Here is a 48,907-nt window from a genome sequence, read left to right on the forward strand (position 1 = left end):
GAGACCCGCCCCCCCCACTCAAAGCATATATGGTCAGCGTTGCTGCAAAGACTAAGTCGCAGCCTGTAATAGAAAAGTCCATAAACCAGCAGGAAGAATCTTCACTGATGAGAACGTCTGAAAAACCTATTACCTCTGCAGCTAATGCCATTATAAAAATTAGAGAACGTGCAACGCCTAAGCCAACTATAGACACTAACAACTACAAAAAAATAGATCTCAAACTAGGCCTAAAGAGTATTTTAAATAAGCACTACAATACATCTCCATTAACACCTCAAATGTCACAAACTTTAACTCAACCGCAGCGGATCACAGTCCCAAAAGAGCATCAAAAAAATGCCATAGACCCATTAAAAATTGAGCAACAAAGTATGCAATTCACCATCTATCGCTTAGGCGATAGGTGTTTTAAGAAGGTGTCGATTGGAGCTGGTGTCATGCCAAAAAATGACCTACCTGATAGTTACATGCTAAGCATCAAATGTGCTAACACAAAAATAACCAACGCCTACGATCAAGTAATGAGTAAATGGTTAGATAAAAAACAATGGTAGCCATTGTTAATAAATGAAAATACCTTGCAGCTCTGTTGCAGATTTTTTAACTACTGATGGGCTACACCCTATCCATTCTCTGTCTGTGCAATCGTTTTTATTACTTATCTATAGTGGTTAAATCAGCAAGGTTTACCTAGAATGCTCGGTTGTTATTTTTATTAACACCTCATCAATTAGGAATTTATTAACTTAGTAATTATGTTGTTACTGCTTTTTGTTTGGTCAACTGGAATACAAAACTTAGCGCAGTCTATTACTGCACTTGCAGTTGCAATGAAGATGGGCGCAACTAAAGCTGATTTTGATGCCGTTGTTGCGATTCACCCCGTATAAGACATTATAACAATGCGCTAGGCGCTAAACTCTAAGTTCTCAATTATAAAAAGCCCTTGCTAAGTAAATAGTAAGGGCTTTTTAATGCTTTTAAATACTTGTTATATTTTGTACAAAAAACCACTTTAAACGTCACATTAAAAACACCCACTCAACATTAAATAAATATCTAAGTCATTATTTTAAAATTAAAAAATTTAGACCAATAAAATATTAAAAATTTAAATTTTGTTTTGACTTTAAAGCATTTTAACGATTAGAATCCCGCGCATTTATAGTTTCTCTTGGTTATTTATGTTTTGACTGCGATCTTTTATTTATTATGCCTAACGGGTATTGCCTCTTTGATTCAACTTGAAGGATTTGAGTTACAACAAAACGCACTTTACAGTGAAGAAACGCTCACTGAACATACGTAAGATATTTTAACTTCTTTAAGCTGTATTACTTACGGCGTTGTAGGCAATGATGTTTGTAAGAGAGTTTGATACCTATCTCGGCTCATACTTTTTTTGATGACGCTTGGCAAAGTATCGTCTATTCAATGTTGGCTGGTGTATTTGTTTATTTAATAGCAAACAGAGGGAGTATTTTTAACTCTTTAAAAGCCTATAGCCTCCCCCCTAGCTATGGGATTTGTTTGTCTGGCATGGTTACTTTACTCGCATTTTCGCGAACAATTGGCACAGATGCATTATGGCATTCAGTAATGGGCGATGACTATGTACGTGTAGTAAAAAAATTGTTGAAGAAGGAATAGAAATTCTTGGCTATACTCTAATCTTTATTTCAGCCATTGAGCTTGTGCTCATATGCCAAAAAAGAATGGCTAAAAATCACAAACATGGCACTGATGAAGTAATTCAATAACGTAGCTCCATTTTTATTGGTTACTTTTTTTGCACTAAATTTGCTAATTGGTTTAACAGCTCAATATACTAGCGTGTGTTTATCAACATACCTACAACTGGATATTATGATTACTGATATATTGCTACACCCATTTCTTGTTTCAATTGTTATGCTTAGCCTTGCACTTGGATTAAAAGTACTTGTTGATAAATTAGCGAAAAACCGCGCAGAAAAGAAAGAAAAAGACATTCGCTATATTTCCCACAATATTAAGCACTTTATTAATTTTACAATGGTTTTATTGCTGCTGTTTATATGGTCAACTGAGATTCAAAACTTTGCGCTATCGATCGCAGCTTTTGCAGTCGCCATAGTACTTGCAACGCGTGAGTTTATTCAATGTGTAATAGGCTTTTTTTACCTGGTAACAACCCGACCATTTAGAGTCGGCGATTGGATTCAGGTAGGTGATTATTTTGGTGAGGTAGCTGAAACAGATTGGATAAAAACAACGATGCATGAAATTGATATAAACACGTATCAATTTTCAAGAAAAACAATTTATATCCCAAACAACAAACTGATCACCAGCTCAATAAAAAACTTAAATTTTGTTAAACGCTTTGTTACACATCACTTTATTATTGTTCGCAGAGAAAGCTTTAATCCATACCCAATTCACGACACATTGACCAAACAAGCTAAACTGTACTGCGAAGAGTTTCAAGAAGTTGCAAGTCGCTATAATTCGATGATTGAACGTAAATTAGATGCAAAAATTTCAGGTCCTGAGCCGGTAATTCACTTTGGTACCACTGAGTTAGGTGAGTTTAAAGCCAGCTTTACCTTGTTTTGCCCTACAGAACAAGCGCTCGAAATAGAGCACAAATTAACAGAGTGCTTTTTTGCATTATGGTATAAAGAGGCTGAAAAAAATAAAGAGGGTGAAGGAGAAGCCTAAACTCCACCTTCATTAAAACAAAAAGCGCGAATTAACTTCGCGCTCATATTTTTATGCTGTACCACCTACAGTTAACTGATCTATTTTAAGGCTTGGTTGGCCTACGCCTACCGGTACGCTTTGACCATCTTTACCACAAACACCAACACCTTTATCAAGTGCTAAGTCGTTACCAACCATCGATATTTTCTGCATTACTTCTGGTCCATTACCAATAAGCGTTGCGCCTTTAATTGGTTGCGTAATTTTACCATTTTCGATTAAATACGCTTCTGATGCGCTAAATACAAACTTACCTGAGGTTATATCAACTTGTCCGCCGCCAAAGTTAGGCGCGAATACCCCTTTTTTAACTGAGCTTATAATATCGGCTTGGCTGTGCTCACCACCTAACATGTAAGTATTAGTCATGCGAGGCATTGGTAAATGTGCATACGACTCACGACGTGCGTTACCTGTAGGGCTTACACCCATTAAACGCGCATTTAACTTATCTTGCATGTAACCTTTTAAAATACCGTTTTCAATAAGTACGTTGTAAGCGGCTGGTGTGCCTTCATCATCCACATTAAGTGAGCCTCGGCGATCAGCCATTGTGCCATCATCAACAACAGTACACAGCTCAGATGCTACTTTTTGGCCCACTTTACCACTAAACGCAGACGCGCCTTTGCGGTTAAAGTCGCCTTCAAGTCCGTGCCCTACCGCTTCGTGTAAAAGCACGCCAGGCCAACCATTACCAAGTACAACTTCCATAGTACCTGCAGGTGCATCAATAGCCTCAAGATTTACTTTAGCTTGGCGTACTGCTTCTTCGGCAAATTCCATCCAACGTGGTTTACCATCAACAAGCTCTTTAAAGTAACCATAATCTAAACGTGCGCCACCACCTGCGCCACCGCGTTCACGGCGACCATTTTTTTCAAGCAGCACTGAGCAGTTTAAACGAATAAGCGGGCGAATATCGGTCGCAAACGTACCATCACTTGCCGCTATTAATACTTCTTCGTATACCGCCGACATTGAACTAATGACTTGCTCTGCATCGGGTGCTAGTTCACGAATGTAGTTTTCAAGTTCGCGTAATAAGCTCACCTTGTCGGCATCGCTCATACTCGAAATTGGCTGATGCGGTGCAAATTGCTCTTTAACTTTAACATCACTAAATACTTTAATCGCTCTATCTTCGCCAGCATCTGCAATGCTACGAGCCGCTGTAGCCGCTTTATTAAGTGCTTCGAGATTTATTGCATCAGAGTAAGAAAAACCCGTTTTTTCGCCGCTTACGGCACGCACACCAACGCCGCGTTCAACGTTATAAGAGCCTTCTTTAACTAAGCCGTCTTCAAGCACCCATGATTCGTGGTGGCTTGATTGAAAATATAAATCAGCGTAATCCACTTTATGCTGATGTATGTAAGCGAGCGTTTTTTCGAGCTCTTCTCTATTTAGCTGGCTGTCGTGTAATAAATGCTGTTCAACCGAATTCATAATAAATGCTCTCTAAATCGTTGATGAGACTGCACGGGCATATCTCGTCTAATTTTTTGTAACTGGTCTAAATCTGCGTTGCAGCTTATAAAACCGGTGCCTGTTGGCAATTCACTCAGGATATTTCCCCAAGGTGAAATAATAATACTGTGACCGTATGTCTGCCGGCCATTTTCATGTGTACCGTGTTGAGCCGCTGCAACTACATAACATTGTGTTTCTATTGCGCGCGCTGTTAATAACGGCTGCCAGTGTGCTTGCCCAGTAGGGACTGTAAATGCACTCGGGACTAAAATAATATTGGCACCTTGGCGAACTAGTTCGTTGAATAAGCCACTAAAACGCAGATCATAACATACTGTTAAGCCTATTTTACCAAAGGGAGAATCAACAACAACCACATCGCTACCTGCTTGGGTAAAATCTGACTCTCGATAGTTCCCTGTTTGATCATCTACGTTTACATCAAATAAATGTATTTTGTTATACGTTGCAACCAGCTCGCCTTGATTATTATATAAGTGCGATGCTGCATAATATTTATGTTTGTTAAATGGTTCAGGCATTGTGCCTGCATTTAACCAAATATTATGGTGTTGGCACAATTCACTAAGTTGTAATTTGTATTGCTCAATTTGCTTAGCAACACGTAACGTATCGTTACCACTTTTACTAAACACTAAAAAAGCCTCTGGCAAACAAACAAGTAATGGCCTTGTTGCGGGAAGTGTTTTAAGTGCACGCTTCAAGCTTGCTATGTTGTCATCAGGGCTTAACCCTGATGACATTTGCAGGGCAACTATTGTAGGTGTGCTTAGTATTTCAGTGTTGTTCATTGCGTTGCTGTTACTTGTGCATCTTTAAGCTTTAAATCGACTGATGCTTGTGGCTGATTTTGCGCAGCTTGCGGTAGCGTAACTTCACGGCTTTTTCTATCGAGTTCTTGAACAATAGGATCGTTCATTTTACCCGTCACTTTAAAGTTGATCTCTGAGATCACGCGCGCAGAATGAATAACTTTATCAATTGCTAAGGCAGCAAGCCCTGTTACTGGGTTTACCATCCATGCAACGATAACCGGAATACTCGAGGTTACCTGAGGCGCCACAGCAAGGTCATAATCTATATCAAGCGTGTTTAAATTTGCATACCCTTTAATAGTTAAATCAGCGGGTACGCCGTCCATTTTGGTATCTTTAGTGTAAGCGATACCGTTTTCTAACTGCATAGTGCCTTGCATGCTGTTATAAAAAAAGCCCTTTGAAAATACATCTCTAAAATCGAGTTTCAGTTTGCGTACTAATGAATCGAGGCTCAGTAACGAAAATACGCGTGCCCCGCCATCGCTCACTTCAGTTAAGTGACCTTCTTCTAAATCCCAAGCTATCTCGCCACTTAAACTTTTTACATCAAAATCATAAGGTGCTGCTTGCCAAGTAAGATCATAATTAAGATCGGCTTTTGAGTCTTTAATCGCGGAGGTTATATCAAACTCACCAAACAGTGCACCTATGTCATCACTTTTAAGCTCGCCACTTAGCGTTGTTAATCCATTTTGCCACTGCCCTTTAGTGCGCAGTACATGATCGCCTTTATCGATTACAAGTTCTGATATTGATAAACGCTCGCCATCACCCAATAATGACGCACTCACTTTATCAAGCTGGTAGCGATCAATTTTGCAGTCACTACATTCAAACTCAATGGCAGGTATTTTAGTAAGCCAGCTTAAGTCTTCCTCAGGAAGTACATCTGTTATTTCAATTAATTGCTCACTAGGCTGTGCAAAATTAAGCCTTAAATAATCGGCATTAATTCGTATGGGCTGGCTAGGCTGTGATGTAGGAATAAAAACGCCAGCTCTAAGTTCTTTAGCATTTAGCTTTAGGTATAGATCGTCTTTTGATGGTGCTAAACGCATTTCAAAATCATTAAAGATGATGTTACTCGCATCAAGCATACCTATATTTGCGACCACCTCATTAAGCGGTGGCATAATCCCTTTTGATTCTTTATCTGGGTTTGCTTTACCCGCTTTAATTATTTGATCAATCAGATTGAACCAAGGCACTAATTCACTCTGTTCAAGATTTATATTTACGCTTAAATCTTTTTGATTTAATCCTAAATCTTGTTTTCCGAGCACAAAATGGGCGTTACTAAACTGTGATTTACCATTTTCTAAAATGGCATTAAAGTAAAACTGTTGGTTAGCGTTTGCTGTAATGAGATTAGAAATGTCATCACCTTGTACTACTGCATCAAGTGCCCACACTTGTTCGCTATTTTTATCATAAGGTGCAGGTAAGTTACTCGTTAAGCCAAGTAGCTCAGAGTTTATCTGAGCGTGGTAATTAAAGCCTTGTTCGGTAAAATTAAGAACTAAGCCAATATCAACATCGCTTTGCCCGCTTAAATAATTTTTTAATATACCCTGTCCACTATCAATTAATGTATCGGCGTCAATTTTAGCGTTTATATCTATGTTTGCTTGGTAATTTTTTGCATCACTTTTACTGCTGTAATTAATATTTAGCGGCATACCCGACCACTTCGCAGTCGCATTTTTAAGTGTGATATTGTCGTTTTTAAAATTAAGCTCGCCAGTTAAGTTTTTAAGCTCAATACCTGGCGTTGCTATAAATACTGGCAAGTCATTTAAATTAACTTTGCCGCTAACACTGGCTCCGCCTTTAAACTTAGAGCCTACCAAAAGCTCAATACTGGCATCGGCTTCCCCTTTGCCCTGTACAACTTTAAAAATTTCAGCAAGAGGTTTGGCAATAGGTGTCGCTGCAAAGAAGTCATGCAACTTCTCCATCTGTGCTTTTTTATCGATTTGTACAATTAACTCGTCAGCATGCATTAAATCTGCAATGCTTACCTGTACACTATTACCAATATCTAAATTAACCAACTTACCTTGCTGGCTATAAATATCCATACGCTCATTAGCAAAATGCAGTGCTATATTCGCATCAGTCACCATTGGCCAATCTGGATCAAATTGATACGTTGCGTTGTCTATTTGCGCCACGACATCAAATTGGCCGGAGCCATCAGTAAACGGAAATCCGGATAACGGCCCTGCAAATAAAATCTGTGCTTTAGATATCTCACCGGCTTTAATTGCACCGTTTAAATGGCTAACAAGGCCTGGACTCATTACTTTAAGCGGAAAATAATGGCCTACTATACTTGCATCTGGAGCAAACACTTCTGCATATAAATCAAGCCTAGGTGCTTCACCAAAGCTAAGTTGCATTTCAGCGGCTAATGTCACTTCGTTATTATCAAACCAAATATTATCACTGCTGATATGCCAAGCATCTGCCTGTTTAGCTAAATCAAGCTCAACATTTAATTGGTTGTAAGGTATATTTTCACTAAAACTGTCACCTGTAACGAGGGTGCCATTTTCGCCAAATAAAGCAATACGACCATTTTTTTGATTGAGAAAACCATTTACGCGCAGACCTTGAGCGGCAGGTACAGAATCCAATTCTTTCCAACCAATATTATTGGCCTCAAACCATAATTGCCACTGCTTAAAATCGTTAAAAATTAGGTGGGCTTGCTTTATTTGCCCACTAGGTTGACGACTTAGAAAAGGGTCAAGCGCATCAAAGCTGGTAAGCTCGGCTAAATTAGCAAGTAGTTCTAAATCAACTTGTTGTAACCATATTTGGTTTTGGGCACCGAGTTGTGCTTCAAACTCTAAACTTGGCCAGGTTGTATTATTACTATTAAATGTTAAACCGGTGCTTTTTAAATGCCAGCTGTTATGCTCAGGATATAAATGAAATCCTCCTTCGCTTAAACTGACTTGTTGATTTTGCTCTGCATTTTTCCATCGCACAAAGCTCGGTAACCATTGCATTTTTATATCACTTACAAGGCCTTTTTCAAGCTTGAGCCAAGCCTGTAAATTTATATCACTACTTAATTGCTGTTTTTCGGTATTAATATATTGTGCAAGCCAATTAGACACATCTACCTTATTCGCTTGTACATACATGTCTCCAGCTACCTGCTCAATACTTTCACCAGTCAGTGCAATACGTGCATCAAAAGTCCCCACCGATATACCTGGCAATGCGAGCGTTCCGCTGCCTAAATGTTGCTCATCTTCATTTTGCCAAATAATATTCTCAAGTAATAATTTGCGCTCTTTTCCATCCGCTAATACAAAATTAATGCTCGAGTTTTCTATAGCAAAGTGGCCTGTATCACCTAAAAAAGCCCCTCAATTAATTCTTTTTGTTCAAACGATACTTCGCCTTTGTCGCTGTTTTCAAATAAGTTTGCAACGTTAACACTGGTATGAAAACCGTTGATTACAAAGTAATTAGATTTTAACTGCAGCGTTTTTAAGCTTTCCCACAAATTAAGCTCTAAACTAGTCTTAGCTATAGTGAGTGAAATAGGCGCGGTTTCATTATCTTTAAACGATAGGTCTTCAAGCACTAAAGCGGGGCCATTACCTTGCCAACTTGCTGATATGGCGCCGATTGAAATGCTTATTGCAAACTTATCATGTAGGTAGGTTTCTATATCGCCTTTGTAGTCGTTTGCATACGGGAGGGTATATTTTAAAATAGAAACAATAACGGCCAGTAATACCAAAATTATGGCGCAGGTTTGCCATAACTTTCTAAAACAAAAAAAACAGACCGCTTTTGCTTTCATTACATCATTACCACATCAAACTGCTCTTGGCTGTATAAGCTCTCTGTTTGAATTTGAACTTGCTTACCAATAAATAGTTCAAGCTCAGCAAGGTTATGATACTCATCGTTTAATAGGGCTTCGCTCACAGCAGGCGCAGCGTACACCATAAACTTGTCGGCAGCGTATGCTCGGTTAACACGCACTATTTCACGTAGTATTTCGTAGCAAACCGTTTCAACTGTTTTTTGCGAACCTCGACCTGAGCACGCAGGGCATACATCACATAAAATATGCTCTAAGCTTTCGCGTGTGCGCTTGCGCGTCATTTCAACAAGCCCAAGTGCAGAAAGCCCATTGATATTCGTTTTAGTGCGATCTTTTGCCAGTGCAGATTCAAGTGAATGTAATACGCGGCGCTTATGCTCATCACTGACCATATCAATAAAGTCGATAATGATAATACCGCCTAAATTACGTAGCCTAAGTTGGCGGGCAATAGCTGACGTTGCCTCTACGTTGGTATTAAAAATCGTTTCTTCTAAGTTACGATGTCCTACAAATGCACCTGTATTAACATCAACAGTCGTCATCGCTTCTGTTTGGTCAATAATGATGTAACCACCCGATTTTAATGTAACTTTACGGTGCAATGCTTTTTGAATTTCGTTTTCAACGTCAAACAAATCAAATATAGGCCGCTCACCTGGGTAGTATTCGAGTACTTGAGAAAGCTGTGGAACAAACTCTTCAGTAAATAACTTTAGCTCTTCATAGGTAAGCTTAGAGTCAACGCGAATGCGCTCCATATCTTCGCCTACGTAGTCACGTAGGGTTCTAAAGGCAAGCGTTAAATCTTCGTGTAAAATACTCGCTTTACTGGTTTTTTTACGGCGAGCTGTAATTTTTTCCCACAGTTTTCTTAAAAAACCGGCATCGTGTCGTAATTCGACTTCGCTAGCACCTTCGGCTGCTGTACGAACAATAAAACTGCCATTTTCATCGCCATATTCTGCGACTATTTTTTTAAGGCGTGAGCGCTCTTCTTCCGTTTCAATACGCTGACTAACCCCTACGTGGGTCGCGTCTGGCATAAACACTAAATAGCGAGAAGGTATAGTAATGTCAGTAGTGAGTCTTGCGCCTTTAGTGCCTAGCGGATCTTTTACCACTTGCACCATGATGTATTGGCCTTGACGAACTAGCTCCCTAATATCTTGTACTTTTTTTATTGGTACGTCGTCGACCCCTTCAACAATAGAAGCACTATTAACAATATCTGATGCATGTAAAAATGCAGCTTTTTCAAGGCCGATATCAACAAAAGCAGCTTGCATACCCGGAAGCACCCGGCTTATTTTTCCTAAGTAAATGTTGCCTACAATCCCTAAGTTACCGATACGCTCTAATTGTATTTCTTGCAGTACACCATTTTCTATTAGGGCAACACGGCTTTCGCTCGGTGTGACATTGATCAGTAATTCTGTACTCATGTTACCTTCTTAAAAATGCGTGTAATAATTGTTCGGTTTCATATAAAGGTAAGCCTACCACACAAAAATAGCTACCCGAAATATGCGTAACGAAGCGGCCGCCCAACCCTTGTATGCCATAACCACCAGCTTTATCTTGTGGTTCGCCACTTAGCCAATAAGCTTTTATTTCTTCATCAGTAAGGGCTTTAAAAGTAACGTCTGTACTTACCACACAGCTTAATACTTTTTCTTGTGTAGCAAAAGCAACTGCCGTTAACACTTGGTGTGTATTACCCGATAAGCGCTTTAACGTTTGCGTAAAGTCAGCCTCATCACGCGGCTTACCTAACGATTCGTTGTCAATAACAACAACTGTATCACTGCCTAGCACTGGGCGGTCTTTATATCCTAGTTTAACCCCTGAGATTGCTTTTAAGCGTGCTAAACGTTCAACAAGCGCTCTAGGTTGCTCGTTTGGAAGTGGGCTTTCATCTGCATCAATACTAAATTGTGTAAATTCAATACCTAATTGGCTTAATAACTCTTTACGGCGAGGAGAGGCTGATGCCAAATATACTGAGGTAGTCATTACCTGATCCTAAAATGTCTGCGGTATTTACGAAGTAGTAAAAAGACCCAAAACCAACTAACCATTCCGGTTGCTACTGGCCATAAATACTGTGGATTAAAGTAAACCCCTAACAAAAAGTGATTTAGCCAAAACTGCATTAAATGATAAAGCGTTAAAAATAAACCAATTAATAAGCTTTGTTGCCAAAGCGAAAAGTTACGAATTTTTTGAAAGTTGCTCGCGGTTACAAATATACATATTGAAAATGTAAGCGAGTTCACACCTAGCGGTGAGCCAGATGCTAAATCTATTAATAAACCAACAACCCATGCAGTACCAATATTTAAACGATGCGGTACCGCAAGCGACCAATACATAAGTACGAGTAAAACCCAGTCAGGTCTAAATGGTTCAAACGAAAAAGGGAGCGGCATTAATGCCATTATTAACGCAAAAAAGATGCTTAGCGCAATTAACAATGAATAACGGTTAATCATCGCTGATTTGCTCCTGTTGATTACGCCATAAAATAACAAGTAAACGAATGCGATCTAATTGCGCAATAGGTTCTGCAAAAACTTGTGCAAACGGGCGGCCTTCATCACGGTTTATTTCGGTTACGACAGCCACCGGATACCCCTCCGGGAATGTACCACCTAAACCTGATGTAACGAGTACATCGCCAATTCGCACATCTAAGCTGTGAGGTACATGCGAGAGCTTAACTACGTTAATTTTACCTATGCCTTCGACAACCGTTCGTACATCGTTGCGAAGTATACGCACAGGTGTAGCATGCGTAGTATCAGTCATGAGTAATACACGTGACGTAGTTGACCCTACTTTAGTTAATTGCCCTACTACACCCATTTCATCAATGACGGCTTGGCCTTCACTGAGCCCATCAGTAGTACCACGATTTATAACAACTTGATGGCTATACGGATTTGAATGTACAGAAAGTACTTGAGCAATAATTTTACGATTTGATTGCTTTGCAGAGGAGCCCAATAAGGCACGCAGTTTTTGATTTTCTCTGGCTAGAAATTGATATTGCTGAAGCTGTTCGCTTTGTAGCATTTGCTTTTTTTTCAGCGCTTCGTTTTCAGTAAGAAGTTGATCCCGCGTATGCAGGCTTTTAGCACTTAAGCTAAATAATTCGTAGGGTAAATTAGCAACATAGATTAGTGGGCTAACTAGAGTATTAAGGCTGGTACGAACAACGGTACCACCTTGCGTATATCTGTCTCCAACTATGAGTACGATACTCAAAAGCACTGCGACAAAAAGTCGCAGTTGCAAAGAGACTGTGCGTCCAAACATTAATTTCATTAGTCGTAACTAAAAACGTCACCACCATGAACATCAATCATTTCCAGTGCTTTACCGCCACCACGTGCAACACACGTAAGTGGATCATCAGCTACAACAACCGGAATACCCGTTTCTTCCATTAACAAACGGTCTAAATCTTTTAACAATGCGCCACCGCCAGTAAGTACCATACCATGCGCAGAAATATCTGATGCAAGCTCTGGTGGTGATTGCTCAAGCGCAACCATTACTGCACTCACAATACCCATTAACGGCTCTTGTAGAGCTTCTAGGATTTCGTGTGAGTTAAGTGTGAATGAACGCGGAACACCTTCTGCAAGGTTACGACCGCGTACTTCAATTTCGATTGGCTCATCGGTTTTAAACGCAGAGCCAATTTGATGCTTAATATTTTCTGCTGTCGCTTCACCAATTAAGCTACCGAAGTTACGGCGTACATAATTAATAATAGCTTCATCAAACTTATCACCACCAATACGAACAGATGATGAGTAAACAACGCCGTTAAGTGAAATAATAGCAACTTCAGTTGTACCACCACCAATGTCAACAACCATAGAACCTGTTGCTTCTGATACTGGTAGGCCTGCACCAATAGCTGCTGCCATTGGTTCTTCAATTAAGTAAACTTCACGAGCACCCGCACCCATTGCAGATTCACGTATTGCACGTTTTTCTACTTGCGTAGCACCACAGGGTACACAAATTAGTACGCGCGGACTTGGACGCATAAAGTTATTGTTATGCACTTGTTTAATGAAGTGTTGTAACATTTTTTCTGTTACAAAAAAGTCGGCGATAACACCGTCTTTCATCGGACGAATCGCTTTTATATTACCCGGTGTACGACCTAGCATAAGCTTTGCTTCTGTACCTACAGATGCAACACTTTTAGGTCCACCAGCGCGCTCTTGGCGGATAGCAACTACTGAAGGTTCATTTAACACAATGCCTTCATCTTTTACATAAATTAGGGTATTGGCTGTACCCAAGTCAATCGATAGATCGTTAGAAAAAATACCACGGAGTTTTTTAAACATGAGGCTGGATGACCTTTGAAATACGTTCTTATATTAGCTGCCTCACTTTAACATGCTCAACCATATGAGCAATATAAAGCGCAGCGCCTTTGTGAATTTGTGAAAAAAGGAAGCAACGCTTCCTTAATTGAGTTTTATCGTTCGCGAACTAAGCGAAAACCAATGTAGTTAGATCTAAAATCAGGCGCTAAAATTAAACGTGTAGATGCACGAGCAAGACTTGGTGCAAAGTTCCACGCTCCGCCTCTTACTGCTACATCAGACTCACCTGATTTTTTGTCGGTCCATTCCCATACATTGCCTACGGTATCGTATAATCCAAATGCATTTGGAGAAAAAGAACCTACCGGTGATGCACGTCTGTTTGACCATTCACTACCACACCAACCACAGTTAGCTAGGTTTTTACCAATTTCGTTACCCCAAGGATATTCTGTCTCGGTTCCTGCACGTGCTGCGTATTCCCACTCAACTTCGTTAGGTAAACGAAATTGCTGTCCTGTTTGACCCGATAACCACTCAGCGTAAGCTTTTGCATCGTTATAAGTTAAACATACAGCAGGAAAGTCATTGCCTTGCTCAAAACCAGGATTACGCCAATTTAAATTTGCTTCCCATACTGGTTCGCCATTTAAATAATACGCACACCCTTTATTTTGTTCTGCTTGGGTTTTATAACCAGTATTTGCTACAAACTTTTCGTAAGCGCCTACAGTGACTTCTTTACTTTGCATAGCAAAAGAATTTGCTATTACTTTTTCAATAACTGGGCGTTCATTGGCTAAACCGTTACCGTTAATATCGCCCATTTTAAATTTGCCTGCAGGAATAACCACAACCGGCGTTTCAACGTTTGTATTTAATACGTTAACGTTTTCACTTACTTGGCGTGTTGTTACCTCTGGTTGCTCTCGAGTATAGGTCGGTGCAGCAATCGACTTAGGCTTTTTTACTAAATTTGCACTAATTGTTTGTGCTTTATTCAAATCAACACGAACTTGGTAAGGTTTGTAGCCAAGTTTACGTATTTCAATGTTATGAATTCCAGGTGGTAAGCTTGTCACTAAGCGAGTAGAGCCAAAGCTAACACCATCTATAAACACTTCATCATCGTATACGTTTGATCGTAATGTCAGCTCGACTGATTGATCCTTCTTTTGATTAACAACAGAAGAGTAATCTTTTTTCACTGATACAGGTTTAACTGAATAATCACGTACTGGCTGCTCATTTAATCGAGAAACAGAGACCGTGCTGCGATTATCCGCGCTGTTACTGAACGTTAACTGACTATCGGAAAATGTATTATTATAAGTAGGCTGATAAGCCGCTGTTAACGGGGTGCCATACTCAGAACAATAACGATTATCTATGCTTAATAAGCTACATAAACGACTGCTGTTAACTTCACCGCGCATCGTTACGCTTAAGTTGACGTTGTAATTACCTTGACCGCTAAATGCACTGTTAACTACATGACTACTTAATATTTGTACTTGAGCGCCAGCCAAGTTACGCTTTGGCTCAACAATTCGCTCTTCCGTCAAGTTTGCAAATATCTGATCAACAAAACGCTTCGTTGCTTTTTGTAAACCCATTTGCTGACCGCGTTGTTCACACGCTGCTAGCGTTTCTGTTCGCTTACAGTTAATAGTGTGGTTAACCTCAAGTGTACCTTCGCGTGTAAACTCGTTACGTAAACGCTCCACTCTAGCCGTAGTTAATTGCTCTTTTAAACTTTCTAATGTATTTAAAAGTGTATGCTTGGCAACACGTATTTGTTCTATATCTTTACGGTGGGATGCAATTGCCGCCAACTGCATAGAAATATCATCTTTATTTTGCTTATGATCAATCACCGCTTTTTGATAACGTGATTGAGCTGCACTAATATTAATCGTCGGATCATCAATTAAACGGCGATACATTTCGTTCATCGCATCGAGCGCTTGGTTTTTTTCTTTATCTAGCTCAGTTGAACGAGAACGAAGTAGCTCTAATTGATTTTGTAACTGACTTTCTTCTTTTAAATGTTTATCAAGTATTCTTGTCGAGTTATCGTATTCTGTTTGTTTAACACTAATCTCTGACTCAATTCCAGTTACGGTAGCGGTGTCTTGTGCAAATGCACTACTTGCTAACAAACTAGCTGTAATCAACAGAGATAAAGGAGTAATTCGCATATATTCCAGTCCCAAAAAGCGGCAATTATTTGGTCGTTATTATTTTTTATAATTAAAGCCTTATGCTATGTACTTGCAGCACAAAACACAAGCTTTGTTCAATTATTATCTTAGTTTACAACTATTCGCGTGTTTCACGCCAGTAAATAACCCGATCATTTACTCTAAAATGACCAAATTGCAAAAAAGTACAAAGATCAAACTATGTAGTATCACCCTGCAAATACTATTTTAATCAATCATAAGTATTGTTTTTAATATAAGTTAATCAAACCCCTTTGACTGTGCATGAAGGCCGTTGTTTTAAATCCACGACTGTTGTAGTGCTGTTCTTATATACAAATGAGTAGTGAGTGAAGTTTAAAATCTATGTTATTGCCAAATAATGAACGCTCAAATCTAAAGTCTATTAGTAATATATTTAGCCATAGACAAATCGCTCATCGGCTACCCTATACCTAAATATTAATTAACAGCCTGTGATAACAAGTGTAATTTTAGGTGGAGTTATAATCACTGAATGAGTATTGCTATTGGCGCGTTCAGCTTGCGTATATTCAATGCGGCAATTATCTTGCGCCACATAATTATTAGGGTAAATGACAACGGTACCTGCAGTTGTCACTTCATCAATATTAAAGCCATCTATATCTGGCGTTGCAGAAGAGCTGATAATAACATCTAAAAATGCCTCAAATGCGACCTCTGTTGCTGCTGGGTAACCGTAAACTGTAGGAATGACACCACCATTATTAGCCGTAACACTAGCTGTTGCTTTTTTATGATTACTGGCAATAATTGACTTATCATTTACAGTGTTGATACCGATACTAATTGATTCTTGAAGTGTTTCAAGAATCGACGCATTCGCTTCACCCTGCAGGTTTAAAAAGCGTGGAGCAGTGAACACCGCTAAAGCCCCTAAAATGACAATAACAATGATTAATTGAACTAACGAAAAGCCAGCTTGCCTTTTTATGTGTATTATTTTTAGTAATTGCTCTTTCATGATCAAACCTCCTTTTACAATTAGCTAACTTTAGAACAGGTTTACTAATCAAGCTACTCAAACTTTACTAAACGTTATTTTACTGTAATGAAAATTAGAGCGTGTTGATCTTTATGAATTAAAATTCATTCAATTCAAGGAAGATTTAATCGCGGCGCGAGGTGTGTAATCTAGTGGGCTCAGTAACTGCTCCAGCGTTACCTGGCTTACTCCGTGTAATAACTAAAAGCCAAGCAAAGCTTTCATGTTCTGCTTACTCCCCTACCTACATCCATGCAAGCAGCAAAGAGTCAACCGACTCTAGAAAGAACCCAAAGGGCTGTGCATGTTTGGCATTTATGCTGCGTTATCGCCTATTTATGATCAACAGCCACACAGCAATGACTTTGCCTTGCTTTAATACCCAATAGTCAGCTGTAAATTCAACCACCAAAGATCAACACGCTTTAAGCAAATCAAGTACTATTTTATATGGCCACTTTTATGTATAAGCTATAAAATCAATACGGTGTATCGATACTACCTATTCATAATGAGCTAAAATGTCAGCATCTTTCAAAATAAACGAAACCACTATTACACAAACAATTGATGCTTTATGGCTAAAAAATAAAGGTATTGAGCTGAAAATAAAACGAGATGACCTATTACACCCACTTATAAATGGTAATAAATGGCGTAAACTCAAATATAATTTAGCGCAAATGCAAACGCAGAATAAAACTGAATTACTTACATTTGGTGGTGCCTTTTCAAATCATATCCACGCCTGCGCTGCAGCCGGAAAACTATTTAACTTAACAACACATGCAGTTGTTCGCGGCCCTGAATTAGATCAAAGCAACCCAACGATTCAATTTGTAAAGCAATGTGGTATGCAGCTTCATGTGGTTAATAGAATTGAATATAGATTACGCAACGATCCTCACTACCTGAAAGATCTCCAAGCTCGCTTCCCTAATGCTTATATTCTACCTGAGGGGGGCACTAATTATTTTGCTGTGCCAGGCTGTGCTGAATTAGCTCAAAGCTTACCCAAACATGACTATTTAGTTTGCCCTACTGGCAGTGGTGGAACCCTTGCCGGACTTATTGAAGGCAGTCAGGTTACAACTCAAGTAATAGGAGTAGCGGTATTAAAACAAGCGAAATACCTTGAAGAAGAAGTACGTAAGTTAAGTCACAAAGCAAACACACAAACTAATTGGCAACTGCTATGCGATTTTCATGATGGTGGCTATGGTAAATTTACCCCTGCGCTATGGCAATTTTGCCAAGAAATGGCGAAAAATCACGACTTACCCTTGGAGCCAATTTACAGTGGTAAAATGATGTATGCCTTGTGGCAGTTAATAAAACAAGACTATTTTCCTGCAGGTAGCAAAATAATAGCCATTCATACTGGCGGTTTACAGGGTTTAGACGGACTTAAATATAGAGGGCTAATTTAATGAAATACAGCCTGCGTGAACTCTTGCAGTAGTTTTGAAAAATAAAACCCTTGCGCACCAGTAACACCGAGCTTAGCAAGTATTCGCAGCTCTTTTTGAGTTTCTACACCAACGGCATAAACAGGTAGATTTAATAGTTTGCCTGCGTTAACTATTTCTTTTATACGTTTTTGATTATGTGTTTTTTCATTAATTAAGTGCACTAATTCATAGCTAAGTTTTAACCCACGCACCTCTTCATAATCAATAAGCATGGCAATATTTTCACTACTTTTTACATTATCAATAATGATCTGCGATCTGTGCTTTTTGATTATATTAAACGTCTTAATTAATCTCTCTCTGTTCTTACAAAAGTACACTTCGCTCATTTCAAATTGTAACTGGCTACATAAATTAAGATTATCCATTTTCATGGCTAACCAATCCCAAAACTCATCGCTAAGCCAATTATTAGGATGTATATTAATACTCACTGTAAGCGGAGATTTTTCAGCCATCACTAATGTTAAAATTTGCGATAACACCGCTTTATCTAATATCAACGCATCGCCTTTGCTTTCAACTTGGTTAATAAAATACTGGGCAGCAAGTAACCCATACGTGTCGTGCCTTACTCTAATTAATGCTTCGTGCTCTATAATATCGCCACTAATAAGGTCAAACACAGGCTGAAAAGAAAGTATAAATTTATTCTTTTTAATGTTATTGATCACCTGTTCACTGCAAAATAACACGTCTTGGTTATTACTAAGCGCCAACCGATGGCGATGAATCAACACGCTCTTTTGAGAAAGCGCCAGGGCAGATTGAGCTAACTGATATACTTTTTTCTGATCGGCCCCTAAACGATAGTTACACGCACCCAGTTTAATACTTTTGCGAGTCGCGTTTTTTTGATGACTTTGACAAGCAATAAAAATACTTTTGTGCAAACGCTCGGTGTAGCGATCGAGCTCTGCAATGGGCACATTATAAATTGTAATTGCTAGGCCTCCTGGGTTGATTAGCTTTACCGATATGTTTTTTATGCCCGGAAAACTCTTCACTACAAATATTTCAAAACTAGCTTTTATGTCTGTGTTTTTATCAAATTGACTATCCAAACTAACCAATATAAATAAAGTATGGTATTGCGGTGCCGCGGCATATAACGAACCTAACTCATCGTCTTTTACCGATTTGATTAAACCAGGTTTATACTGCTGATTTAGCAAATCTGCTTTTTTTTGTAGATTATGAGATAACGCTACTGGTTTTAGTTTTAATCTATTCCCCCAACAATAAAATGAGCTTGCAGCGCCTAAGATAACTAAGTTCAATAAAAAAATAAATAACTTTCTATTATCCAAGTTGGTAAATGGTAAAGGCCTATGCTGAGTGTTTTATACGAAAAAACCTCAAGCTCTGGCTTTATAAGGTTTTTAAAAACAAGTGATGGCGACTCAGGTGTAAGCATAAAGCCTTTGCTTTGAGCCAATGCTGCCATTATTTTTTGATCTATGGGTGAGTTTAATTGCAACTCATAAATTTGCTTAATCAGCTGCTGCCCAGTGAGGTGTGTTTTTAGGTGTAATGCATTATCTAAAATAAGGTTAAAACCAATCAACGAGATCACAAGTAAAGCCAGATAAATCAGCTTAAATTGATTCGAAAACCAAAACGATCCCTTATACATAACAACCCACCTGTTAACTTACTAACCAAAGTGTTGTCTAAAAAAGCCATAAGTACAAGGTGACAAATTAAGTTTAAATATATAACTTAAATTCTGGATAATTAATTTTTCTCAAGCTACTATTTTCAGCGCTATTTGTGTTGAACTTATTTGCAATAGTTCGGCTATTGACGCGTAAATTCGCCTTACTTTCACTAAAAACCGCTAGCCAGAGAGTAATAGGATAAAATAGTATTTTACTTCAATGGCATAGAAAACCTATTAACCAAAATTCAGGTTAATTAATTTTTATCTGAAAAATAATGCAAATATAAAACAGTAACTCAGTTGATTGGACTAAAAACTCATAACTATTAGCTACGCAAATAAGTGGGTTACTTTAACTTTACCTGTGTAACAACCACATAAAAACAAAAAAGCCGCTAAATAGCGGCTTTAAAATATTTTTCAACATTTTGTATTTTGTCTATCATTTAGAACGGAATGTCGTCATCAAAATCAATGGTTGGTTCCATTGGATTTGATGCGCCACCTTGCGGTGCACTTTGTGGTTTAGGAGCAAAGCCACCTTGCTTTTGTGGTGCACTATTTTGTTGTGGTGCAAAACCACCTTGTGGCTGGTGCTGATTACTGTGTTGCGGAGCAGGTGCAGATTGAGGTCTTGCTGTAGGTGCCGCTGGCGCTGCTTGCTGCTGTGGTGCGTAGCTATTTTGCGGAGCATGGCTTGGATTATTTTGACCATAACCACCACCTTGTTGGCCGCCTTGATTACCTTGGTAACCACCACCTTGTTGCCCACCTTGCGGCTGATTACCCTGGTAACCGCCACCGCTTTGTTGATCGCCACCACGGGCACCTAACATTTGCATTTGACCTGTAAAGCCGTCTACAACAATTTCAGTTGTGTATTTTTCTTGGCCTTGTTGATCGGTCCATTTACGCGTTTGAAGTTTACCTTCTACATAAATTTGTGAACCTTTACGACAATATTCACCAACAATTTCAGCTAATTTGCCAAAGAACACAACACGGTGCCACTCAGTTTTATCAACCATTTGGCCAGTGTTCTTATCTTTATAGCTATCCGAAGTTGCTAAGGTAATATTTGCTACACCATTGCCGTTAGGCATATAACGAACTTCAGGATCTTGCCCTAAATTACCAACCAAAATTACTTTGTTCACACCGCGTGCCATGGAACCATCTCCTATAAATGTTAGATTAAACCAGCGACTTTACGCGCTTGGTCTAGGTCAAATTCTTTATCATTAATCTTTAAATAGCTGCGACTTTCATCGCGAACTACAGTTGCTTCTATTACACCTGGTAAAGCAACTAACTGAGAAGCAAGTGTTTGAGCATGCTCTTCAGAATCTAATTTGGTCATTAAACTAATAACTTTACTTTTGGGTGGGACTTGCATTTTCCACGCAATAATAAGCCATATTAACCCAACAAGTGCCGCTGCCGCAAACACAGCTTGCGTCGTTGTAGTTTGTGCTACATAGCCACCTAACATACCGCCTAAAAAGGCGCCTAAAAACTGACTAGATGAGTAGCCACCCATTGCTGAACCTTTTTGACTTGCAGGTGCTATTCGCGATACAAGCGCAGGCATAGTGGCTTCTAAAAAGTTAAACGCCACAAAATAAAGCAGCATACACACCGCAATGCCTACTACACTATTAACCCATACTGACATTGCTAACATACTAATAGTTAACAAGGCTACTGAGCCAATAAATGCTTGTTTTTCTTTCTCTTTTTTAATGGCCACAATCATTATTGGTACCATTAATAAAAATGCTAAAAATAGCACTGGAATATACAAATACCAGTGCTGGTCGGCAACCAAGCCATCTTTAATTAATTGACTCGGCAGTACCACAAAAATTGTGGTTAGCGTTAAGTGCAGTAGCAATACACCTGCATTTAATCGGGCTAACTGAGGGTGTTTAATTAATTTTTTAATGTCGCTAAAGCTTGCTAATGTATCGCCTTTGGGCGCTTTACTTACCGCATTTGGCACTAGCATAGTCACTATAAATATACCAAAAACAGCTAAAATAGCAGTCAACCAAAATACACCCGCAATACCCCACGAAGCGGCAACAATTGGCCCAAGTAGCATAGCAAAGGCAAAGCTCATTCCTATGCTCATACCAATAACGGCCATTACTTTTGGTCGTTGCTCATCGCGGCTTAAATCTGAAGCAAACGCAAGTAGCGCACTGGCTATTGCGCCCATACCTTGAAGAGCGCGGCCTACGGTAACCATTTGAATAGAGTCAGCTAATGCAGCAACTACAGAGCCAATGGCAAATACGACTAAGCCACCAACAATAACTTTTTTACGACCAATTTTATCGGATAATCGACCCATAGGTATTTGTAATACGGCTTGCGTTAAACCATACGCACCAATGGCAAAACCAATCCAAATAGGCGAAAAACCTTCAAGCGATTGTCCATAAATAGCCAATACAGGCATCAGCATAAACAAGCCGAGCATTCTAAATGCAAACACACTCGCCAGCGATACTGCGGCGCGTTTTTCTCGTGAATTAAGTGAAGATGCGGTCATTATCTGCGTGATCTTACTCTATGAAAAATTGAGGTTGGGATTCTACCATAAGCTTGGCAATAATTAATCGCCTATAAGTAAGGATTTTTTCATTGATCAAGGATTAATCTTGCTTCGTATTATGCGATACTGAGTAAATAACTTTGGTAATAAACGAGATAGCATGGAAAACATTGAAGTCAGAGGCGCCCGTACGCATAATTTAAAAGACATCAGCCTAACCATTCCACGTGATAAATTAATAGTTATCACTGGGCTATCTGGTTCGGGGAAGTCATCACTTGCATTTGATACACTTTATGCAGAAGGGCAACGTCGGTATGTTGAATCACTCTCTGCGTATGCAAGGCAATTTTTATCGCTTATGGAAAAGCCTGATGTAGATCACATCGAAGGCCTCTCTCCTGCCATTTCTATTGAGCAAAAGTCAACGTCTCATAACCCGCGTTCAACCGTAGGTACTATTACTGAAATTTACGATTACCTACGACTTATGTTTGCCCGCGTTGGCGAACCACGATGCCCTACACATGATTTACCACTGGCTGCGCAAACCGTTAGCCAAATGGTAGACACGGTTTTAGCGCTGCCTGAAGGCAGTAAATTAATGCTGCTTGCGCCAATAGTAAAAGAGCGTAAAGGTGAGCACGTTAAGTTATTAGAACAGCTATCTAGCCAAGGTTATATTCGCGCCCGTATAGATGGTGAAGTATGTGACTTGTCTGATCCACCAACGCTTGAGCTTCATAAAAAACATACAATAGAAGTTGTTGTAGACAGATTTAAAGTAAAAGATGGTTTACAGCAGCGTTTAGCAGAATCGTTTGAAACCGCACTTGAAATGTCTAACGGCGTTGCACATGTAGCATATATGGATGATATCAGCGCTGAAGAGATTCTATTCTCAGCAAACTTTGCCTGCCCTACTTGTGGCTATGCAATGACTGAACTTGAGCCGCGTTTGTTTTCGTTTAACAACCCCGCTGGTGCTTGTCAAACCTGTGATGGCTTAGGTATACGTCAATATTTTGATCCTAATCGCGTAGTGCATAACCCGGAGTTAAGCCTTGCTGGCGGTGCAATTAAAGGCTGGGATAAACGCAGCTTTTATTACTATCAAATGCTGCAAGCGGTTGCTGAACATTATAGTTTTGATTTAGATGTACCTTATCAAGATTTAGACAGCGACTCGAAAAAAATTATTTTAGATGGCTCTGGTAGCACTAAAATTGCGTTTAATTACCGTAACGACCGAGGGGACTTAATTACGCGCAATCATGAGTTTGAAGGCGTGTTAAACAACATGAATCGCCGCTACCGCGAAACTGAATCAAACTCAGTACGCGAAGAGCTTGCTAAATACCAAACAAGCCAAGCATGTCCTAGCTGTCATGGCTCGCGCTTACGCGAAGAATCGCGAAATGTATTTATTGGAAAAACCAATTTACCTGCAATCACGTGCATGAGTATTGGTGAAGCGATGAGCTTTTTTGAAGGGTTAACGCTAACCGGACAAAAAGGCCAAATAGCTGAAAAAATACTAAAAGAAATTCGCGACCGTTTATCGTTTTTAATTAACGTTGGCTTAAACTACTTATCACTTGAACGCAGCGCAGATACGTTATCGGGCGGTGAGGCTCAGCGTATCCGCTTAGCGAGCCAAATTGGTGCAGGCCTTGTAGGTGTAATGTACGTACTAGATGAGCCATCTATTGGATTACATCAACGCGATAATGACCGCTTATTACAAACATTGGTCCATTTACGCGACTTAGGTAACACCGTTATTGTGGTAGAGCACGATGAAGATGCTATTCGTGCCGCTGACCATATTATTGATATTGGCCCTGGTGCCGGTGTTCATGGTGGTTATATTATTGCTCAAGGTACACGCGACGATATTTTAGCAAGCAAAGAGTCTGTTACGGGCCAATTTTTATCTGGCGTACGTAGAATAGAAATACCAAAACAACGTCACCCAACGAACGATAAATGGCTAGAGCTATTTGGCGCAACGGGTAATAATCTTAAAAATGTGGATTTAAAAATCCCATTTGGTTTAATGACTTGTGTAACCGGTGTATCGGGCTCAGGTAAATCAACGCTAATTAACGACACTTTATTTAAACTTGCTCATACAGAGCTAAATGGCGCAACAACAGCCGAAGCTGCGCCGTATAAATCAATTAGCGGTTTAGATCATTTTGATAAAGTGATCGATATTGATCAAAGCCCAATTGGTCGTACTCCGCGCTCAAACCCAGCAACGTATACCGGTATATTTACCGGCATTCGTGAGTTATTTGCAGGTACACAAGAAGCCCGCTCACGTGGCTACAAAGTAGGTCGCTTTAGCTTTAACGTTAAAGGCGGACGCTGTGAGGCTTGCCAAGGTGACGGCTTAATTAAAGTTGAAATGCACTTTTTACCTGATGTGTATGTACCGTGTGATGTATGTAAGAGCAAACGCTATAATCGCGAAACACTCGAAGTACAATACAAAGGTAAAAACATACACCAAGTGCTCGAGATGACTGTTGAAGACGCGCATGATTACTTTGATAAAATACCGGCTATTGCCCGTAAGCTTAAAACGCTGATGGACGTTGGTTTGTCGTACGTGCGTTTAGGTCAAGCCGCTACTACTCTCTCTGGTGGTGAGGCGCAACGTGTAAAATTAGCGCGCGAGCTATCAAAGCGTGATACGGGTAAAACACTCTATATATTGGACGAGCCAACAACAGGCTTACACTTTGCTGATATTGAACAGCTACTTGTTGTACTTCATCGTCTGCGCGATCACGGCAATACAATTGTTGTTATTGAGCACAACCTCGATGTTATTAAAACAGCAGATTGGGTTATCGATTTGGGACCTGAGGGCGGTGCTGGCGGTGGTGAAATACTCATTGCAGGTACGCCAGAAGAAGTAGCCGAATGTGAGCGTTCACATACTGGGCATTACTTAAAACCTCTATTAAATAAATAGAGGTTTAGTTGTGACAAATCAATCGGCACTAAGGTTATTTAACTGTCGAGGTTACACTTAATTAAAAATAGCGAGAAGACTTACTTCTCGCTATTTTTTTGCTCTAATTTTTCTTTTATCAACATAATACCAATCCGCAATAATACTTAATCATTTTGCGGGGCTAAACGTGTCGCTATCTGTGTTAAAAAATTCTCATTTACGACTCCATGGATGCAGAAGGTAGAGCAATGCAGGAGCAATTACCGAGAGCAACTAAATAGCGAATTTTTTGCCTAGCTATCAACACGTTTTTCCATCCTCAAAATAGATCACTTAATTAAGCGAATTGGTATAACAATCGAAAATGTTATAAAAGAAAAACAACACACTGCTGCAAACTTAATCTAGAAAGATAGACACGCCCTAGTCATTCCAACTTATCTGTATTATTTGCATGTCTTTATATTTTGATTCTGTAAAGAAAATCTGATTGTTATTACTAATAAAAAATGCGATGGGTTTAAAATCCACATGTACATCTTGTACTGTTTTATCCTCTAAATTAAGCCTAGCAACTCTTGAAATTGCATCAGAGTAGTAAAGGTAATTACCATTAATAGCAAAAACTTGTGCTTGTCGCGCGTCTTTAGGCAATTCCCAACTCTGTTTATTTGATAATTTAATTAACTGATTATTAGTAATTGCATAATTAGTACCGTCAGCGCCTGAAATTAATTTGTTGGCTTTAACATCCTCTAATATAGTTGTGTCTCGCGTTAATAAATTAAACTGAGCAAATAGATTTTCTGAACCACGCCGCTCTAAATAAATTATACTTTCATTATCTTTAGACCATACATAGCTTAGTATTTTTCGCCCTTTAAACTCAGCTATGGTATAGAGCTTGTTCGACATAACGTCAAAAAATGCAATATCGCTATTAACTCTTAATAAAACACGATCTTGCTTACTCGATACTCTTAATCCGCCAATAGCAAAGGTAGATTTCCCTTCATAAGTAAAGTTACTAAGTTGCTTTATAAGTCCATTTTGAGATAACCACAACTGACTACTGCCAGAGCGCTCGGATACAAAAATATGCGCTGGCCCTTTCTCATTACTGACTTCTGCAATGATGTAGTCGTCTTCATCACTTTTGTAGAGTGCTTCATACTCAGGAGTATCGCTAAAAAGATTAGTCGCTTTAATTAACGAAAATGTTTGTGTTTTATTTGCTGAGTAAAAAAGGCTATTAGCAGATTGAACTGCAATATAATAAGGTGAAATTGCTGGGGTAACCGTTAGTGTGCGTTTAATAATATTATTTTCATCAAACACAATGGTTGAAAGATCAGAGTCTTCAAAAACAATCACGCCTTTATCGTCTGCAAGCCAATCAAACGCGAAGCTAATTATGCTTTTCTTTGCTTTAAATAACCGCTTGGTTTCATGGGTCTCAAAGTTGTAGCTAAATACAGAAAAAGGCTTACCCTTTTGACTAAGTACATATGCTATTTTACTACCAGAATGAGATAAGCGCGGCATGATTACGCCATACATGACACCTGGTGGTGGAATCACTATGAATTCTTTTTTAAGTTCTAAATCATATTTATATAAACCTGAACCCTCATGCTCATTTTTATATTCGGTGTAATAAATATGCTCACCACTTTCGTCTACTTGCGCATAACCTGTGTATCTAAGGTCGCACTTTTTAATTAAGGTAGCCTTTCCTATAACAGGAAACTGGCTTAAATCAACGAGTACCATTTCACACTTTTGCTGCTTTAAGTTGGTCGCTTGTAACAACACAGAGTGCTGATTTAACTGCCACGATAAAATGGATACTTGAAAGCCAGGATAGGTAATTTCAACTTCCCTTTGATCAGATAGTCGTTTTACAAATGCATGCATTACGTCATTTTCAGGTTCAACATTTGTATAAGCTAAATATTGTTTATCTGAGGACATCTCAGGATGAACCTCACTGCCTATATTCCACGTGCTTGCTACCTTATTAACCGTGATCTGTTTAATCTTTTCACTAGAAGGTGCATTAATAAAAAATAATCCAAGCCATACTAGAAAGCACATACAAGCGGTGACTAATAAAAAATAAGCCAAAAACTTTTTAATGTTCTTTTTTTGAACCGGTTGCGAAATAGTTTCAGTGGCAACATCTTCATTTTTTGTCGTTATAACTGGTGAGTCAGGTAATGGATTTACTAGTTGCTCAATCTCGGTCACTTGCGTTAAGTGCTCAGGCACTACTGTTAGGCTATATCCTTTACGGTAATGCGTTTTTAAAAGCGGCGCTTTTTCAATTGGGTGGGCAAGCTGCTTTCTTAACTCTGAGATTGCTCGGTTAATCGCATTATCGTCTACAAAGCTTTGTTGCCATACGGTTTCAATAAGCGCTTGGCGGGAAACTATTTGTTGAGGCTTACTTATAAAGTGCAGTAATAACTTTACTAAAAGTGGATCTAATTCCCTTTCTAAGTTATTTGAAGTAATCACACATCGATTACTAATAAATTGCCAAGGTCCGATTTGATAATTCATAGTCTTTACGTATTTTTATTTTTGTAAACCGTATCACATCTACACGTTATTTTGTATAAAAAGCATTTAAAACCTTATATTAACAATATAAGGTTCAACCCTAACCCATTAAATTAAAACAATTAATTACCAATAAAACCTTATCTATTAATTGCTCACAACTAGATAAGCGACTCTTAATCAATTCAGCGATATTCTTTAAACCGTCATCAACAAGCAGCTTAGTAAAAAATCATTTGTGATTCTAAATTAGCTGCAATTAAAAATATAAAAGGTTTAATTATGAACAGCACAATGAAAAAAGTACTACCGGCTTTACTACTAGCAACTGCTTTTAATACTACTTCAGTTATTGCAGCTGACACTAAACAAAACACCGTTCAAAATAATTTTGAGAAATGCATGATTGGTGAAAGCATAAAGGCAATTAACCCTGTTAATCAAAAACTACAAAAAACAAACAAAATAGACGCTACTGAGTCTTTAAAAAGTAATGTTGATACGCAAACGTTACTTTCTTCAATAGATGAAAAAATATCAGCTGAGCTTGACTCGTCAATGAGCAAAATAAACTCACAAATTGATAAAAGCCTTTCAAAGGTAACATCGTCAATCACTGCTTATTTCAGCGCTGTGTTATCGAACTAAAAACAATCAAATTAAAAGTTATATTAAGGAATTATCATGAAAAAATTCACAAAAAAATTAGTATCTGCCAGCGTATTACTTAGTTGCAGCCTTTTAGCAAATACAGCACAGGCTCAAAGCTCTGTATGGCAAGTAAGCAATGGTAATGACTCACTATTTATTGGCGGTACAGTTCACATACTACCTAAAGCTGAAATGCCACTACCCGCTGAGTTTAACCATGCTTATGAACAAGCAGATACAATTATTTTAGAAGCACCGTTACCTGACCCAGCTGATACTAACGCACAAATGCAAATGTTAGGCGCGCTTTCGTATACAAATAACGAAACGTTGAGTCAAAAGCTAGAACCTCAGGTTAAAGTTTTACTTGAAAATAAGCTTAGCGAGTTTGGCGCTAACTTAGCTAAGTTAGATGGTTTTCGCCCTGCTATGGTTAGTATTGTCTTAATGTCGATGGAGCTTCAAAAGCAAAATTTAATGGGTGAAGGAGTTGATGCTTACTTTACTAAAAAAGCGACTGAAGATAACAAAACGAAAAATTACTTAGAAACAATGGAGTTTCAGTTAGAGTTATTTAAAACAATGGGTCAAGGCAACGAAAACGAGTTCATTAAACGTAACTTAGCCGAGCTTCACAACTATGGCGATATGTTTAAAGGACTTTTAGCTGCCTGGCGCAAAGGTGATATAGACACACTGAATAAAGTGGCACTTGAAAATATGCAGAAAAATGATCCGAATAGCTATAAGCAAATCATTACCGATAGAAATAATGACTGGTTACCAAAAGTAGAGGCGATGTTTAATAACGATAAAAATGAGTTTGTACTTGTTGGGGCTGCGCACCTTGCAGGCCAAGATAGCTTACTTACCTTACTTGAAAACAAGGGCTATAAAGTTTCTCTAGTTGATATTGATAGCACGGCAGATATAACAGTAAGAGGGGCTGAATAATGGATAAAACAGATAAACTAGCGATATCGCTACTGTTTCTATTTGGGTCTATCATGTTGATATGTGCTATATAAAAAATGCCGCTAACAAGCGGCTATTTTTTCATTTTAAATTTATATATAATTTAACCGCGAGGTATAAAGCCAAGTGCGTCGTATACTGATTTCAGCGTTTTTTCTGCACGTACACTTGCTTTTTCAGCACCTGATTTCATTATGTTATCAAGTAAGTTTTGATCTTCTCTGATATCTTTAAAGCGTGCTTGAATTGGCTCTATCATACTTACCACTGCATCGGCTGTATCTTTCTTTAAATGGCCATACATTTTATCTTCATACTCAGGAACTAGGTCTTCAATTGAGCGCTTAGTTGCAACACTCAATAAAGTAAGCAAGTTTGATACGCCAGGCTTTTCTGTGCGATCAAAATAAATACGTGCTTGTTCATCTGAATCAGTTACTGCTTTTTTAAGCTTTTTCACAATTTGTTTAGGCTCATCTAATAACATGATGTAACCATTTGGATTTTCATCCGACTTAGACATTTTTTTAAGTGGATCTTGCAAGCTCATTACGCGAGCACCAAACTGTGGAATGTACGGCTCTGGTAATTTAAATACGTCACCGTATAAATTATTAAAGCGTGTGGCTATATCGCGAGTCAGCTCTAAGTGTTGCTTTTGATCATCCCCTACTGGTACTTGATCAGCTTGGTATAATAAAATATCCGCAGCTTGCAATACCGGATATGAAAATAAGCCCACGTTTACGTTATTTGCATGCTTAGATGACTTGTCTTTAAACTGAGTCATTCGATTAAGCTCACCCATTTGCGCGTAACAATTTAATACCCACGCTAACTGTGCGTGCTCAGGTACTTGTGATTGTACAAATAAAGCAGATTTTTCAGGATCAATACCACATGCCGCGTAAAGAGCAATACCATCCAACACTCGAGAGCGCAATAATTCAGGCTCTTGGCGAACCGTAATAGCGTGTAAGTCTACTAACATAAAGAAACTTTCGTGGTCTTCCTGTAACTTTAGCCACTGGTTAATAGCGCCAACATAGTTGCCTATTGTCATACCACCGGTTGGCTGAATGCCGCTTAAAACTACTGGTTTACTCATGATTTTCCTTTATTTTGCTTAATTAATAATATTTAACGCTGCGTTAGAACAGGTATTATATCTAAGAAGTGATCGCATAGGTACTGTGGATTATAATCCTCAAGATTTTCACCTTGGTTATAGCCATAACTAAGTGCAATTACGTCTATATTAGCGGCTTTAGCTGCAAGTATATCGCTTTTAGAATCACCTATCATTATTGCTTTATTAGGCTCTGCATTTAGTTTTTTACAGGCAAATAGCAATGGCTCTGGCGATGGTTTTTTTGCCATGTCGTCACCGCATACAATCACATCAAAATGACTCGTTAGTGCCAGCTTATCAAGTAGTTTTTCTGTAAATATTCGAGACTTATTAGTGATTAGTGCTTTAGGCATACCACGAAGTGCTGCAAGCCCGGTTTCTACATGTTGGTACAAAACACTATACTCACCAACTTGTTGTTCATAGTGCTTATAAAACTGTAATATTGCTTTACTACTAAGTGACTCATCTAGATGTTCACTCACTTGCATATCACCACTCAAAGCGCGCTTAACAAGGACTTCAACCCCATTACCAACCCAACTTTCAACCAAGCGTTGGCTAACAATAGGAAAAGCAAAATCGCTCAAGGTTAAATTAATAGCAATATACAAGTCGTAAACGCTATCAACCAAAGTACCATCTAAATCAAATAAGGCGACATCGTACTTCATTACTTAACACTTCCAAGCTGCTCACGCATTTGATCAATCACAACTTTGTAATCTGGTTGATTAAAAATAGCTGAGCCTGCAACAAACATATCAGCGCCCGCTTGTGCTGCTGCTGCAATATTATCGACTTTAATACCGCCATCTACCTCTAAGCGAATATCTCGGCCTGATTCAATAATACGCTGTTTTGCTTGGCGTAATTTTTCAAGCGTATGAGGGATAAAGCTTTGCCCGCCAAAACCTGGGTTAACCGACATAAGTAAAATGGTATCTAGCTTATCAATAACATGGTCCAAATAACTTAGGCTTGTTGCTGGGTTAAACACTAAACCTGCTTTACAGCCGTGATCTTTTATTAACTGAATTGTACGATCGACGTGCTCACTGGCTTCTGGGTGAAAAGTAATAATTGATGCGCCCGCTTGTGCAAACAATGGAATAAGGCTGTCTACAGGCTTAACCATTAAATGTACGTCGATAGGTGCTGTAATACCGTAATCTCTGAGTGCTTTGCACACCATAGGACCAATTGTGAGATTGGGTACATAGTGATTATCCATTACATCAAAGTGAACCACGTCAGCACCCGCATCGAGTACTTTATCAACATCTTCGCCTAGTTTTGCAAAATCAGCAGACAAAATAGAAGGGGCGATTAAATATTTTTGCTCTGGGTTAAACATGATTAACTCCATCAATAAATAGTGTATTACGTTAATGTAACTTAATTGAAGATGTTACCCAAGTAATATGGCGTAATAGCCCCTATTTCAGGTAACTTTAAGTTTGATATTTAACCAATATTTGCTATGATTGAAAAAGTAATAAATTATTGGATTACATTATGCGTGCTTTTAAAACTGGGATATTAATTGCGTCGGCATTACTGCTTATCGGGGCGTTTAGCTTTGATTCAAGCTCTGAGCAAGAATTAAGCTCAGTGGGTAATTGTCATAATACACAAGTGATAAGTGCTCAAAGTACTCTAACTGCGTGTATTAAAGCTGAAGAAGAGTCATCGTGGTTTTCGTGGTTAACTGGCGATAGCCGTAGTGCTCAGTTTCATTACCTTGATTTACTGGAACTACTTACTAGTTCTGATGATTCTAAAAACGCTCCTTCTTTAAAACCTTTATTCTAAATAATGATACAATTTTTTAGCGCGTTGCAAAGCGTGCTAGCTGCATTTTTTGGTGTTCAGTCTGAAAATAAACGCCAAGTCGATTTTAAACAACACTCCCCTATCTCTATCATCCTTATTGCGATTGTACTATTTATTGCTTTTGTTATCGCAATTTACGCAGTGGTTGCTTGGGTGCTAAATACATAGCCATCAACTCGTCAACTTTATTTCTAGAGCCCCCCTTGGGACTAATAGTGCGCTTTACTTGAATTTGGTCAAGCGATGCTTGGCTATAAATTTTACGCGTCCACACGGTATCGTGATTTGAAATAAGCACAGGCGTGTTATTTTCAAATGCGGCTTGTTCTGCCAAATTAGCTAAGTTAGCCTGATCATCTAAATTAAATCCCCCTTTAGCGTAAGACGTAAAAGAAGCCGTTTTACTTAATGGTACATAAGGTGGGTCACAATAAATAACTGCATTGTTAGGCACTAACTTAAAAACGTCATCGTAATCTAAACAGGTAAAGGTTGCTTTTTGTGTCTTTTTCAGACAAAAAAATACATTTCTTTTTCAGGAAAGTAAGGCTTTTTATATTTGCCAAAAGGCACATTAAAAATACCTTTTAAATTATACCTACACAGTCCGTTGTAACCATGGCGGTTCATGTATAAAAACAAGATTGAACGTTCATATACATCACGACTTTGATTAAACTGCACACGATATTCGTAATACGCATCTGCGTGATTATTCAAATCTACAAATAACTTTTTAGCGTCACTAATCAGCTCATCTGGAGAGCTTTTAAGCTCTTTATATAAGTTAATTAAGTCTGCATTTATATCGTTGAGAATATAGTGTTTAAAGTCACTATTTAAAAACACAGAGCCTGCACCAACAAAAGGTTCAACCAACGTATCAGCATGCTTGCTAGCTTGGTTTAATCGCGCATTAATGTTTTCAACTAAGCTGTATTTTCCGCCGGCCCATTTAAGGAAAGCTCTACTTTTTTGCTGCATTGGCTCTTTACTTCAATCTGGTGTTGCGCGATTTTACACTAAAGCGTTTTGATTTACCGAGCAAGTAGTGCAATTTCTTGTTTTATTTTACTAATTTTTTTGTAAAAAGGTTTGTTTTTTAAAATACCCTCTGGCAAATTTCGCATACCTAATTTGGCATCATTCAAATTAGTAAAACTCCCCGTTGTTATTACCCACCATGTGTTATTACTTTTTTTAGTTTGATAAGTATGGGCAATATCTTGCAATGAATATTGCTTTATAAAATCATCAGCGACTTGTTGTTGAGTAACCGCTAGTAATTGAATTACCGTATTTGATTCTGGTTGCTGTTGATACCAAAAATCATCTTCATTACTTAGATCTTTGCTCACTAACGCAGAGCTTTGAGCTAAAGTATTAATTACATCTTTATCAGCTAGGCTCTGAGGTTCAGAAAGCTCTTTTACTGAAATCACGGGGTCTACATTATTGCTTACTATGCTAAGACTTTGCATTATTGATGGCACATCGTTGTGGTGTTCCTGCATTTCGGTTGGCGTATTACTTACCTCTGACGTGCTTTGCTCTTGCTTTGGGCTTGGGCTTGGGCTTGCGACACTTACTTGGCTGGCTAGAATAGCAGTGGTATTTACCTCGACTTTTTCTTGCTGATAATACTGCTGCCACCATTGGGTCATATCTGATCTATATAAAAAACCAATAATCAAAAACATTATAAGCAACATTAGTATCATTAAGTGTAGACGCCAAGATACTTTATCTTTTACGATTATATTAGCCACATGCTCATCTGCTTGCCATGAAAGTAATAAGCTAGGGTTACCATTTGCTTCAGCTAAAAACGCCTGAAAAACAGGATCCTCGTCATAAGGAAGGCTAGTGAAATACCAGCCCATTAGCTTTTTACTTTCGCTTAAAGTCAAACGCTCTAAATATATTTCAACAGCATTATTAAAAGGCAGCTTTGAAGTACAGGCAATCATAATATATAGCGTACTGGGGCTATTTTTTGAGAGTAATTCAAGCTCTATTAATATTTCTTCAGATAAATGCCGACCACCATCAAGTACCCACAAACAAGGACGAGGTTGCTGCTGTTTAAGTAATTGGTAATAATTTTCTGATAAGCTTAAGTTATGATCAACCAATGGGGCATTAAAACTTTGCTCTAATAAATCACTCATTAGCTGAGTATCTGTCATTTTTGCATTAATTTGCATAAACGCTTTATTAAAGTCGTTATATTTATCGGTTATAAAAGTTTCGAGCATATAACTTTTACCTAGCCCTGATGTGCCAAGTAAAACAATGAGGTTTTGCCCATATTCAAATTGCAGCGCGATTCTATCCACCAACGCCGCACGGCTTGGTAAAATTTGTGACTGCATTTATTGCTCGATTAAGGCTCGAACTTGATCATCAGATACATCATCAACTAATGCGCATTGACCAAATTGGGTTGGTAAGATGAACCGGATTGTACCTTTTTTATTCTTTTTGTCTTTACGCATGTGCGTTAAAAACTGCTCGCTTGTCATTACCGAAGGTATTTTAGTAGGTAAGTTATACTGAGCAATAACATCTACAATGCGTGCTACTTCAGTAGTACTTAAATCTTTGCGTGTGTGAGCAAGTTTTGCAGCTAATACCATGCCTATTGCTACTGCTTCACCATGAAGCCAAGTACCGTAGCCCATTTGCGCTTCAATTGCATGTGCAAATGTATGACCTAAATTTAAAAGAGCTCTAAGACCTTGCTCTTTTTCATCTTGTGCAACGATTAAAGCTTTAATTTCACAACATCTAAAAATAATATGTTGTAAAGATACTTCATTTAATTGCTGTAAATTTTCTACATTGTTCTCTAAATAACTAAATAATTCAGTATCATAAATCAATCCATACTTAATAACTTCAGCCATCCCCGCAGCAAACTCTCTTGCCGGTAGCGTATGCAAAGATTGGGTATCGATAAAAACAGCTTGTGGCTGATAAAACGCCCCAATCATATTTTTACCTAAAGGATGATTTACAGCTGTTTTACCACCAACAGATGAGTCAACTTGTGATAATAATGTTGTTGGTATTTGAATAAACGGTACACCACGTTGATAACACGCAGCAACAAAACCGGTTAAATCACCTACAACACCACCACCCAATGCAATTAAGCAGGTATCGCGACCGCAGTTATTTTGAAGTAAAAAAGCAGATATTTTCTCAAACCATTCTAGTGATTTAAACTGCTCACCGTCAGGGATGATAAAAAAGAGTGGATTTAATTCGTCTAATGAATCAAGCAAGCCTTGTAAATATAAAGGCGCTATTGTGTCATTAGTAATGATGATAGGCCGACAATCACCAACGTGGTGAACTAGGCGGCCATTATCTTGAAGTACAGATTCACCAATATATATAGGATAACTTCGCTCGTCCAAATTAACAGTTAATTCAAGCATGCTCAGTTTTTCCTTTATTATTAGTTTTTAAAAATCTAGTTTCTCGATGATTTGGTTAGCAACAACTTTAGCGCTTTGCTCATCAGTGCGTACAACAAAATCAGCCACTTCTTTATATAACGGTTCGCGTTCTTCTGCTAAGCGCTCTAATACATCACGAGGTGCTTCTTCAGTTTGCAGTAATGGGCGACGCTTGTCGCGTTGTGTGCGTGCAACTTGTTTTTCAATAGGTGTCTCTAGGTATACAACGATACCACGAGCCGAAAGCTTGTTTCGAACTTCTTTACTCATTACTGAACCACCACCTGTTGCAAGTACGATACCTTGCATTTCGGTTAAGTCGCCAATAACAGATTCTTCACGAAGTCTAAAGCCTTCTTCACCTTCAAGATCAAACACCCAGGCAATATCTGCACCGGTACGGCGTTCGATTTCTTGATCAGAATCAACAAATTCAAGGTGTAATTGATCGGCAATGTGACGACCAATTGTGCTTTTTCCAGCCCCCATGGGGCCAATTAGAAATATATTACGTTTCTCAGCCATATCTTTTAGTACAAACGAACTCTAAAATTTGAAATAAAACCCCGCCTAACGACCTGGCCCCAAAATTAAGGAGGGGATTATCTCAGTAATTGCAGGGGTATTTCAAGTCAATTAGAATAAAAAGCCATATAACGAGCAATTAAACTAAATAATCACCCGTTGGTTAACATAAAACCACTGTATTTTAATCAATTTGTATTTTTGGTGTCACAAAAATAAGTAATTCACGCTTTTCATTAAACTCACTTGTGGTTTTAAATAGTCTTCCTACGTAAGGAATGTCACCTAAAATTGGCACTTTGCTTGTAGTATTAATGATCTGCTGCTGGAAAATACCACCGAGTACTACGGTTTGTCCATTCTCAACTAACACTTGAGTTTGAATCTCTTGGGTATCAATAGACACCGCCTCACCTGTCCCGGTTTGAACTGTGTCGCCTCGTGTATCTTGAGTAATAATTAAATCCAAAATCACTTTGTTATCAGGTGTGATGTGCGGTGTTACTTCTAAGCTTAGTACCGCTTTTTTAAAGCTTACAGTAGTAGCACCACTTGATGCTGACTCAGTGTAAGGGATTTCAGTACCTTGCTCAATACGTGCTTTTTGCTGGTTTGCCGCAATAATCCGCGGGCTAGCAATAATCTCACCTTTATTTTCTTCTTCAAGCGCACTTAGCTCTAAATCAATTAATGTACCGTTAGCCAACTTTGCTATATGCAAACCAATACTGGCCGCAGGATTAGAAATTGGTAAATTTACGTTTAATCGATCTGAAATACCTGGCGCATTTGAAGTTGATGTCGCGTTATAAATACCTTCTGCTCCTTCAAGAGAGCCTGAAATACCAACACTACTTCCTTGGTCACTAAAGCCCCAGCGTACACCTAAGTCCTCAGTAACATTATCGCGCACAGTTACCATTCGAGATTCGATTACAACCTGCTGAACTGGAATATCAAGGGTTTCTATCATGCGACGAATGTTTTCTATACTCTTTACAGTATCTTTTACCAATAAGGTATTTGTACGTTGATCAACAGATACGCTGCCACGAGCAGTTATAATGCTATTTGTATCCGTTTTTAATAAATCAGCAAAACTTTCTGCTTTAGCATAATTCAAGCGTATATATTCACTATAAAGGGGCTCTAAATCTTCGACTTGCTGTTTAGCTTTTAAATCTTTAGCCTCACGTGCCGCAAGCTCCTCTGCTGGAGCAACCATCAAAATAGAACCATCCATGCGCTTGTCTAACCCTTTAATGCGCAGCACTACATCCAGAGCTTGATCCCAAGGAACTCCATCTAAACGCAATGTAATATTGCCAGAAACAGAGTCACTTGTTACTAAGTTAAAGTCATTATAACCCGCGATTATTTGTAGTGCAGCACGAACAGATATATCTTGAAAATTCAAGGTCATTGGACGACCTTGGTATTCTTTCCCGCCATCTAGGTAAGCGTTTTGTGTTTCATCTTTTTCTACTGTTAAAGTTAGGATGTTATCTATTTGCTGATATGTAAAAGTAAACTCAGCATTAGGTTCAATAACAACACGGCTTAGCCCGTCTTCTTTAAAAGTTTCAATATTACTTACAACGGTACCAAAATCTAGTACATCTAATTCATATAATAAGTCATCTAAAATATCAGTATGATGAAAATCTGCATAAATTTTCCCACCGCTTTCATGAACTTCAATTGCAGCTTGGGTGTCTTGTAAAAATACGAGTACTTTTGCTTCACCTTTTTCACCGCGTCTAAAATCAATTGACTGAATGCGGTTAATATAATTTCCACTTACATCGCCTGAATCCATGACTATACTTTCACTTTCGGACTCATTAAGTGGGTTATCAGATACGCGAATTGATACTAAATTATTATTAACCTGCGTTTCATAAATTTTTAATCTATCGAGGTTTATTGTTACTTTTAAACCATTATCAGTTAAAACGTTAGTAACACTACTAATTCCAGCTTGGTTCACTACAACATCATTTAAGCCAACTTCTAACTCGGCAGTATCAAAAAGCATTTCGATTCGGGCTGGACTATTAAACACCTGAACCTTTGGTTTAAGCGTTAACTCTTCATCAAAAACAAGTTGTAATTCAGTTTCACCTTTAAGTAATGGATTATAACGAACATCATAAAGTAATGGTCCCGCTGCTGCTGTATTTACAGTAACTAAAGCGATAGCAGCAAATAAAGCTCGCGAAATGCGATTAAGCCAAAGTACATCCTTATGCATGTTATTTTTACCTTTTTTATTCTTAATTTGCGCCATCAGTTGCCGCCTCTAACATTTCTAATTTAGTCAGGCGCTCTTTCCAACAACCAGACCCATCTGGGATTAATTCCACTAATTCTATATAATCATTGCTAACTACTTTTACTTTGCCATCATAGCTACCTAAATAATTACCTACAGTTACTCGATGTAGGGTTTCATCAGCCGCTGTTATTAATGCCCAAACCAGTCCGCCTGAGCCTATTGTTCCTTTCATTGCTAAGTTATCCAGCGGGTATTTTTCTAACGGTTCACGACGACGTTCTTGATCTGGGTGTAAACAGTTTTTAATCTGTGTTAGTTTATTCTGAATAATTTCAGGTTGAGGCGCTACAAATGGGCTACGCAATTGACCTGCGCTGTATTCGAAATGCTCAAACTTTGTTAACTCCGGTATCGAATCTACTTTTGGTGTTGTGCTCGCTTTTACCTGGTCAATAAATTCTTTTTGTTCAGAAGTATCATCATTACAACCACTTAATACCAAAACTATTAAAATAGGCATTACTGGAAAGAGCTTCATTTTTTCACTCCCTCTTCATAACGATACGTTTTTGCTACAACGCTAAATGTTAACTGTTTTTCACCTGATGATAAAATAGAAAAGTCATGCAGACTCACAATACGTGGCAATTGGGCAACCTTGCTTACAAATTGACCAAATTCATGGTAAGTACCCACTACTTCAATTTTAATCGGCAGCTCGGTATAAAATTCTTTTTCGACTTCAGGCAACCAACCTATTTTTAAAAAAGTTAATCCACTTGTTGTGCCAACATAAGACAAATCATCAAGTAACCCTGGTATCTCATTTGACGTTGGTAGGCGTTTTAACAATTGAGAAAACTTATCTTCCATCTCAATCATCTGCTGACGATAAATATCGAGTTTACTCGCTACTGCATATTTAGTTCTATACGTAGTCCGAAGCTCAACTTCTTTAGCAACTGCGCTATGGTAACTGTCTATCTCGTCAGAAACCAACATGCTATAGCTAAAAAACAATACCAATCCTGCAACAAACGTACAGCAAATTACTTTTACTGCAATAGGCCAGTCGCCAATATTATCAAGTTCTATTTCATTCCAGTCTATTTCGCTCAGTGCTTTAAAATCAAGGTTCATCGCTAACCTCACCAATTTTATCAAATGGTTTTACGTAAAATTCCATACTGAAATCACTGAGTAAACGCGAAGATTGATCGCCCGCAACAATATCTTGCATTGTAAGGCGCTCTAGTAAATATGAACTTTGTACTTCCCGTATCATTGCTGATAAACGATTATTTGACTCGCTGCGCCCTAATACCTGAATTTGATTACCTCTGCGCTCAAGCTTCGTTAAATAAACACCAGCAGGCACTATTTTTGTTACTTCATCCATTATTTGTGTACCCAAGTTCCGGCTACTTTGTAACTCTTCAATCAGCCTCATACGTTGTTGTAAGTTTTCTTTTCTTTTATCTAAGCTTCTTATTTCGCTTATTTTTTTATCAAGCATAGTGATTTCAGAACTGAGGTAGTTATTTTTTAAGTTTTGCCCATCTTTTAATGTGCCATAAAAAGCGCTCAGTAAGTACATGCTTGCAAAACAAATTACAACGACACCAATAAGTATGGTTACAAATTTCTTTTTTGACTCTTCGCGCTGTAACTCACGCCAAGGAAGTAGATTTATATGTGGCATGTTGAAAAGCTCCTTAAAGCGAGACCTGTAGCAATGGCAAATTGCGTTCTATGACGCTGCATTAGGTTACGGTCTACTTTTGGAGAAATCTCCATATTAGCAAAAGGCTCTGCAACGACTGAGTGAATGCCCAACTCTTCAATGAGTAACCGATCAATGCCCTTTATCATCGAAGTACCACCCGTGAGAACTATATAATCAATTTGTTCTTTACCACTGGTTGTTAAAAACATTTGCACGGCTCGACGGACTTGCTGAAGTAAAGAAGTTTGAAAAGGAGCGAGTACTTCAAAAGTATAATTTGGCGGTAAATCCCCGGATGTTTTACCTATCTCAGCCTCATCAAAGCCTTTATTATAATAACCAACAATACTATTAGTATATTGATCGCCACCAAAAACTTGGTCGCGGGTATAAATTGTTTCTCCTGCTTGAACGACACTCACAAGCATTAAAACAGCGCCAATATCAACTACCGCAACACATTTATTAAATGCATCACTAGGCAATTGTTGGTAATAAACATCCATAGCACGACTCAATGCGTAACTTTCGACATCAACTATCTTAGCTTCTAAATTTGCAGCTTCTAATGCTCCAACACGCGCCTCAACAGTTTCAGTTCGTGCAGCAGAAAGCAGAACATTCATTTTACTCGGGTCAGCCTCGTTGGTCGAAAGCCTTTCAAAATCAAGGCTCACTTCATCAAGGGGGTAAGGTATTAAACTATCTGCTTCAATTTCAATTTGTGATTCGAGTTCAGCATCGGTTAGCGATACATCCATAAAAATCACTTTAGTGATAACTGTTTGCCCTGATACAGCAACTGCTGCAGACTTTAACGATTTCGGTAATTTTCTTTTTAGTTTTGAAATTATATTACCGATCGCTTCAATATCTTGAATGTTACGCTCACTCATAGCCCCTTTTGGCATAGGCTCAATTGCAAGTGCTTCTAGTCGAAATCCTGTTTCAATTTCACGTAAAAGTACTGCCTTAATAGAGTGCGATCCAATATCAATTCCTACCATCATTGGGGATGGTTTTTGAAATAGTTGACTTAGCATGTTTGCAACTTGGCCTTTGTTTTAATAATAAACAAGTTATAATTTTTATATAAAAATATTATTCATTTTTAATCAATATATACTATCAGTCAAAACTCGCAATTGGGAGTCCATTTAGGGAAATATAAGTGATTTTATTAAAACGAACTTTACAATTTTTTATCATTTGTGTGTTAATTGGTCTGATTACTTTGGTCAGTCTTTATTATTATGTTAAATCTGATATCCCCAGCGTGCAAGTTTTAAAAGACGTGCAATTACAAACTCCTATGCAGGTATTCACTAAAGATGGGGTTTTAATTAATCAATTTGGTGAAAAACGCCGCATCCCTGTGACTATTGATGAAATTCCTCAAATGTTAATTAATGCATTTTAGCGACAGAAGACAATCGTTTTATGACCATCTAGGCATAGACCCTATTGGTATTGTGCGTTCTGCTGTTGTTCTAATCTCTACCGGCGAGAAAAAACAAGGTGCAAGTACCATTACGATGCAGCTTGCCCGTAATTTCTTTTTAACACGCGAAAAAGCATATATTCGTAAAGTAAAAGAAATATTCATCGCCTTGCACATCGAAAATATATTAACTAAAGACGAAATTTTAGAGCTTTATCTTAATAAAATAGAACTGGGAAATCGCGCATTTGGTATTGGTGCTGCAGCACAAGTATATTATGGAAAAGAGTTGAAAGATTTAACTCTCGCTCAAATGGCAATGATTGCAGGATTACCTAAAGCACCTTCAGCTTTAAACCCAATTCGCAATCCAACGCGTGCGAAAGCCCGCCGGAATGTTGTTTTAGGTCGCTTGCTAACCGAAGACTATATAACACAAGAGCAATATAACGAAGCAACTAGCCAACCTATTACCGCTTATTTTCACGGCGCTGAAATAGATCTATACGCACCGTATATTTCTGAGATGGTGCGTGCAGAAATGGTTTCGCGCTATGGGGTAGATAAAGCTTACAACTCCGGCTTTAAAATATTTACCTCTGTAGAATCAAAAGTTCAAAGAGCAGCGCAAACAGCACTTGTAAATAATTTACATAACTACGATATGCGCCATGGTTTTAGAGGTGCAACTGATGCTTTATGGAACCCTGAAACGCAGCCTGCTTTAACTGAACAACAAATATTAAGCAAACTGAAAGCGGTGAATGAACTTGGCACATTAAAAGCAGCAGTAGTGCTCAGCGTTAATGATAAAACAGCCACTGTACTACTTAAAAATGGTGTGCAAACAACGCTTACTTGGAATAACTTAAAGTGGGCACGAAAATACATTACTCGTTATCGTCAAAGTTTTGCACCTAAAAAGGCTACCGAAATTTTAACACCAGGTATGCAAATATGGGTACGCAAAAATGAGGATAACAGCTACTTATTAAGCCAAATACCAGAAGCATCAAGTGCTATTGTTTCTCTTGACCCTCACGACGGCCGAATAAAAGCTATTGTAGGTGGTTACAGTTTTGAGCAAAGCCAATATAACCGTGCAGTGCAAGCTAAACGCCAAGTAGGTTCTAATATAAAGCCTTTTATATATTCAGCAGCGCTTGAAAAAGGTTACACACTTGCCTCTATATTAAACGATGCGCCTATAAACCAATGGGACAAAAGCCAAGGTGTTGCATGGCGCCCTAAAAACAGTCCTGCTGTATATAATGGTCCTATTAGAATTCGCCGCGCTTTAGCGCAATCTAAAAACGTTGTTTCGGTGCGTTTACTTCGTGGCGTTGGGTTGCAACGCACAGCAGAACACTTACTAAAATTTGGTTTTAAAAATGACGATATAAACCGTAGTGAATCATTAGCACTCGGTAGTGCCTCTATTACTCCACTTGAACTTGCCAGAGGCATGAGCACATTTGCCAATGGCGGTCACTTAATTCAACCTTACTTTATTTCAGAAATTCAAGACCCTTATGGTGAAGTATTGTTCAAAACAAACCCGGCTATTGCTTGTGATGAAGAACTTTTTCCAATAAACAATGAATTTGTAGTACAAAATAGTGATGACGAAATAGAACAAAACCCAGTTAAATGCGCACCGAGGGTTATTTCTAAGCAAAATGCGTTTTTAATTGCTGAAGCCATGCACAGTGCTATTTGGGGTGGCGGTAGTTGGACGCATAAAACAGGCTGGACAGGCACAGGCTGGCGAGCGCAAGCATTAGAGCGCCGTGACCTTTCAGGTAAAACAGGTACGACTAACGACTCTGTGGATACCTGGTTTAGTGGTTTTAACCGAAATGTGATGACCTCTGTGTGGGTTGGTTTTGATAACCCAGGCAATTCATTAGGTCGTTCAACTTACAATAACAACCTTGATAGCACTCAAATATCAGGCGGAGAATCTGGTGCTAAAACAGCGCAGCCAGCATGGGTTGAATTTATGAAAGTAGCACTTGAAGGCACGCCCGAAGCCCCCATTGAACCACCTGAAGGACTTGTTTCTATTCGTATCGATTTAGCAACTGGTTTGCTGAGCCATAAAAACGATTATACAAGTCGCTTTGAATATTTTGATAAAGGGACAGCCCCAACAAAATATATACTTTCTCAACCTACCGACATATTTGAAGAAGATACTAAAACTGAAGAAGAACTGTTTTAATAATATGTATGTAATACAAAAACGGCAGCTTATTTAAGCTGCCGTTTTTATTTAAACCAAAGGTTTATTTTAAGTTTTGTACAAGCCAATATAAATCAGAATGCAAACCCGCAGCGGTCACTTCTTTGCCCGCTCCAGGTCCTTGAATCACTAATGCGTTATCGCTATACCATTTGCTATTAATTACAAAAATATTATCGCCAGGTGTAAGATTTGCTAATGCATCGCCATTAGACACATACGCTATTCCCACTTTAGCAATTACTTCACCTTTTGTGATTTCTAACAAGCCCGTATATCTAAGTACTGAATTTTTAGACTTTGCTGTAGCTGCATGCTCTTCAATGAACGCGTCTAGCTGTGCTTTTTTATTTAAAAAGTCATCCCAACTTCCCAGCGCAAGTTCATCAGGCATCAATGCCGATAAGCTAATATCGTCAAGCTCAAGCTGTAAACCTAGCTCTCGAGCTAAAATAAGTAGCTTACGCTGCATATCACGCCCAGATAAATCCTCTCGAGGGTCTGGCTCTGTAAATCCCATTTTCTGAGCTTCCAGTACCAACTCAGAGAATGGCCTAGTTCCATCATATTTACTGCATAACCACGAAAGCGTGCCTGAGAAAACACCTTCTATACGTATTATTTTATCGCCACTATTTTGCAAATCAGCCAAAGCAAAGTTAATAGGTAAGCCAGCGCCTACACTGGTGTTATATCGCCAATGTAAATTACGCTCTGTAATATTACTACGAAGTGCTTTATACCAAGTAGTCGGTGCTGTTCCAGCGTATTTATTAGCACTAATTAAATGACAGTCTCTATCTACAACGTCTGGATATAACAAGCTAAATTGTTCACTTGCGGTAATATCAATTACAATTTTATGCTCGTAATCGAGCTCATTTATAGCATTCAGTAAATCTGCAGATTGATAGCTATTTGCCTCATGCTGCCATTGAGTTTTCCATTGCTGCGTATTAATACCACTTGCATTAAACAGCATTTTTTTAGAGCGAACTAAACCGACTAATTTAATACTAAAGTCATCCAATAAACGCTCAAATTGTGCCGATAACTGTTTAATAAAAACGTCGCCAACGTTACCAAGCCCCACAACTATAATTGCGATTTCTTGGCCTTTATTAATTAGCTTATCGTGTAAGGCACTTTGTATATCACTATCTATAAATTGATCGGTAAGCAATAAAGCATATCCAGTATCTTGATGGACAAAACGAGGGTTTATACTGTGGAGTTTTAATAAATCTAATGCTTGTAAGCTCAATTTATTAACGTCTTGCTCAGGCGCTACAATTGCACAGCCGTTTAAATTTGACTCGCTAATATTTGCCCTACCCGCAAAAGAATTAATAACCCGATAAGTTTGTGCCGCAGGTACTACCAAATACACTTCACCATTATGGTTAAAGTGATGAAGACTATGCTGAATAAGCTGGTTAACACGTGCAACCTCACCTTCACTTAACCCTTCAACCATTAATAGGTCAACATTTTGCAACGTGGTTATAAAACGTTTTTTCTTCGCTGAACCTTCTTTTACTATATCTGTTGGACTTGCTTGCACATCAAAACTACTGCGAACAGCTAGCTTAATATCGGTGTTTTTAAGTGGCGACAGTGTTTTTGCATGTAATACAGGGTTACCCAAACGAGCCAGTAAATTAGCCTGTCCACGGCAAATTTTGCCGTATTTAATCGCTTTTTGTACCTTGCGAGGATCAGTGCTATACACTCCTTGTGTGTCAGTCCAAATACATACTTGCTTAGCATGACAATAATTTGCAAGTAGTGTTGCACTGTAGTCACTGCCATTTCGGCCAAGCGTTACAGTCTCGCCTTTGATATCTGCTGCAATAAACCCAGTAACAACATTTATTTTATTAGGCAAAATTAACTGCCCACATTGCTGCGCATTTTGCGCATGCATTAATTCGCCATCATTTAAGATAAAAAGAGTACGCGCATCTTGAGCGCATGCCTCAATATTTAGCTGCTGTAAATAAGTAGCGAGTAAACGTGCTGACCACAGTTCGCCATGTGCAAGTAACGCAGCCTCTTTTAGCTGCTCAGCTTGAGCAAGTTCTGCAATATAGCTAAGTTCGATACTTAGTGTTTTAAGTGCACTTCGTTTTAAATCGGCTTCTAATAGCTGCTCTATTAAATCACTTTGATGATTATTTAACTGCAGTAAAATATCAGCTACTGCTTGAGTATCTTGTTTTTGATAGCTTTGCCAAAGTAATACAAGCGTATCGGTTGTCTTACCCGCAGCCGATACCACCACACAATCACCCGGTTGAGTATGTGTAATTATTATTTTTGCTACGCTTTGGTATCGCTCACTTGAGCTTAAACTCGAGCCACCAAATTTATGTATACAATTAACCATATTTATACTCATTCGCTTAATTAAGTGGTCTATTTTGAGGTAAGAAAACCGTATCGATAACAAATCAAAAATTTCGTTATTTAGTTGTTATCACTAATTGCTCCTGCATAGCTCTACCTCCTGCATCCATACAGTCGTATATCAGAAATTTTTAACGAAGTTAGCGCTAGGTTTAATCCTTTAAATTGATTAGGGCGTGTTGATCTTTGTGGATTGAAATTTGTTCAATCTAGGGGCGATTAAATCGCGGCGCGAGGTTTGTAACCTAGTGGGCTAAGTAAAAACCGAGCAACAAAGAGTTAATCGTCCCTAGAAAGAACCCAAAGGGCAGCGCATGTTTGGTATTTATGCTGCGTTATCGCCTATTCATGGGGAATAACCACACTACATAGGCTCCGCCTTGCCTAAAAACCAAAACATACTGCTGCAAATTCACCCACCAAAGATCAACACGCCCTAGGTATTATTGCGGATTGGTATTATTTACCAAAGCGCCGGACGGGCTGTACTCAATTTAACGTTACCACCAGAAGTGCCTGCACCTTTGCCTGCACGGCCAACATTTTTATTTTGCCCTGGTTTTACAAGCTCAAACACTCTTTCAAAATCAGCGACTAAATCGTGTATATCTTCAATACCTACCGAAATACGAATAAGCGTATCGCCCACACCCGCTTCTAAACGTGCTGTGGCCTCCATACCTGCGTGCGTCATAGTTGCAGGGTGACAAATTAAGCTCTCTACGCCACCGAGTGACTCAGCTAAGCTAAACGTTTTAAGACTAGTCAAAAATGCCGCAGCGTCATTTATATCGCCTTTAATATCAAAACTAACCATGCCACCAAAGCCAAGTTGCTGTGCTTTAGCAAGTTCATGCTGAGGGTGTGACTCAAGACCTGGGTAGTAAACTTGGCTTACAAACACAGAGCTTTCAAGATACTTAGCTATTGCTAGCGCATTTTCTTGATGCTGCCTTAAACGCACATTTAAAGTACGTAAACCACGCAGTGTTAAATAACTATCAAAAGGGGCGCCCGTAATACCTATATTATTAGCCCACCATGCAAGCTCATCGCCTAACTCTTGTGTTGCTGTAATAACAGCGCCGCCTACTACATCTGAATGCCCATTAATATATTTAGTGGTTGAATGCACCACAATATCCACACCAAACTTAATAGGGTTTTGTAAGGCAGGAGACAAAAACGTGTTATCTGCGGCAACCAAAGCTCCGCATTGCTTAGCCACATCGGTAACCGCTTTAATATCTGTTAAACGAAGTACAGGGTTACTTGGGGTTTCTATCCAAATAAGCTTGGGCTTGATTGCTAAAATTTGTTGAAGGCTTTCTTTTTTTGTTAAATCTAATATTTCGAGCTTTAGTAGTCCGCGTTTTTGTAATGATGTAAATAAACGATAGCTGCCACCATAACAATCATGTGGGATCACTAACGTGTCGTTACTATTAAGTAGCTGAGTAGCTAAATGCACGGCAGCCATGCCTGTAGCTGTAATGATGCCGCGAGCACCACCTTCAAGCTTAGCAAGCGTCTCAGCTAAAATATCGCGATTAGGATTACCGCTACGGCCGTAGTCATACTCACGCTTAGTATCGAAGTCGGCAAACGAATAAGTCGTCGATAAGTAGATTGGCGGTACCACAGCACCATGGTGTTTATCAGCATCAACACCGTTACGTACCGCAATGGTCGCTTTATTTTTTTCGCTCATATTCGTCACCTGATTAATTTGGATGTTTAGACGTCTAAAAGAGTAAGTTATCCATTTTAATAAGTCAAAGATTTTAAAGCTCTCGATGGCTAAGAATAAAGGTAACCTTTGCTGGTTATAGGTTAAGTGTTACTAAAATCGAGCCGTTTTTATATTCCCAATCGGCTTATTAAGGAAGATTTGTATCTATTATTTGACTATCTTTTTTAAATCGATAGAATTTCATGCATATTTACACGCTTTTTATGCCGTGTAGGAAATTAATAATCTGAGGCAACGATACATCTTATGGCTAAATGGAATGGTGAGTATATTCACCCATACGCAGAACACGGGAAAAAATCAGAGCAAGTTAAAAAAATCACCGTTTCGATCCCACTAAATGTATTAAAAGTTTTAACTGACGAACGTACTCGTCGTCAAATCAATAACCTTCGCCATGCTACAAATAGTGAATTGCTATGTGAAGCATTTTTGCATGCTTTTACTGGTCAACCTTTACCAAATGACGATGACTTACGTAAAGATAACGTAGAAAAAGTGCCAGAAGAAGTTAAAAAGATAATGCAAGAAATGGGTCTGGAAGTACCAATTTTGAACGAAGAGTAATACCAATTCGCTTAAATAAGTGATCTATTTTGAGGTAAGAAAATCGTGTCGATAACAAGGCAAAATTTCGTTATTTAGTTGTTCTATATCAGAAATTTTTAACGCAGTTAGCGTCAGATTTAATTCCTCAAATTAATTGAGTATTATTGCGGATTAGTATAAATATTGAAGAATA

The 48,907-nt window shown here is 38.6% G+C and carries 39 protein-coding genes and 3 pseudogenes; 13 read left to right on the top strand and 29 right to left on the bottom strand.

From position 1 onward, the window contains the following. From P20652_RS10460 to P20652_RS10455, 4 genes are all read left to right on the top strand, one after another. On the top strand, positions 1–557 hold a 557-nt coding region (locus P20652_RS10460; protein WP_033017389.1), incomplete at its 5' end, for a hypothetical protein. Positions 558–758: 201 nt separating this feature from the next. Next, positions 759–893 (top strand): hypothetical protein, encoded by a 135-nt coding sequence (locus tag P20652_RS21330; RefSeq protein ID WP_008168212.1) that lies wholly within the window; start codon positions 759–761, stop codon positions 891–893. A gap of 484 nt (positions 894–1,377) precedes the next feature. After that, positions 1,378–1,653, top strand: coding sequence for a hypothetical protein (locus tag P20652_RS20845; protein ID WP_237707108.1), 276 nt, complete (start codon positions 1,378–1,380; stop codon positions 1,651–1,653). Between the two features lie 216 nt (positions 1,654–1,869). Then, positions 1,870–2,706, top strand: coding sequence for a mechanosensitive ion channel family protein (locus P20652_RS10455; protein ID WP_033017393.1), 837 nt, complete (start codon positions 1,870–1,872; stop codon positions 2,704–2,706). 51 nt (positions 2,707–2,757) lie between these two features. On the opposite strand, the gene tldD is transcribed toward P20652_RS10455, so the two are convergent. The 10 genes and pseudogenes from tldD to P20652_RS10405 form a co-directional block, all read right to left on the bottom strand. Next, positions 2,758–4,197 carry a metalloprotease TldD gene (tldD, locus tag P20652_RS10450; protein ID WP_008168218.1) on the bottom strand — a complete coding sequence of 480 codons (1,440 nt, stop codon included), beginning with the start codon at positions 4,195–4,197 and terminating at the stop codon, positions 2,758–2,760. Continuing rightward, positions 4,194–5,033, bottom strand: coding sequence for a carbon-nitrogen hydrolase family protein (locus P20652_RS10445; protein ID WP_008168220.1), 840 nt, complete (start codon positions 5,031–5,033; stop codon positions 4,194–4,196). The genes tldD and P20652_RS10445 overlap by 4 nt, the downstream gene beginning before the upstream one ends. Then, positions 5,030–8,886: pseudogene (locus P20652_RS10440) on the bottom strand (YhdP family protein). The gene P20652_RS10445 and the pseudogene P20652_RS10440 overlap by 4 nt, the downstream one beginning before the upstream one ends. Next, positions 8,886–10,358 carry a ribonuclease G gene (rng, locus tag P20652_RS10435; protein ID WP_008168227.1) on the bottom strand — a complete coding sequence of 491 codons (1,473 nt, stop codon included), beginning with the start codon at positions 10,356–10,358 and terminating at the stop codon, positions 8,886–8,888. Before rng ends, P20652_RS10440 begins: the two are co-directional and overlap by 1 nt. A gap of 1 nt (position 10,359) precedes the next feature. Continuing rightward, a complete protein-coding gene (locus P20652_RS10430) occupies positions 10,360–10,929 on the bottom strand; it encodes a nucleoside triphosphate pyrophosphatase (RefSeq protein ID WP_008168229.1) in 570 nt (189 codons plus the stop codon). Further along, positions 10,929–11,408, bottom strand: coding sequence for a rod shape-determining protein MreD (gene mreD, locus P20652_RS10425; protein WP_007586341.1), 480 nt, complete (start codon positions 11,406–11,408; stop codon positions 10,929–10,931). The genes P20652_RS10430 and mreD overlap by 1 nt, the downstream gene beginning before the upstream one ends. Further along, a complete protein-coding gene (gene mreC, locus P20652_RS10420; RefSeq protein WP_173400216.1) occupies positions 11,401–12,243 on the bottom strand; it encodes a rod shape-determining protein MreC in 843 nt (280 codons plus the stop codon). The genes mreD and mreC overlap by 8 nt, the downstream gene beginning before the upstream one ends. Then, on the bottom strand, positions 12,243–13,286 hold the full coding sequence (locus P20652_RS10415; RefSeq protein ID WP_007586338.1) for a rod shape-determining protein: 1,044 nt from the start codon (positions 13,284–13,286) through the stop codon (positions 12,243–12,245). Before P20652_RS10415 ends, mreC begins: the two co-directional genes overlap by 1 nt. A 134-nt stretch (positions 13,287–13,420) precedes the next feature. Next, positions 13,421–15,469, bottom strand: a complete 2,049-nt coding sequence (locus P20652_RS10410; protein WP_008168234.1) for a formylglycine-generating enzyme family protein — start codon at positions 15,467–15,469, stop codon at positions 13,421–13,423. Between the two features lie 469 nt (positions 15,470–15,938). Then, entirely contained in the window at positions 15,939–16,478 is a 540-nt protein-coding gene (locus P20652_RS10405) for a type II secretion system protein (RefSeq protein ID WP_008168236.1), read from the bottom strand. Between the two features lie 173 nt (positions 16,479–16,651). Between P20652_RS10405 and P20652_RS10400 the strand changes: the two genes are divergently transcribed. Further along, entirely contained in the window at positions 16,652–16,888 is a 237-nt protein-coding gene (locus P20652_RS10400; RefSeq protein ID WP_008168238.1) for a hypothetical protein, read from the top strand. A gap of 132 nt (positions 16,889–17,020) precedes the next feature. Continuing rightward, positions 17,021–17,929, top strand: a complete 909-nt coding sequence (locus P20652_RS10395; RefSeq protein ID WP_008168239.1) for a 1-aminocyclopropane-1-carboxylate deaminase/D-cysteine desulfhydrase — start codon at positions 17,021–17,023, stop codon at positions 17,927–17,929. Here P20652_RS10395 and P20652_RS10390 read toward each other — a convergent pair. The 4 genes from P20652_RS10390 to P20652_RS10380 form a co-directional block, all read right to left on the bottom strand. Continuing rightward, the gene (locus tag P20652_RS10390; RefSeq protein ID WP_008168242.1) at positions 17,926–19,251 is read right to left on the bottom strand and encodes an EAL domain-containing protein; all 1,326 of its coding nucleotides are present in this window, start codon (positions 19,249–19,251) and stop codon (positions 17,926–17,928) included. The genes P20652_RS10395 and P20652_RS10390 overlap by 4 nt on opposite strands. Beyond that, entirely contained in the window at positions 19,248–19,547 is a 300-nt protein-coding gene (locus P20652_RS20850; RefSeq protein WP_237707109.1) for a hypothetical protein, read from the bottom strand. The genes P20652_RS10390 and P20652_RS20850 overlap by 4 nt, the downstream gene beginning before the upstream one ends. A 533-nt stretch (positions 19,548–20,080) precedes the next feature. After that, on the bottom strand, positions 20,081–20,803 hold the full coding sequence (gene ssb / locus P20652_RS10385; protein WP_008168248.1) for a single-stranded DNA-binding protein: 723 nt from the start codon (positions 20,801–20,803) through the stop codon (positions 20,081–20,083). A 20-nt stretch (positions 20,804–20,823) separates the two neighbouring features. Beyond that, positions 20,824–22,191: an MFS transporter gene (locus tag P20652_RS10380; RefSeq protein ID WP_008168252.1), complete on the bottom strand. Its 1,368-nt coding sequence runs from the start codon at positions 22,189–22,191 to the stop codon at positions 20,824–20,826. A gap of 163 nt (positions 22,192–22,354) precedes the next feature. Here P20652_RS10380 and uvrA point away from each other — a divergent pair, with 163 nt between their 5' ends. Beyond that, on the top strand, positions 22,355–25,180 hold the full coding sequence (uvrA, locus tag P20652_RS10375) for an excinuclease ABC subunit UvrA (RefSeq protein WP_008168254.1): 2,826 nt from the start codon (positions 22,355–22,357) through the stop codon (positions 25,178–25,180). Positions 25,181–25,585: 405 nt separating this feature from the next. Here the strand turns inward: uvrA and P20652_RS10370 are convergent, their stop codons facing one another. Further along, entirely contained in the window at positions 25,586–27,727 is a 2,142-nt protein-coding gene (locus tag P20652_RS10370) for a winged helix family transcriptional regulator (RefSeq protein ID WP_033017391.1), read from the bottom strand. A 282-nt stretch (positions 27,728–28,009) separates the two neighbouring features. Between P20652_RS10370 and P20652_RS10365 the strand changes: the two genes are divergently transcribed. Further along, positions 28,010–28,375, top strand: coding sequence for a hypothetical protein (locus tag P20652_RS10365; protein ID WP_008168257.1), 366 nt, complete (start codon positions 28,010–28,012; stop codon positions 28,373–28,375). Positions 28,376–28,411: 36 nt separating this feature from the next. Next, entirely contained in the window at positions 28,412–29,332 is a 921-nt protein-coding gene (locus P20652_RS10360) for a TraB/GumN family protein (protein WP_008168259.1), read from the top strand. 124 nt (positions 29,333–29,456) lie between these two features. Here the strand turns inward: P20652_RS10360 and trpS are convergent, their stop codons facing one another. Genes trpS through rpe form a run of 3 tightly spaced genes read right to left on the bottom strand, consistent with a single transcriptional unit; the run spans position 29,457 to position 31,842 of the window. Beyond that, positions 29,457–30,461 carry a tryptophan--tRNA ligase gene (gene trpS, locus P20652_RS10355; protein ID WP_008168261.1) on the bottom strand — a complete coding sequence of 335 codons (1,005 nt, stop codon included), beginning with the start codon at positions 30,459–30,461 and terminating at the stop codon, positions 29,457–29,459. A gap of 32 nt (positions 30,462–30,493) precedes the next feature. Next, complete coding sequence (locus P20652_RS10350) at positions 30,494–31,159, bottom strand: phosphoglycolate phosphatase (protein WP_008168263.1); 666 nt, start codon at positions 31,157–31,159, stop codon at positions 30,494–30,496. Then, entirely contained in the window at positions 31,159–31,842 is a 684-nt protein-coding gene (rpe, locus tag P20652_RS10345) for a ribulose-phosphate 3-epimerase (RefSeq protein ID WP_008168265.1), read from the bottom strand. Before rpe ends, P20652_RS10350 begins: the two co-directional genes overlap by 1 nt. Positions 31,843–32,003: 161 nt before the next feature. On the opposite strand from rpe, the gene P20652_RS10340 reads away from it, so the two are divergent. Then, complete coding sequence (locus P20652_RS10340; RefSeq protein ID WP_008168267.1) at positions 32,004–32,300, top strand: hypothetical protein; 297 nt, start codon at positions 32,004–32,006, stop codon at positions 32,298–32,300. A 3-nt stretch (positions 32,301–32,303) separates the two neighbouring features. Beyond that, on the top strand, positions 32,304–32,489 hold the full coding sequence (locus tag P20652_RS19800; protein ID WP_008168269.1) for a DUF2970 domain-containing protein: 186 nt from the start codon (positions 32,304–32,306) through the stop codon (positions 32,487–32,489). On the opposite strand, the pseudogene P20652_RS17930 reads toward P20652_RS19800, so the two are convergent. The 9 genes and pseudogenes from P20652_RS17930 to P20652_RS10300 form a co-directional block, all read right to left on the bottom strand. Continuing rightward, positions 32,446–33,305: pseudogene (locus P20652_RS17930) on the bottom strand (Dam family site-specific DNA-(adenine-N6)-methyltransferase). The gene P20652_RS19800 and the pseudogene P20652_RS17930 overlap by 44 nt on opposite strands. A gap of 53 nt (positions 33,306–33,358) precedes the next feature. Beyond that, positions 33,359–34,696, bottom strand: coding sequence for an SPOR domain-containing protein (locus P20652_RS10335; protein ID WP_008168274.1), 1,338 nt, complete (start codon positions 34,694–34,696; stop codon positions 33,359–33,361). Further along, entirely contained in the window at positions 34,697–35,767 is a 1,071-nt protein-coding gene (gene aroB, locus P20652_RS10330; RefSeq protein ID WP_008168276.1) for a 3-dehydroquinate synthase, read from the bottom strand. It abuts the gene before it with no gap. Between the two features lie 27 nt (positions 35,768–35,794). Beyond that, a complete protein-coding gene (gene aroK, locus P20652_RS10325) occupies positions 35,795–36,313 on the bottom strand; it encodes a shikimate kinase AroK (protein ID WP_006793103.1) in 519 nt (172 codons plus the stop codon). A 184-nt stretch (positions 36,314–36,497) separates the two neighbouring features. Further along, positions 36,498–38,603, bottom strand: a complete 2,106-nt coding sequence (locus tag P20652_RS10320; RefSeq protein ID WP_008168278.1) for a type IV pilus secretin PilQ — start codon at positions 38,601–38,603, stop codon at positions 36,498–36,500. Next, positions 38,590–39,129, bottom strand: coding sequence for a pilus assembly protein PilP (locus P20652_RS10315; protein ID WP_008168279.1), 540 nt, complete (start codon positions 39,127–39,129; stop codon positions 38,590–38,592). The genes P20652_RS10320 and P20652_RS10315 overlap by 14 nt, the downstream gene beginning before the upstream one ends. Beyond that, positions 39,126–39,731 (bottom strand): type 4a pilus biogenesis protein PilO, encoded by a 606-nt coding sequence (locus P20652_RS10310; protein WP_008168281.1) that lies wholly within the window; start codon positions 39,729–39,731, stop codon positions 39,126–39,128. The genes P20652_RS10315 and P20652_RS10310 overlap by 4 nt, the downstream gene beginning before the upstream one ends. Continuing rightward, complete coding sequence (locus P20652_RS10305; protein ID WP_008168283.1) at positions 39,721–40,293, bottom strand: PilN domain-containing protein; 573 nt, start codon at positions 40,291–40,293, stop codon at positions 39,721–39,723. Before P20652_RS10305 ends, P20652_RS10310 begins: the two co-directional genes overlap by 11 nt. After that, entirely contained in the window at positions 40,281–41,360 is a 1,080-nt protein-coding gene (locus tag P20652_RS10300; protein ID WP_008168285.1) for a pilus assembly protein PilM, read from the bottom strand. The genes P20652_RS10305 and P20652_RS10300 overlap by 13 nt, the downstream gene beginning before the upstream one ends. A gap of 128 nt (positions 41,361–41,488) precedes the next feature. Between P20652_RS10300 and P20652_RS10295 the strand changes: the two are divergent. Beyond that, a pseudogene (locus P20652_RS10295) lies at positions 41,489–43,982 on the top strand (penicillin-binding protein 1A). Between the two features lie 64 nt (positions 43,983–44,046). Here P20652_RS10295 and metL read toward each other — a convergent pair. Together metL and metB are read right to left on the bottom strand one after the other, a co-directional pair. Continuing rightward, positions 44,047–46,392 (bottom strand): bifunctional aspartate kinase/homoserine dehydrogenase II, encoded by a 2,346-nt coding sequence (metL, locus tag P20652_RS10290; protein ID WP_008168291.1) that lies wholly within the window; start codon positions 46,390–46,392, stop codon positions 44,047–44,049. 483 nt (positions 46,393–46,875) lie between these two features. Continuing rightward, a complete protein-coding gene (gene metB, locus P20652_RS10285) occupies positions 46,876–48,123 on the bottom strand; it encodes a cystathionine gamma-synthase (protein ID WP_008168293.1) in 1,248 nt (415 codons plus the stop codon). 288 nt (positions 48,124–48,411) lie between these two features. Between metB and metJ the strand changes: the two genes are divergently transcribed. Next, positions 48,412–48,732, top strand: a complete 321-nt coding sequence (gene metJ, locus P20652_RS10280) for a met regulon transcriptional regulator MetJ (protein WP_008168294.1) — start codon at positions 48,412–48,414, stop codon at positions 48,730–48,732. Positions 48,733–48,907: the final 175 nt, after the last annotated feature.

Origin of the sequence: Pseudoalteromonas sp. BSi20652 (assembly GCF_000239855.1) — a bacterium.
Classification (GTDB): domain Bacteria; phylum Pseudomonadota; class Gammaproteobacteria; order Enterobacterales; family Alteromonadaceae; genus Pseudoalteromonas.

Coding starts and splice junctions, on each gene's coding strand:
- P20652_RS10380 (WP_008168252.1), bottom strand. CDS start 22,191: ATGACCGCATCTTCACTTAATTCACGAGAAAAACGCGCCGCAGTATCG.
- P20652_RS10370 (WP_033017391.1), bottom strand. CDS start 27,727: ATGAATTATCAAATCGGACCTTGGCAATTTATTAGTAATCGATGTGTG.
- uvrA (WP_008168254.1), top strand. CDS start 22,355: ATGGAAAACATTGAAGTCAGAGGCGCCCGTACGCATAATTTAAAAGAC.
- P20652_RS10395 (WP_008168239.1), top strand. CDS start 17,021: ATGTCAGCATCTTTCAAAATAAACGAAACCACTATTACACAAACAATT.
- metL (WP_008168291.1), bottom strand. CDS start 46,392: ATGGTTAATTGTATACATAAATTTGGTGGCTCGAGTTTAAGCTCAAGT.
- P20652_RS10320 (WP_008168278.1), bottom strand. CDS start 38,603: ATGGCGCAAATTAAGAATAAAAAAGGTAAAAATAACATGCATAAGGAT.
- P20652_RS10305 (WP_008168283.1), bottom strand. CDS start 40,293: ATGCCACATATAAATCTACTTCCTTGGCGTGAGTTACAGCGCGAAGAG.
- P20652_RS10445 (WP_008168220.1), bottom strand. CDS start 5,033: ATGAACAACACTGAAATACTAAGCACACCTACAATAGTTGCCCTGCAA.
- P20652_RS10300 (WP_008168285.1), bottom strand. CDS start 41,360: ATGCTAAGTCAACTATTTCAAAAACCATCCCCAATGATGGTAGGAATT.
- mreD (WP_007586341.1), bottom strand. CDS start 11,408: ATGATTAACCGTTATTCATTGTTAATTGCGCTAAGCATCTTTTTTGCG.
- rng (WP_008168227.1), bottom strand. CDS start 10,358: ATGAGTACAGAATTACTGATCAATGTCACACCGAGCGAAAGCCGTGTT.
- tldD (WP_008168218.1), bottom strand. CDS start 4,197: ATGAATTCGGTTGAACAGCATTTATTACACGACAGCCAGCTAAATAGA.
- P20652_RS10315 (WP_008168279.1), bottom strand. CDS start 39,129: ATGAAGCTCTTTCCAGTAATGCCTATTTTAATAGTTTTGGTATTAAGT.
- P20652_RS10340 (WP_008168267.1), top strand. CDS start 32,004: ATGCGTGCTTTTAAAACTGGGATATTAATTGCGTCGGCATTACTGCTT.
- ssb (WP_008168248.1), bottom strand. CDS start 20,803: ATGGCACGCGGTGTGAACAAAGTAATTTTGGTTGGTAATTTAGGGCAA.
- P20652_RS19800 (WP_008168269.1), top strand. CDS start 32,304: ATGATACAATTTTTTAGCGCGTTGCAAAGCGTGCTAGCTGCATTTTTT.
- mreC (WP_173400216.1), bottom strand. CDS start 12,243: ATGAAATTAATGTTTGGACGCACAGTCTCTTTGCAACTGCGACTTTTT.
- P20652_RS10365 (WP_008168257.1), top strand. CDS start 28,010: ATGAACAGCACAATGAAAAAAGTACTACCGGCTTTACTACTAGCAACT.
- metJ (WP_008168294.1), top strand. CDS start 48,412: ATGGCTAAATGGAATGGTGAGTATATTCACCCATACGCAGAACACGGG.
- rpe (WP_008168265.1), bottom strand. CDS start 31,842: ATGTTTAACCCAGAGCAAAAATATTTAATCGCCCCTTCTATTTTGTCT.
- P20652_RS10410 (WP_008168234.1), bottom strand. CDS start 15,469: ATGCGAATTACTCCTTTATCTCTGTTGATTACAGCTAGTTTGTTAGCA.
- aroK (WP_006793103.1), bottom strand. CDS start 36,313: ATGGCTGAGAAACGTAATATATTTCTAATTGGCCCCATGGGGGCTGGA.
- P20652_RS10335 (WP_008168274.1), bottom strand. CDS start 34,696: ATGCAGTCACAAATTTTACCAAGCCGTGCGGCGTTGGTGGATAGAATC.
- P20652_RS10455 (WP_033017393.1), top strand. CDS start 1,870: ATGATTACTGATATATTGCTACACCCATTTCTTGTTTCAATTGTTATG.
- aroB (WP_008168276.1), bottom strand. CDS start 35,767: ATGCTTGAATTAACTGTTAATTTGGACGAGCGAAGTTATCCTATATAT.
- P20652_RS10430 (WP_008168229.1), bottom strand. CDS start 10,929: ATGACTACCTCAGTATATTTGGCATCAGCCTCTCCTCGCCGTAAAGAG.
- trpS (WP_008168261.1), bottom strand. CDS start 30,461: ATGAGTAAACCAGTAGTTTTAAGCGGCATTCAGCCAACCGGTGGTATG.
- P20652_RS21330 (WP_008168212.1), top strand. CDS start 759: ATGTTGTTACTGCTTTTTGTTTGGTCAACTGGAATACAAAACTTAGCG.
- P20652_RS10350 (WP_008168263.1), bottom strand. CDS start 31,159: ATGAAGTACGATGTCGCCTTATTTGATTTAGATGGTACTTTGGTTGAT.
- P20652_RS10310 (WP_008168281.1), bottom strand. CDS start 39,731: ATGAACCTTGATTTTAAAGCACTGAGCGAAATAGACTGGAATGAAATA.
- P20652_RS10360 (WP_008168259.1), top strand. CDS start 28,412: ATGAAAAAATTCACAAAAAAATTAGTATCTGCCAGCGTATTACTTAGT.
- metB (WP_008168293.1), bottom strand. CDS start 48,123: ATGAGCGAAAAAAATAAAGCGACCATTGCGGTACGTAACGGTGTTGAT.
- P20652_RS10405 (WP_008168236.1), bottom strand. CDS start 16,478: ATGAAAGAGCAATTACTAAAAATAATACACATAAAAAGGCAAGCTGGC.
- P20652_RS10415 (WP_007586338.1), bottom strand. CDS start 13,286: ATGTTTAAAAAACTCCGTGGTATTTTTTCTAACGATCTATCGATTGAC.